The sequence below is a fragment of the Branchiibius cervicis genome (assembly GCF_042661605.1).
Taxonomy (GTDB): domain Bacteria; phylum Actinomycetota; class Actinomycetes; order Actinomycetales; family Dermatophilaceae; genus Branchiibius; species Branchiibius cervicis.
Genome location: NZ_JBHSWJ010000002.1, coordinates 1,414,190 through 1,470,311, shown reverse-complemented (window position 1 = coordinate 1,470,311; position 56,122 = coordinate 1,414,190). Strand labels below are relative to the sequence as shown.

Annotated in this window: 52 protein-coding genes, 1 tRNA gene, 10 pseudogenes and 1 riboswitch (2 of these 64 cut by a window edge); of the genes and pseudogenes, 13 read left to right on the top strand and 50 right to left on the bottom strand. The window is 67.0% G+C overall.

The window, feature by feature from the left end; genetic code table 11:
- The 25 genes and pseudogenes from ACFQBT_RS07790 to ACFQBT_RS07670 all read right to left on the bottom strand — a co-directional run.
- Positions 1-856, bottom strand: partial view of a 6-phospho-beta-glucosidase gene (locus ACFQBT_RS07790; protein WP_377821722.1) — the 5' portion only. The gene continues 356 nt to the left of window position 1, outside the view; only the first 856 of its 1,212 coding nucleotides appear in the window; the start codon lies at positions 854-856; the stop codon falls past the left edge of the window.
- Positions 853-1,719 carry a carbohydrate ABC transporter permease gene (locus ACFQBT_RS07785; RefSeq protein WP_377821720.1) on the bottom strand — a complete coding sequence of 289 codons (867 nt, stop codon included), beginning with the start codon at positions 1,717-1,719 and terminating at the stop codon, positions 853-855. Before ACFQBT_RS07785 ends, ACFQBT_RS07790 begins: the two co-directional genes overlap by 4 nt.
- Entirely contained in the window at positions 1,719-2,699 is a 981-nt protein-coding gene (locus tag ACFQBT_RS07780; RefSeq protein ID WP_377821718.1) for a carbohydrate ABC transporter permease, read from the bottom strand. Before ACFQBT_RS07780 ends, ACFQBT_RS07785 begins: the two co-directional genes overlap by 1 nt.
- A gap of 7 nt (positions 2,700-2,706) precedes the next feature.
- A complete protein-coding gene (locus ACFQBT_RS07775; RefSeq protein WP_377821716.1) occupies positions 2,707-4,047 on the bottom strand; it encodes an ABC transporter substrate-binding protein in 1,341 nt (446 codons plus the stop codon).
- Positions 4,044-5,261 carry an ROK family transcriptional regulator gene (locus ACFQBT_RS07770; protein ID WP_377821714.1) on the bottom strand — a complete coding sequence of 406 codons (1,218 nt, stop codon included), beginning with the start codon at positions 5,259-5,261 and terminating at the stop codon, positions 4,044-4,046. Before ACFQBT_RS07770 ends, ACFQBT_RS07775 begins: the two co-directional genes overlap by 4 nt.
- 172 nt (positions 5,262-5,433) lie before the next feature.
- Positions 5,434-5,961, bottom strand: coding sequence for an AAA family ATPase (locus ACFQBT_RS07765; RefSeq protein WP_377821712.1), 528 nt, complete (start codon positions 5,959-5,961; stop codon positions 5,434-5,436).
- A gap of 29 nt (positions 5,962-5,990) precedes the next feature.
- Entirely contained in the window at positions 5,991-7,022 is a 1,032-nt protein-coding gene (locus ACFQBT_RS07760) for a phosphotransferase family protein (protein WP_377821710.1), read from the bottom strand.
- The gene (locus tag ACFQBT_RS07755; protein ID WP_377821708.1) at positions 7,019-7,783 is read right to left on the bottom strand and encodes an alpha/beta hydrolase family protein; all 765 of its coding nucleotides are present in this window, start codon (positions 7,781-7,783) and stop codon (positions 7,019-7,021) included. The genes ACFQBT_RS07760 and ACFQBT_RS07755 overlap by 4 nt, the downstream gene beginning before the upstream one ends.
- Positions 7,776-10,615 (bottom strand): annotated as a pseudogene (gene gcvP, locus ACFQBT_RS07750) (aminomethyl-transferring glycine dehydrogenase). Before gcvP ends, ACFQBT_RS07755 begins: the two are co-directional and overlap by 8 nt.
- 75 nt (positions 10,616-10,690) lie before the next feature.
- Positions 10,691-10,779, bottom strand: a riboswitch (glycine riboswitch).
- Between the two features lie 72 nt (positions 10,780-10,851).
- The gene (locus ACFQBT_RS07745) at positions 10,852-11,448 is read right to left on the bottom strand and encodes a MerR family transcriptional regulator (RefSeq protein WP_377821706.1); all 597 of its coding nucleotides are present in this window, start codon (positions 11,446-11,448) and stop codon (positions 10,852-10,854) included.
- Between the two features lie 125 nt (positions 11,449-11,573).
- A pseudogene (locus ACFQBT_RS07740) lies at positions 11,574-12,079 on the bottom strand (bifunctional nuclease family protein).
- Between the two features lie 20 nt (positions 12,080-12,099).
- A complete protein-coding gene (ftsR, locus tag ACFQBT_RS07735; protein WP_377821704.1) occupies positions 12,100-12,771 on the bottom strand; it encodes a transcriptional regulator FtsR in 672 nt (223 codons plus the stop codon).
- Between the two features lie 14 nt (positions 12,772-12,785).
- Positions 12,786-13,247 (bottom strand): FHA domain-containing protein, encoded by a 462-nt coding sequence (locus tag ACFQBT_RS07730; protein ID WP_377821702.1) that lies wholly within the window; start codon positions 13,245-13,247, stop codon positions 12,786-12,788.
- Positions 13,248-13,262: 15 nt separating this feature from the next.
- Positions 13,263-13,652: a glycine cleavage system protein GcvH gene (gcvH, locus tag ACFQBT_RS07725; protein ID WP_377821701.1), complete on the bottom strand. Its 390-nt coding sequence runs from the start codon at positions 13,650-13,652 to the stop codon at positions 13,263-13,265.
- Positions 13,649-14,572, bottom strand: coding sequence for a DUF881 domain-containing protein (locus tag ACFQBT_RS07720; RefSeq protein WP_377821699.1), 924 nt, complete (start codon positions 14,570-14,572; stop codon positions 13,649-13,651). The genes gcvH and ACFQBT_RS07720 overlap by 4 nt, the downstream gene beginning before the upstream one ends.
- 4 nt (positions 14,573-14,576) lie before the next feature.
- The gene (locus ACFQBT_RS07715) at positions 14,577-14,909 is read right to left on the bottom strand and encodes a small basic family protein (RefSeq protein WP_109684500.1); all 333 of its coding nucleotides are present in this window, start codon (positions 14,907-14,909) and stop codon (positions 14,577-14,579) included.
- Positions 14,906-15,769: a DUF881 domain-containing protein gene (locus ACFQBT_RS07710; RefSeq protein ID WP_377821696.1), complete on the bottom strand. Its 864-nt coding sequence runs from the start codon at positions 15,767-15,769 to the stop codon at positions 14,906-14,908. The genes ACFQBT_RS07715 and ACFQBT_RS07710 overlap by 4 nt, the downstream gene beginning before the upstream one ends.
- Positions 15,766-16,338 (bottom strand): CDP-alcohol phosphatidyltransferase family protein, encoded by a 573-nt coding sequence (locus ACFQBT_RS07705; RefSeq protein ID WP_377821694.1) that lies wholly within the window; start codon positions 16,336-16,338, stop codon positions 15,766-15,768. The genes ACFQBT_RS07710 and ACFQBT_RS07705 overlap by 4 nt, the downstream gene beginning before the upstream one ends.
- Positions 16,339-16,363: 25 nt before the next feature.
- The gene (locus tag ACFQBT_RS07700) at positions 16,364-16,990 is read right to left on the bottom strand and encodes an MBL fold metallo-hydrolase (protein ID WP_377821692.1); all 627 of its coding nucleotides are present in this window, start codon (positions 16,988-16,990) and stop codon (positions 16,364-16,366) included.
- Positions 16,987-18,075, bottom strand: coding sequence for an S-(hydroxymethyl)mycothiol dehydrogenase (locus tag ACFQBT_RS07695; RefSeq protein WP_377821690.1), 1,089 nt, complete (start codon positions 18,073-18,075; stop codon positions 16,987-16,989). The genes ACFQBT_RS07700 and ACFQBT_RS07695 overlap by 4 nt, the downstream gene beginning before the upstream one ends.
- 51 nt (positions 18,076-18,126) lie before the next feature.
- A complete protein-coding gene (locus tag ACFQBT_RS07690; protein WP_377821688.1) occupies positions 18,127-18,669 on the bottom strand; it encodes an NUDIX hydrolase family protein in 543 nt (180 codons plus the stop codon).
- 13 nt (positions 18,670-18,682) lie between these two features.
- Complete coding sequence (trpS, locus tag ACFQBT_RS07685; protein ID WP_377821686.1) at positions 18,683-19,720, bottom strand: tryptophan--tRNA ligase; 1,038 nt, start codon at positions 19,718-19,720, stop codon at positions 18,683-18,685.
- Positions 19,721-19,919: 199 nt separating this feature from the next.
- On the bottom strand, positions 19,920-20,420 hold the full coding sequence (locus tag ACFQBT_RS07680; protein WP_377821684.1) for a DUF2505 domain-containing protein: 501 nt from the start codon (positions 20,418-20,420) through the stop codon (positions 19,920-19,922).
- A 108-nt stretch (positions 20,421-20,528) separates the two neighbouring features.
- Positions 20,529-22,373, bottom strand: a complete 1,845-nt coding sequence (locus ACFQBT_RS07675) for a phosphoenolpyruvate carboxykinase (GTP) (RefSeq protein WP_377821682.1) — start codon at positions 22,371-22,373, stop codon at positions 20,529-20,531.
- Between the two features lie 237 nt (positions 22,374-22,610).
- Positions 22,611-23,579, bottom strand: a complete 969-nt coding sequence (locus ACFQBT_RS07670; protein ID WP_377821680.1) for a S1C family serine protease — start codon at positions 23,577-23,579, stop codon at positions 22,611-22,613.
- A 210-nt stretch (positions 23,580-23,789) separates the two neighbouring features.
- Here ACFQBT_RS07670 and ACFQBT_RS07665 point away from each other — a divergent pair, with 210 nt between their 5' ends.
- A complete protein-coding gene (locus ACFQBT_RS07665) occupies positions 23,790-24,335 on the top strand; it encodes a putative immunity protein (protein WP_377821677.1) in 546 nt (181 codons plus the stop codon).
- An 18-nt stretch (positions 24,336-24,353) separates the two neighbouring features.
- Here the strand turns inward: ACFQBT_RS07665 and ACFQBT_RS07660 are convergent, their stop codons facing one another.
- A complete protein-coding gene (locus tag ACFQBT_RS07660; protein WP_377821675.1) occupies positions 24,354-24,995 on the bottom strand; it encodes an SAM-dependent methyltransferase in 642 nt (213 codons plus the stop codon).
- A 74-nt stretch (positions 24,996-25,069) separates the two neighbouring features.
- Here ACFQBT_RS07660 and ACFQBT_RS07655 point away from each other — a divergent pair.
- Positions 25,070-25,282 (top strand): annotated as a pseudogene (locus ACFQBT_RS07655) (hypothetical protein); the annotation flags it as partial.
- Between the two features lie 301 nt (positions 25,283-25,583).
- Here ACFQBT_RS07655 and ACFQBT_RS07650 read toward each other — a convergent pair.
- The 3 genes and pseudogenes from ACFQBT_RS07650 to ACFQBT_RS07640 all read right to left on the bottom strand — a co-directional run bounded on the left by ACFQBT_RS07650 (position 25,584) and on the right by ACFQBT_RS07640 (position 28,760).
- On the bottom strand, positions 25,584-26,807 hold the full coding sequence (locus ACFQBT_RS07650; RefSeq protein WP_377821674.1) for an alpha-galactosidase: 1,224 nt from the start codon (positions 26,805-26,807) through the stop codon (positions 25,584-25,586).
- Positions 26,804-27,720 (bottom strand): annotated as a pseudogene (locus ACFQBT_RS07645) (glycoside hydrolase family 36 N-terminal domain-containing protein). The gene ACFQBT_RS07650 and the pseudogene ACFQBT_RS07645 overlap by 4 nt, the downstream one beginning before the upstream one ends.
- Positions 27,717-28,760 (bottom strand): LacI family DNA-binding transcriptional regulator, encoded by a 1,044-nt coding sequence (locus ACFQBT_RS07640; protein ID WP_377821670.1) that lies wholly within the window; start codon positions 28,758-28,760, stop codon positions 27,717-27,719. The pseudogene ACFQBT_RS07645 and the gene ACFQBT_RS07640 overlap by 4 nt, the downstream one beginning before the upstream one ends.
- Before the next feature lie 241 nt (positions 28,761-29,001).
- Between ACFQBT_RS07640 and ACFQBT_RS07635 the strand changes: the two genes are divergently transcribed.
- From ACFQBT_RS07635 to ACFQBT_RS07610, 6 genes are read left to right on the top strand one after another with little or no spacing between them, the layout of a single operon-like run.
- On the top strand, positions 29,002-29,385 hold the full coding sequence (locus ACFQBT_RS07635; RefSeq protein ID WP_377821669.1) for a hypothetical protein: 384 nt from the start codon (positions 29,002-29,004) through the stop codon (positions 29,383-29,385).
- Positions 29,382-30,005 (top strand): ABC transporter substrate-binding protein, encoded by a 624-nt coding sequence (locus ACFQBT_RS07630; RefSeq protein WP_377821667.1) that lies wholly within the window; start codon positions 29,382-29,384, stop codon positions 30,003-30,005. The genes ACFQBT_RS07635 and ACFQBT_RS07630 overlap by 4 nt, the downstream gene beginning before the upstream one ends.
- Positions 30,006-30,007: 2 nt before the next feature.
- On the top strand, positions 30,008-30,376 hold the full coding sequence (locus tag ACFQBT_RS07625) for a type 2 periplasmic-binding domain-containing protein (RefSeq protein ID WP_377821665.1): 369 nt from the start codon (positions 30,008-30,010) through the stop codon (positions 30,374-30,376).
- A gap of 1 nt (position 30,377) precedes the next feature.
- A complete protein-coding gene (locus ACFQBT_RS07620) occupies positions 30,378-31,337 on the top strand; it encodes a carbohydrate ABC transporter permease (protein ID WP_377821663.1) in 960 nt (319 codons plus the stop codon).
- A 1-nt stretch (position 31,338) separates the two neighbouring features.
- Positions 31,339-32,166, top strand: a complete 828-nt coding sequence (locus tag ACFQBT_RS07615) for a carbohydrate ABC transporter permease (protein ID WP_377821661.1) — start codon at positions 31,339-31,341, stop codon at positions 32,164-32,166.
- Positions 32,167-32,172: 6 nt separating this feature from the next.
- Positions 32,173-33,825: a glycoside hydrolase family 13 protein gene (locus tag ACFQBT_RS07610; protein ID WP_377821659.1), complete on the top strand. Its 1,653-nt coding sequence runs from the start codon at positions 32,173-32,175 to the stop codon at positions 33,823-33,825.
- A 33-nt stretch (positions 33,826-33,858) separates the two neighbouring features.
- Here ACFQBT_RS07610 and ACFQBT_RS07605 read toward each other — a convergent pair whose 3' ends face one another.
- Both ACFQBT_RS07605 and ACFQBT_RS07600 read right to left on the bottom strand, forming a co-directional pair.
- Entirely contained in the window at positions 33,859-34,026 is a 168-nt protein-coding gene (locus tag ACFQBT_RS07605) for a hypothetical protein (RefSeq protein WP_377821657.1), read from the bottom strand.
- Positions 34,027-34,277: 251 nt separating this feature from the next.
- Positions 34,278-34,351: transfer RNA gene (locus ACFQBT_RS07600), tRNA-Pro, on the bottom strand.
- A gap of 306 nt (positions 34,352-34,657) precedes the next feature.
- Here ACFQBT_RS07600 and ACFQBT_RS07595 point away from each other — a divergent pair.
- Positions 34,658-35,457 (top strand): annotated as a pseudogene (locus tag ACFQBT_RS07595) (FUSC family protein).
- Here the strand turns inward: ACFQBT_RS07595 and ACFQBT_RS07590 are convergent.
- The 9 genes and pseudogenes from ACFQBT_RS07590 to xerD all read right to left on the bottom strand — a co-directional run bounded on the left by ACFQBT_RS07590 (position 35,454) and on the right by xerD (position 42,958).
- Positions 35,454-35,753, bottom strand: coding sequence for a hypothetical protein (locus ACFQBT_RS07590; RefSeq protein ID WP_377825402.1), 300 nt, complete (start codon positions 35,751-35,753; stop codon positions 35,454-35,456). The pseudogene ACFQBT_RS07595 and the gene ACFQBT_RS07590 sit on opposite strands and share 4 nt — an antisense overlap.
- Before the next feature lie 45 nt (positions 35,754-35,798).
- A pseudogene (gene der / locus ACFQBT_RS07585) lies at positions 35,799-36,910 on the bottom strand (ribosome biogenesis GTPase Der); the annotation flags it as partial.
- Between the two features lie 40 nt (positions 36,911-36,950).
- On the bottom strand, positions 36,951-37,640 hold the full coding sequence (gene cmk, locus ACFQBT_RS07580; RefSeq protein WP_377821656.1) for a (d)CMP kinase: 690 nt from the start codon (positions 37,638-37,640) through the stop codon (positions 36,951-36,953).
- Positions 37,633-38,709, bottom strand: coding sequence for a prephenate dehydrogenase (locus ACFQBT_RS07575; protein ID WP_377821655.1), 1,077 nt, complete (start codon positions 38,707-38,709; stop codon positions 37,633-37,635). Before ACFQBT_RS07575 ends, cmk begins: the two co-directional genes overlap by 8 nt.
- The gene (locus ACFQBT_RS07570; protein ID WP_377821654.1) at positions 38,706-39,575 is read right to left on the bottom strand and encodes a pseudouridine synthase; all 870 of its coding nucleotides are present in this window, start codon (positions 39,573-39,575) and stop codon (positions 38,706-38,708) included. Before ACFQBT_RS07570 ends, ACFQBT_RS07575 begins: the two co-directional genes overlap by 4 nt.
- The gene (scpB, locus tag ACFQBT_RS07565) at positions 39,572-40,174 is read right to left on the bottom strand and encodes an SMC-Scp complex subunit ScpB (protein ID WP_377821652.1); all 603 of its coding nucleotides are present in this window, start codon (positions 40,172-40,174) and stop codon (positions 39,572-39,574) included. Before scpB ends, ACFQBT_RS07570 begins: the two co-directional genes overlap by 4 nt.
- Complete coding sequence (locus ACFQBT_RS07560) at positions 40,167-41,105, bottom strand: segregation and condensation protein A (protein WP_377821650.1); 939 nt, start codon at positions 41,103-41,105, stop codon at positions 40,167-40,169. Before ACFQBT_RS07560 ends, scpB begins: the two co-directional genes overlap by 8 nt.
- A complete protein-coding gene (locus tag ACFQBT_RS07555; protein ID WP_377825400.1) occupies positions 41,102-41,995 on the bottom strand; it encodes a ParA family protein in 894 nt (297 codons plus the stop codon). Before ACFQBT_RS07555 ends, ACFQBT_RS07560 begins: the two co-directional genes overlap by 4 nt.
- 31 nt (positions 41,996-42,026) lie before the next feature.
- Positions 42,027-42,958, bottom strand: a pseudogene (gene xerD / locus ACFQBT_RS07550) (site-specific tyrosine recombinase XerD).
- Between the two features lie 80 nt (positions 42,959-43,038).
- Here xerD and ACFQBT_RS07545 point away from each other — a divergent pair.
- A complete protein-coding gene (locus ACFQBT_RS07545; RefSeq protein ID WP_377821648.1) occupies positions 43,039-43,662 on the top strand; it encodes a hypothetical protein in 624 nt (207 codons plus the stop codon).
- Here ACFQBT_RS07545 and hisS read toward each other — a convergent pair.
- Positions 43,651-44,993 (bottom strand): annotated as a pseudogene (hisS, locus tag ACFQBT_RS07540) (histidine--tRNA ligase). The gene ACFQBT_RS07545 and the pseudogene hisS overlap by 12 nt on opposite strands.
- 13 nt (positions 44,994-45,006) lie before the next feature.
- Complete coding sequence (locus tag ACFQBT_RS07535) at positions 45,007-45,699, bottom strand: MBL fold metallo-hydrolase (RefSeq protein ID WP_377821646.1); 693 nt, start codon at positions 45,697-45,699, stop codon at positions 45,007-45,009.
- 130 nt (positions 45,700-45,829) lie between these two features.
- Between ACFQBT_RS07535 and ACFQBT_RS07530 the strand changes: the two genes are divergently transcribed.
- On the top strand, positions 45,830-47,200 hold the full coding sequence (locus ACFQBT_RS07530; RefSeq protein ID WP_377821644.1) for a DUF349 domain-containing protein: 1,371 nt from the start codon (positions 45,830-45,832) through the stop codon (positions 47,198-47,200).
- A gap of 2 nt (positions 47,201-47,202) precedes the next feature.
- Positions 47,203-48,471 (top strand): M18 family aminopeptidase, encoded by a 1,269-nt coding sequence (locus tag ACFQBT_RS07525; protein ID WP_377821642.1) that lies wholly within the window; start codon positions 47,203-47,205, stop codon positions 48,469-48,471.
- A gap of 19 nt (positions 48,472-48,490) precedes the next feature.
- Here ACFQBT_RS07525 and ACFQBT_RS07520 read toward each other — a convergent pair whose 3' ends face one another.
- The 4 genes and pseudogenes from ACFQBT_RS07520 to secF all read right to left on the bottom strand — a co-directional run bounded on the left by ACFQBT_RS07520 (position 48,491) and on the right by secF (position 52,874).
- Positions 48,491-49,009, bottom strand: coding sequence for a hypothetical protein (locus tag ACFQBT_RS07520; protein ID WP_377821639.1), 519 nt, complete (start codon positions 49,007-49,009; stop codon positions 48,491-48,493).
- Positions 49,010-49,189: 180 nt separating this feature from the next.
- A pseudogene (locus ACFQBT_RS07515) lies at positions 49,190-51,584 on the bottom strand (RelA/SpoT family protein).
- 49 nt (positions 51,585-51,633) lie between these two features.
- The gene (locus tag ACFQBT_RS07510) at positions 51,634-52,152 is read right to left on the bottom strand and encodes an adenine phosphoribosyltransferase (RefSeq protein WP_377821637.1); all 519 of its coding nucleotides are present in this window, start codon (positions 52,150-52,152) and stop codon (positions 51,634-51,636) included.
- 5 nt (positions 52,153-52,157) lie between these two features.
- Positions 52,158-52,874, bottom strand: coding sequence for a protein translocase subunit SecF (gene secF / locus ACFQBT_RS07505; protein WP_377821635.1), 717 nt, complete (start codon positions 52,872-52,874; stop codon positions 52,158-52,160).
- On the opposite strand from secF, the gene ACFQBT_RS07500 reads away from it, so the two are divergent.
- On the top strand, positions 52,855-53,112 hold the full coding sequence (locus tag ACFQBT_RS07500) for a hypothetical protein (RefSeq protein WP_377821633.1): 258 nt from the start codon (positions 52,855-52,857) through the stop codon (positions 53,110-53,112). The genes secF and ACFQBT_RS07500 overlap by 20 nt on opposite strands.
- A gap of 39 nt (positions 53,113-53,151) precedes the next feature.
- On the opposite strand, the pseudogene ACFQBT_RS07495 reads toward ACFQBT_RS07500, so the two are convergent.
- The 4 genes and pseudogenes from ACFQBT_RS07495 to ruvB all read right to left on the bottom strand — a co-directional run.
- A pseudogene (locus ACFQBT_RS07495) lies at positions 53,152-53,307 on the bottom strand (protein translocase subunit SecF); the annotation flags it as partial.
- A complete protein-coding gene (secD, locus tag ACFQBT_RS07490) occupies positions 53,307-55,259 on the bottom strand; it encodes a protein translocase subunit SecD (protein WP_377821632.1) in 1,953 nt (650 codons plus the stop codon). The gene secD and the pseudogene ACFQBT_RS07495, both read right to left, overlap by 1 nt.
- Positions 55,260-55,285: 26 nt before the next feature.
- On the bottom strand, positions 55,286-55,741 hold the full coding sequence (gene yajC, locus ACFQBT_RS07485) for a preprotein translocase subunit YajC (protein ID WP_377821630.1): 456 nt from the start codon (positions 55,739-55,741) through the stop codon (positions 55,286-55,288).
- Between the two features lie 132 nt (positions 55,742-55,873).
- On the bottom strand, positions 55,874-56,122 hold the 3' end of the coding sequence (gene ruvB / locus ACFQBT_RS07480; RefSeq protein ID WP_377821628.1) for a Holliday junction branch migration DNA helicase RuvB. 858 nt of this gene lie beyond the right edge of the window; only the last 249 of its 1,107 coding nucleotides appear in the window; the start codon falls outside the window, past its right edge; its stop codon occupies positions 55,874-55,876.

The window sequence follows — 56,122 nt, the reverse complement described above, 5'->3', positions numbered from 1 at the left end:
CGGGTTTCTCGGTCAGCCCTGGATCGGCGTACATCTGCAGGAGTTCGGTCTCCAGGGCGCTCACCCGTGCGGCACGGGTGGGAGCATCGAGCAGTTCACGCACTACCTCGTCGTGTGCGTAGTAGTAGCGCAGGTAGTACGACGGCACGACGCCCAGGGTGTGCAGCAACTCTTCGGGTAGTTCGATCTCGTGCGCCAGCTCGGCCGCGTTGGTCCTCAGCAGTTCGGGAAGACGATCGGTTCCGTCGACGTACGCCGCTCGCTCCCAGGTGAGGTGGTTCAGGCCGACGTGGTCGAGTGCGACCTGATCGGGACGAACACCCAGCAGGCGCGCAAAACGACGTTGGAAACCGATCGCCACGTTGCACAGGCCGACGGCCCGGTGGCCGGCCTCCAGCAAAGCCCGGGTGACGATACCCACCGGATTGGTGAAGTCGACGATCCAGGCTTGGGGCGCCCGACGACGCACCTGGTCGGCAATGTCAAGCACCACCGGCACAGTGCGTAGGGCTTTCGCCAGACCACCCGCACCCGTCGTCTCCTGACCGACGCAGCCACACTCCAGCGGCCAGCTCTCGTCTCCGGATCGCGCTTCCTGTCCGCCGACACGCAACTGGATCAGCACCGCGTCGGCACCCTCCAGCGAACGGTCCAGCGACGTCTCGGTGCGCAGGTTGGCCGGGTGTCCGTGGGCGGCCAGGATTCGGTGGCTGAACCCGCCCACCAGATCGAGCCGGTGAGAGTCCGGGTCGACCAGCACCAACTCGTCGACCGGGAGAACATCGCGCAGTCGGGCCATGCCGTCCACAAGCTCGGGGGTGTACGTCGAACCTCCCCCGACGACAACGATTTTCAACCCTTGACTCCTGTCAACGCGACTCCCTCGATGAAGGCCTTCTGAGCCAGGAAGAAGATGATGATCACGGGTGCCATCACGAGCAGCGTCGCGGCCATCGTGAGGTTCCAGTTGGTGTGGTGGGCACTCTTGAAGGACTGCAGGCCGTAACTCAGCGTCCAGGCCGCCGGGTTCTCGCTGGTGTAGATCTGCGGTCCGAAGTAGTCGTTCCAGCAGTAGAAGAACTGGAACAACCCGACAGCCGCGATCGCGGGCCGAACCATGGGGATGACCACCCGCAGCAGGATCTGCAGGTCGCTACAGCCGTCGACCTTGGCCGCCTCGAGGTACTCACGTGGGACGGTCAGCATGAACTGGCGCAACAGGAAGATCGAGAACGCGTCCCCGAACGCCATGGGGATGATCAACGGCCAGAGGGTTCCGGTCAGTCCCAAGTCCTTGGACCACACCAGGTACAACGGAATGATCGCGACCTGTGGGGGCAACATCATGGTCGCGATGACGGCCATCATCGCGACATTGCGGCCGCGGAATCGGAAGCAGGCCAGCGCGTAGGCCACCGGGATGCTGGACAGCAGCGTCAGTGTCGTGCCGAACACGGCGTAGATCAACGTATTGCGCCACCAGGTGGCGAAACCGGGCGTGTGCCAGACGTCGACCAGGTTGTGCCAGACGAAGGGATCGGGCCACAGCTCCGAGGTCAGCGACTGTTGGTCGCTCATCACCGCGGTGAGCGCGACGAAGACGAACGGCAGGACGAAGAAGAGGACGGCCGCAATCGCGAAGACGTGCAGGGCGATCCATTGCAAGACCGACTTCAGGCGGGTGCCCGAGGCAACAGGTGTGACCGTCGCTGCGCTCATCAGTCCTCCCCCATGAATCCACTGCGTCGACGCATCAGGAATGCGGCGAAGGCCATCGAGAACACGAACAACACCATGGCCACCACGCAGGCCGAGCCGATGTCGAACCGCTGGAAGCCCAGGTTGTAGACCAGTTGCGGCAAGGTCAGCGTCGACCCATCCGGGTAGCCCGGCTCGACCTGCTGACCGGAGCCCCCGATCTGTCCGCTGGCGACCTGCCCGGCGACCAGAGGCTGGGTGTAGTACTGCATCGTGGCGATCACACCGGTGATCACGGCGAATCCGATGATCGGTCGCAGGTGCGGCAAGGTGACGTGCCGGAAGCGGTTGATCGCGCCCGCCCCGTCCAGCTCGGCCGCCTCGTACAGCTCGCGCGGTACGTCGAGCAGGCTGGCCATGAAGATCACCATGAGGTCACCCACCCCCCACAAGGCGAGCAGGGTGAGCGCGGGCTTCGACCAGGCCGGGGAGGTGAACCAGCCCGGTTGGGGCAGACCCAACGTGGCCAGCAGCTGGTTGACTGCGCCGGTTCCGGGGTTGAGCAGGAAGACGAACGCCAGCGTGCCGGCCACCGGCGGAGCGAGGAAGGGTGCGTAGAACAAGGTTCGTAGCACGGTGCTGCCGCGCTTGATCTTCAACACCAGCATGCCAAGTGCCAGACCGGCAACCACCCGAGCGGTGACCAGTACCACGACGAACCACAGCGTGTTCCGCATTGCCGGCCAGAAGAACGGGTACGCCGTGAACACGTAGTGCCAGTTGGTCAGCCCCACCCATGTCGGACTGGTGAATCCGTCGTAGTGGCTGAACGACAGCCATGCGGTGGTGATCAACGGATAGATGAAGAACAGTCCCGTGCCGATCAGCCACGGCGACAGGAAGGCCACTGTCCGGACCACATCACGGCGCCGGCGTGCCCGCAGGGCCGGGGTAGCGCGGGTTCGGCCGCGCCACCGACCGGATGATGCTTCGACGGTCACCGCGGGCTCACTTGCTCTGCGCGATGTCGTTGTCGATCTGCTGAGCTGCCTTCTTCAAGCCCGCCGGCAGATCCGTCTGCTTGCCGGACTCGTAGTCGTACCCCAAATTCTGCAGGGTCAGTTGGTAGGCACCGCCGTTGGGACTGGACGGCGTGGTGTTGCTGTACTGGTTCTGCGCGATCTTGATGAACGTCTGGAAGTGCGGATCCTGGCTCACCTTCGGCGAAGCCAACGCAGCCTTGGTGGACGGGACGTTGTGGATCGCGTTGGCAAAGTTCACGACGGCGTCGGTGTCCGTGGTCAGGTACTTCACGAATTCCCAGGCCGCGTTCTGCTTGCTGCTGTTGGACGCGATACCGACGATGGTTCCGGTGGTGTACCCCTTGCCGTACTGGCTGACCAGGTCGTCCGGCACCGGGAACGGTGCCACGTTGTAGTGGATGGGAGACTTGCTGGCGTCGATCATGCCGGCCCGCCACTCACCGTCGATCGCCATGGCGACCTTGCCCGTCATGAACGGGTTGTTGTCGCTGAACTCGTCGCCGAAGGTTGTGCGGAACTTGCTGAGGTCGGCGTACCCGCCGAGTTTGCCCACCAGGTCCTTCTGCCAGTCGTAGGTATCCGCCAGCGGCGGATCGTTCGCCACGTTCGACTTCCCGTCGGCGGTGAAGTAGGTGGGCGAGAATTGCGCGGCGAAGTGGCTGATGGACGACTCATAGCCGTGATACAGCGGCATGAAGCCCAGCTGGGAGTAGGTGCCTCCGGAGGTTTTGGTCAGTTTGATCGCGTCAGCGTCGAATTCGGACAAGGTCTTCGGCGGATCAGTGATCCCGGCGGCCTTGAACATGTCCGTGTTGTAGTACAGGCCGTACGCGTCGCTGAGCAAAGGTAGTGCGCACTGGTTCCCCTTGAACTGGGTGTAGTCCAGTTGCGCCTGCGGGAACGTGGCGGCAGCGTCCACCCCTGACTTCTTCAAGAACGGGCTGAGGTCGGCCAACGCGTGGGAGGTGCAGAACTCCCCCACGTTGTCAGTGGTGAAGGACGAGACGACGTCGGGAGCGTCCGGGCCACCGGCTCGGAGTGCCTGGTTGATCTTGTCGTCGGTGATGTTGCCGACTGCCTTGACCGTGATATTCGGGTGGGTCTTCTCGAAGGCGTCGATCGTGCCTTGGATGGCCTTGACCTCATCGGGCGCGCTCCACCCGTGCCAGAACGTGATGGTCACCTTGGCATTGGGATCATCGCTGCTCCCCGACTGCGAGGAGCCCACGCAGGCGCTCATTGACAGGGCAAGAGCCAGACACGCAGCCGCCGTCACGCTCTGGCGGCCCAATCCCAAACGGTTCATCGAATTCTCCTGGTGGTGTGAGAAATGTCCTGCGTCGAAGTGGTGTCGAAGATGTCCTGCCTCGCAAGCTCCAGTGCTCGGTGCAGCGCCCCCGTGAGGACGGGCTCTTCGTTAACGGCGGCCAGCTCAAGCCGAGGCTGAGCGGCGGCGATCGAATTCAGTTCAGCAGCAATGATTTTCAAAAGGTCTTCCCCGCCGGCGGTCAATACGCTGCCGGAGAGGACGACCAACGCGGGATCGACCACCGCGACAATCGCGGCGATGCCGACGGCGAATCGAGCACCGACGGTCTGCAGGAACTCCGCAGCTCCCTCGGCTCCGTCAAGAGCCACCCGAATAGCCTGCTCCGGCGTCCTGGCCCGAAGCCCGACCGACCTCGCCAATGCAAGAACCTGCGGCCCGCCCGCCACATCCTGGAAACCACCGGAGTTGGTCCGGCGGACATCACGGACCAGCGGCGCTCCGGCCACCGGAAGAAAGCCCACCTCACCGGCGCCGCCGGTCGCACCGGCATGAACCCGACCGTCGATCACGATGGCCGCACCCAGCCCGTTCTCCGCGAAGAGCAGCACGAAATCATCCACACCACGCGCCACGCCGACGGCTTGCTCCGCAGTCGCTGCAAGGTTGACGTCGTTGGCGACCTCCGTCGGCACCTGCAGCGCATCCGAAAGCCGGTCGAGCAGGCCGGGAGTGTGCCAACCGGCGAGATGACGGGCGTACCGGAAGTGCTGGGTCTGCGGGTCGAAGGCGCCGGGCGTTCCGATCGCAACCTGCCGCAGCAAGTTTCGGTCGATGCCGGCTTCTGCGCAGGCTGCGTCAACCGCCTCGGTGACCGCTGCCTCCGGGCCGACCGACCTGCGCCTGGGCGTCGGTACGACTGATCGTCCGACAACGCATCCGGTGACGTCCGCGACCGCCGCCGCAACACGCGTCGATGTGACATCAACACCTGCGGCATAACCGGCCGTCGGATCGATTGCGTACAACTGAGCCTTCGGACCTCGTCCGTTGTTCTCGATGCCCTGGGTCACGACCAAACCCGCATCTTGTAGGCGGCTCAACAGTTGCGACGCAGTTGGTTTCGAGAGTCCGGTGAGTTCACCCACCTGCGTCCGTGACAACGGGCCACGCTCCAGGAGCAGGTCGAGGGTGACCCTGTCGTTGATGCCGCGCAACGTGCGCGGCGTTCCGCCCTTCACCTGAAACAGCACCTCCCCCATCGTTGAGCCCGTTAGCCAGAGCACCGTTCAGGACTAACAGGAAAGTTTCCTAACAGAATGCCGGCACCGTGCCTTCCTGGCAAGCAATTCCGGCAAAGTCAGTGCGCGATGACTGTCCACGGCCTGTCGGGACCACTCCGGTCCTGGCTGACCCTGGTCGCCGTCAGGATCGACGTCGCGGAGATTTCCACCCGGCGGCCAGGGCGATGGTCACGCCGGTCTGCAGCCGCGAGCTGGTGGCGTCGATCACCGACTCATCGAGCCCGTCGACCAGATCCCGCGGGCGATACCACTCGCGCATCTCCGACTCGCCGAAGTCGTTCCGGTTCGGTTTGGTCAGGTGCCGCCGGAGAGTCTCCTCGAACGGGATGTCGAGGTAGTACGCCGCCGCATACCCCTGATGTTCGGCCACCAAACGCCGCAGCATGTCGCCGTATATGCCTGCGTTCAGGATGCCTTCAACCACCACGTCGAGACCCCTGGCCAGGCACCACCGAGCCGTGTCATCGATGAGATCGACGGCGAGTGTGCCAGGCGCGTCGTCGGCTTTGAGCAGGTCACGGCGTATGGCGTCCTGCCCTATCCGCGCTACCCGGCCCCGGTTGGCTGCTTGAAGATCAGAGGCAACACACGACTTCCCGGACCCGCTGTTGCCGCGCAGGATCACGAGCCGGGGTCCGGCGTTGCTCACCCGCCGATACCCTGACAGCCAGTCCGGCCCTACCGCCATGCCCTCGCCACCCCGAGCCGGCCCGCTGAATGCTTTGCTCGGATCGCAACCGCGAAATGCATTGCGGTGTCGCGAAGTTCAGGCAGGTAGGCACTCACCGACAACTCGTCCAGCGCATCCACGATGCGATCCGCGACCGGCGGCGCCGGCCGGTCCGGACGCTCCGGCCACCCGGTAGCGAGGGACGGTAGCAACCAACTGACCGCTAACCAGCGCCATGCGTCCGTCGCCAGCCGAAGGTCGCGTTCGAGCTCAGGCCAGTCGACCGCGCCGAAGCCCGTGCGCCACGACGCCAGGGCGGCGTCGACCAGCTCAGGGGGCAGGCGCCAGGCGCACCAGCAGGACGGCCAGGGCGCCATCAGATAGGCAAGATCCCACGCCACGTGCCGCAGCGTTGCGAACTCCAGGTCGATGAAGTGCACCCGTCCGCCGGACATCAGGTTGTTATCGGGGCACATATCGCCAGCGGACAGCACCTGCAGCGGTGTGCGGAAGTTGATCTGGGTCAAGGCGGAAAAGTCGTGACGTACGTCGATCTCCAGGTCCTGCGCCCGCCTCGCCAAATCGTCGGTTGCCTCGGCGAGCAGTCCGGGCATGTAGTCGTCGTGCTCAGGTACGAGCTGCAGAAAACGAGCGCGTGCGTCGAGGCCGGCACGGTGGAACACGCCGAGACTGCGCGCCCAGGCAAGCACACCGCCGCGCGCGGCCAGCGGGTCGTTCCCCAGAAGCAACGAGGCAAGGTGCGGATGATCTCCCAGGTCTTCCATGATGAGCAGCTCGGGGGTGGCTGCTATCAACGCTGGGGTCACCGACGAGTCGCCCATCACCATCAGCGCCGAGGCTTCAGGTGACAGGGACGGATCAAGACGCCGCTTGACGATGGCCGAGGCCTCGTCACCTGAGCGAACCCGCAGGACCAGATGGCGCGAACCCGACGGCAACGGTTCGCCGACCAAGGTCAACGGTCGACCGAGCAGCTCCGATGCCTGGGCGAGGGTTTCAGCGATCGGCGGGTTGCTCACCCGGCCAACGTTGCCACGAGCCAGTCGGTGGTGACAGCCAATAAGCGCTGCGCGACAGCGTCATTGCTGAGCACATTGAAGACGTGGTCGGCGTCTGGCAACTGCACCAGCGTGCGATCTGCGCTCTCGACTCCGGACACCAGTCGCAGGGACGCCGCCGGATCCACCACCGTGTCGGCGGATCCGCACACGGCCAGCAACGACATCCTCAGATCCAGTGCCGCACCGGCCAGATCCATCGACCGGAACTCCTCCAGCCATTGCCGGGAGAACTCGAACCTCCGGTAGCCGAGGTCGACAACCGCCGACGGTGCCCCATCGGCCAGAAGTCCCGGGAACGCACTGCTCAACTCCGACGGCGTCAAGACACCCGCCGACCAGGTCACCAAACCCGACAGGGACGGGTCGGACGCCGCGAGCAGCAACGCAATCATCCCGCCCTGAGACATACCGAGCACAGCGACCCGGTCCGGCGACACAGCCGGCTGGGACTGCAGCCAGGCCACCGCCGCCGCGGCGTCGGCCAACTCCGAGGTCACCGTGAAGTCGGTCTGCGGTCGACCACTCTCACCGCATCCCGCGAAATCGATTCTCAGAGAGGCAATCCCGCGCTCCGCGAGCGCGGCGGCCAGCCGCGTGTAGAGTCCGCCCACCTCGTCGCGCTGGCTCGCCGTACCGTGCAGCAGCAGAACGGCCGCAGACGGGGACGTGCCGGGTGAGACGAACTCACCCGGCACGTCGCCGATCAGGACCTCAGTCACCGAGGTGCTCGAACGCTTCCGGCGAGGGGCACGAGCAGATCAGGTGCCGGTCGCCGTACGCGCCATCGATCCGGCGCACCGGCGCCCAGTACTTACGCAGCGGGTCGACCCTGCCGGGAAGGCCGCGTCCTCACGGGAGTAGGCGTGGTCCCAGTCCCGCGCCAGCGACACCGCCGTGTGCGGTGCGTGTCGCAGTACCGAGTCCTCCGCTGCCACAGCACCATCCGCGACCTGCTGGATCTCAGCCCGGATGGCGATCATTGCGTCGCAGAACCGGTCGATCTCCTCAAGAGACTCGCTCTCGGTCGGCTCCACCATCAGCGTGCCCGCCACCGGGAAGCTCATCGTCGGGGCGTGGAAGCCGTAGTCGATCAGCCGCTTCGCGACGTCGTCGACCGTCACGCCGGACTCCTTGGTCAGCCCCCGCAGATCGAGAATGCACTCGTGCGCGACCAGACCGCCGTCGCCGGAGTAGAGCACCGGGTACGACGAATTCAGTCGCGCCGCAATGTAGTTCGCGTTGAGGATGGCCATCTGCGTCGCCTGGGTCAGGCCAGCACCGCCCATCAGCCGCACGTAGGCCCAGGAGATCGGCAGGATCGAGGCCGAACCGAATGGCGCCGCGGAAACCGGCCCCACCTCGGAGGGCGCGAAGGGGGTGCCGGGCAGGTACGGCGCGAGGTGACTACGCACCGCAACCGGGCCGACGCCGGGGCCGCCGCCGCCGTGCGGGATGCAGAACGTCTTGTGCAGGTTCAGGTGCGACACGTCGCCACCGAACTTGCCCGGCTGAGCCAGTCCCACAAGGGCATTGAGGTTCGCGCCGTCGATGTAGACCTGGCCGCCGGCCTCGTGCACCAGGTCGCACAACTCGGTGATGGTGTCCTCGAAGACCCCGTGCGTGGAGGGGTAGGTGACCATGATCGCCGCGAGGTTTTCCCCGTGCTGCTTGATCTTGGTCTTCAGGTCGTCCATGTCGATCTCACCGGTCGGAGCGGTCTTGACCACGACTACCTTGAGACCGGCCATGACCGCGGAGGCGGCGTTGGTGCCGTGCGCCGAAGCGGGGATCAGACAGATGTTGCGGTCGCGATCCCCGTTGGCCTCGTGGAAGGCGTGGATCGCCAGCAGCCCGGCGAACTCTCCTTGTGACCCGGCGTTCGGCTGCAGGGACACCGCGTCGTACCCGGTGATCGCGCACAGCCATTGCTCGAGATCGCTGATCAGCGAACGGATCCCGATCGTCTGATCCTCCGGGGCGAACGGGTGCAGATTCGCGAACTCCGGCCAGGTGATCGACTCCATCTCCGTGGTCGCGTTGAGCTTCATCGTGCAAGAGCCCAGCGGAATCATCCCGCGGTCCAGCGCGTAGTCGCGGTCGGCGAGCGTGCGCAGGTAGCGCAGCATCGCGGTCTCGCTGTGGTGAGCGGAGAAGACCGGGTGGGTGAGGAACTCCGACGTACGCCGCAATTCGGCCGGCCAGGCGACCTCGCCTTCCAGCGCGGGAATGGCCGTGAGCCCGAAGGCGGCAGCCAGGTCGGCCAGATCCGACTCGGTGGTGGTCTCGTCCAGGCTGATCGAGACCCGGTCGGCGTCAACGCCGTGGATGTTGATGCCGTTGCCCGCCGCGGCGGCAACCAACGAGACGCCCCGGCCGGGAGCAACGACGGTCAGCGTGTCGAAGTAGGACTCGGAGGCCAGTTCGTAGCCGCCGGATGTGAGCGCGCCGGCGAGCGCACGGGTCTTGTCGTGGACCTGCCGGGCGATCCGGGTCAGCCCGGCCGGGCCGTGCCACACGGCGTACATCGAGGCCATCACGGCCAGGAGCACCTGGGCGGTGCAGATGTTGGAGGTCGCCTTCTCGCGGCGGATGTGCTGCTCGCGGGTCTGCAACGCGAGCCGGTAGGCAGGGGCGCCGTCGGCGTCGACGGAAACACCGACCAGCCGCCCGGGCAGATTGCGCTCGAGGCCGGAGTGCACGGACATGTAGCCGGCGTGCGGACCGCCGAAGCCCATCGGGACACCGAAGCGCTGGGTGGTGCCGACGGCGATGTCGGCGCCCCACTCCCCCGGCGGCTTGAGCAGAGTCAGCGCGAGCAGGTCGGCGGCCGCAGTAACCAGGGCACCGGCCTCATGCGCCTCCCCGACCCGCGCGGACCAGTCGGTGATCGAACCGTCGGCCGAGGGGTACTGCACGACGACGCCGAAAACGTCGCGGTCCCCGGCCAGCGACCGCAGGGGCTCATCCGAGCGCAGATCCGCCACGACCACTTCGAGACCGAGGGGCACCGCCCGGGTGCGGGTGACCGCGATCGACTGGGGCAGAACCTGCTCGTCGACCAGCAGGACGGCGTCCTTGGCGGCCTTGCTCGCCCTGCGCATCAGGGTCATTGCCTCAGCAACGGCGGTCGCTTCGTCCAAGAGGGAGGAGCCCGCGACGTCCAGGCCGGTCAGGTCGATGACCATGGTCTGGAAGTTCAGCAGCGCCTCCAGACGACCCTGGCTGATCTCCGGTTGGTAGGGCGTGTAGGCGGTGTACCAGGCGGGGTTCTCCAGGATGTTGCGCTTGACCACTGGCGGAGTGTGCGTGCCGTAGTAACCCAGGCCGATCATCGAGGTGAGAACGGTGTTCTGCTCGGCCTTTGCGCGTAGTTCGGCGATGACGGCCGGCTCGGACTCGGCGGCGGCGACGTCCAGCGCCGCGGCTTGCCGGATGCCACCGGGGATGGCGGTGGTGATCAGGGCTTCCAGCGACGGCTGGCCGATCGTGGCGAGCATGCGCTCGACGTCAGCTGCCGACGGGCCGATGTGCCGGGTTACGAAATCAGTCATGACAGTCCTGAGGGTCGAGACGAACGCAGAGGTACGGCGTCTCCCCCTCTGTCAGCACGTGACCTTCAGAGCAGCCTCTTCCGGATGGTCCTGGTGCCTGAGAGGTTCTGGGGAGAGTTGCCCCGTCGGCGCTTCCCTATCGGAAGCTCTCCCATCCGGCGTCGAAAGCTAGCCCGAGTATATAGCGACGGCGGCCCGGGAATCCGGGCCGCCGTCGCTATCGAGAAGCAGGTGGGTCAGCTCACGTTGCGACGCTGGCGGCGGGCGCGCAGTTCGTCACCGGGGTGCTCGGCCGGCGTCGCAGCGTCCGGGCGCTCGCTCGGGAGCTCGGCCAGGGAACCTTCGACCTCGTGCCAGACGGTGCCGAGGGCGATACCGAAGACGCCCTGGCCGCCGCGGACCAGGTCAATGACCTCCGCGTCGGAGGTGCACTCATAGACACTGGCCCCGTCCGACATCAGGGTGATCGACGCCAGGTCCTCCACCCCGCGGTCCCGCAGATGACTCACGGCGACGCGGATCTGCTGGAGGGAGACACCGGTGTCGAGCAACCGCTTGACGACCTTGACCAACAGGATGTCGCGGAAGCTGTACAGCCGCTGGTGACCGGAACCGGACGGGTTACGCACGGAGGGCTCGACCAAGCCGGTCCGCGCCCAGTAGTCCAGTTGCCGGTAGGTCACATCGACGGTGCTGCAGACCACCGGTCCGCGGTACCCGACGGCCTCGGTCATCTGCTCGGGCAGGTCAGGGGTGAACAACGCACCTTGCAAGGGCGCGGGAGCGATGCCGCGGCCGTCCTGCGCGCGGTTCGGAGCCTCGTTGTGGGCCACGGCTACCTCCGGAGTTCTGTTTGGTTGCTGCTCAAAGCTATGGCCGGCTCAACGGCGGGTCAACGAGCTGGCCCGGCGTGTCGCAGGCGGTGACGTAACCCTCAACGTCCACCTAAGGGTTATTCTTAGGCTGGCGGCTCATGAGGAGCATCCGAATCCGGGCCGAGTTCGAAGTCCTCAGCGGATACGTTGTCCAGGAACTCACGGAACTTCTCCACCTGCTCGGCTTCCTGTTCTTCGTCGGCGATCTCGACACCCACTTCGTCGAGCACCTGATCGGCGACATAGATCGGGATGTTCGCACGCAGCGCGATCGCGATGGCATCCGAGGAACGCGACCCGATGCGCCGGTCTTCGTCGATCACCACATCGGCGAAGAAGACCCCTCCTCCATCTTGGTGATGACCACCGATGACAAGGCATGGCCCAGGCCGTCGATCAGATTGACGATCAGATCGTGGGTCAGCGGCCGCGGAGGAACGACGCCCTGCTGCGCGTAGGCGATCGCGGTCGCCTCCGGCGCGCCGATCCAGATCGGCACGTACCGCTGTCCGCCGCGCTCGCGCAACAGGATGATCGGCTTGTTGGTCGGCATCTCGACCCGCACACCCATGACCTCTACTTCGCGCACGCCTCCACGCTACCCCGCGATCAGGGTCGGGACAGCCGCGATCGGACGAGGGACACATGCAGAGCCAGGCACTCGCGCAACAAGTCACTCGCCTCGACGTCGGTGGTGGCAGCCATCTGCCGCACCAGATCGACCTCCCGGCCTGCGGCGAGATGGAACAACCGCAGGTGCCGACCCTCGACCCCGTGGCTCAGCAGGGTCGCCGCCGCCGCGGCCACCGCCAGGTCGCTCTCGTCGAAATAGCCCTCTTTGTCGGCGCGCAGCAACCCGAACGCCTCGAGGTCTGCCAGCGCCGCCCGGTCCAGACCCGCACCCTGGCGCAGTTCGGCCGACGTCAGTCGGGCACCGCGTCGTACCTGCAGGTCCAGACCGGTCACGTCCGGGTCGGGCTCGGGAGCCGGCGGGACGGGCAGCGGGACTTCCTGGGAGGGGGTCAGGCCGCGCTCGTAGGCGTCGAGGGCCTCGGAGATCTTCTTCAGCGGCCAGAAGCGGTCACGCTGGCAGGTGAGCACGAACCGGAGGCGGTCAACGTCGGCAGCGCTGTACCTGCGGTACCCGGAGGCACTACGCGACGGGCTGACCAGCCCCTCGGCGTCCAAGTAACGCAGTTTGGAGATCGTGAGATCCGGGAACTCCGGTTGCAAGACATCCAGGACCGCCCCGACGGTGCGGCCACGTTCGGCGATGGCCACCTGCGGACGACGATTCAGCTCGACGACGGCGCGTCGTAGAAGACGAGGCGGAACTTACCGATCTGGACCTCGTCGCCGGTGCGCAGCACCGTTGAGTCGACCAACCCGCCGTTGAGGTAGGTGCCGTTGAGCGAACCGACATCCTGTACGGCGAACCCCGCGTCGGTGCGACGGAAGACTGCGTGCCGGCGAGAGACGGTCACGTCGTCGAGGAAGATGTCGCTGCTGGGATGCCGGCCCACACTGACCTCGTCGGCATCGAGGAGGAACCGGGCTCCGGTGTTCGGGCCGCGTTGCGCGATGAGCAGTGCGGTTCCCGGTCGCAGCGCATCCACGGTCGCACGGTCGGTTGCCGACGGGGCCGAGATGGCCGTGCCGTCGGCCACCGGCTGGCCGCTGCCCGGCTGGAAGAACGCGGTGGCGTCAGCGGGCGTCGGCTGCTCAGTGGACTCCGCGGCGTCCCCTTCACCCATCATGCAACCAACCCTAGATCAGTCGAGGGAAGCGGTGTAGGTCGCCACGTCCTGCAGCTCCCCGAGCGAGGAACCCTCGGCCAGTCGCAGCTCGTACATCCAGCCCTCGCCGTACGGATCGGAGTTCACCAGCTCGGGGGTGGCGTCCAGTGCCTCGTTGACCGTCACGACCTCGCCGGCCAGCGGCGAGTAGAGGTCGCTCACGGACTTGGTCGACTCGACCTCCCCGACGGAGTCGCCCGCGGCGACGGTGTCCCCCACCTCGGGCAGGCTGACGTAGACGACATCGCCCAGGGCGTCCTGGGCGAACGCGGTGATCCCGACCCGCACCACGCCGTCCGCACCTTCGCGCACCCATTCGTGATCGGCGGTGTAGTGCAGGTCGTCGGGGTAGTCCAGGTCGCTCATGAGCTCTCCTTGGCGGTGGCGGAAGGTTCGGGTTGAGCGTACTGAGGCGTCTGCGTGGGCTGCAACGCGGTCACCTTCACCTGCTGCGAACTCGTGACGGTCGCAGTGGCACCCATCGATCGCAGGCTCTCGGTGACCCCGCCGGGAATGGCCATCGCCGTGGACATCGTGTGCGGATCACCAATGGCGGCAATGGTGTACGGCGGGCGAATGGTGTGGCCGCTCACGGTCAGTCCGGTATCGGAGCTGCCGCCGAACCACGTGCTGACGATGACCCGTTGATCGTTGATCTGGATCGCCTCGGCGCCTGCATCCCGCAGCTCCTCGACCGTGTCCAGGAGGTTGGCCGCCTGGACGCCCTTCTCGTTGTCCTGGATCGTGATCGTGATGCCGGGGCCGGTCGCCGGCAGGGTGCCGTTCAACACTCCGAGCATCTCCAGGCGCTCCTTGGCTGCCTGGAGCGCGGCGGCGTCGCCGGTGGAGTTCTTCAGTTCGTCCCGCGTGGTGGTCAGCCGGTCGGCCTCCTGCTCCAGACGTGACGCCTGACTGTTCACACTGTCCAGAAGGGCGACCAACTCGTCCTGGCGCAGGGCTTCCAGGCCGCTGGCGTTGGTCTGTTGGATCTGCGTCGTGATCCCGAAGCCCAACAGCACCGCCAGCAACGCAGCGAACAGATTGGCCTTGGTGGCACGCGGCCGGCCCATGCGGGCCAGCGTGCGCCACGCCGAGCGCGGTGCTTCCTGCGCCGGGCCTTCCGGTGTCCCGGCACCGAATCCGGCTGCGTCGTCCTGCGGGGTATGAACCAGCGGCTCGCCCAGCGTCGTGGGCCCCGCCGTCGCCCGGCGGGCCGGACGCTTACGGTGCGACGCGAGGTGGTGACCCTGATGCGGGCTGGTCTGCTCGGGATTCGGATCGCTCATGGGCTCAGGCGTGGAAGATGTGCCGGCGGATAGCGGCCAGGTTGCTGAAGATCCGCAGACCCAGAACCACCACCACGGCGGTGGACAGCTGGGATCCGACCCCGAGTTGGTCGCCGAGGAAGACGATCAGTGCCGCGACGATCACGTTCGACAAGAACGAGACGACGAACACCTTGTCGTTGAAGATCCCGTCCAGTACGGCGCGCACGGCGCCGAAGACCGCGTCCAGCGCCGCGATGACCGCGACCGGCAGGTAGGGCTGGAGCCATAACGGAACGTCCGGGTGCAGGACCACGCCCACGACCAGACCGATCAGGAGCCCGATGGCGGGGATCACTGGTTCTTCTCCTCTGGGACGGTGGCGTAGGACAGCACGGGGGCGGGCGCGGCGGGCAACGACTGTTTGCCGGTCCGCCACGACGCGCGTAGGTCGAACGACCCGGTCAGATTGTCCAGGTAGGCACCCGAGGCCGACTTCTGGAACGCCGACCGCATGGAGGATGGACCGATCGCCACGATCTCATACGGCGGCTGCAGCGGGCGGAAGTTGACCAGGATCGCCTGACCCGCGAACCGGATGGCGCTCAGTGACGTCAGTCGTTGACCGTTGATGGCGATCGCCTCCGCGCCGCCCTGCCACAGCCCGTTGACCAGGATCTGCATGTCGGTGGAGGTCAACCGGCCGTTCGAGTCGTCCAGATCCCGGGGATCCTCCCCGCTACCGGCAGCGCTGTCCTTGGCATCGTTGACCTCCAGGACCAGGCCGCTGCCGGTGACCGGGAGGGTGCCCGAGGTGACCTCGGCCTGCGCCAGTCGCGCGGCGAGCGCGTCCTGGTCCTCGCGCTCGAGGGCCTGGTTCTGCAGCGTGGTGATCTCCAACTGCGTGCGCTGGATGGTGCCGTTGGCCTTGTCGATGCGGCTCTGCGCCGAATCGACCCGTTGGATCAGCGCATCCTTCTGCGCCTGGGCCTGGGTATGCGGCACGCGCAGCGCCAGCGCCGCCACTGCGATGGCGAATCCGACCAGGAGACAGGCGATGATCACGCCCGGCGAGCGCAGTGACGTCTGCTGCGGCAGACCCGCGGCGCGCCGCTGCGCCGCCACCTGCTCGTACGACGGGTCCAGCGGATGCTCGGTGATCTCACGGATCAGCGACATCGAGGCAGCCGGGTCCCGGGGCTTGGTCGGTGTGGTCATGACACGGCCGCGATCATCCGGCGGATCTGGACGGCGTAGAGGAAGCCGGCGAACCAGTACAGCGCCGTGCCCCACCACACGAACGCCCATCCGATCCAGTTGGCAAGGGTGGCGATGGGTAGATCGGTTGCGCCGAGCAGCACGAGCGGGAATCCGACGACGAGGCACAGCGTGGCAGCCTTGCCGGAGAAGTGCACCGCCGGGATCGGCAACCGGTGCGCCCGCAACGCCGGCCCGAAGCTGAAGACGAACACTTCGCGGGCCAGGAGCACCACCACCAGCCACCACGGGATGATCGAACGCAGTGCGAGGCCGACGATGGTCGCGATGATGTAGAGCCGATCGGCCAGCGGGTCGAGCAGCTGACCGACCCGGGACGTCAGGTTGTACGTCCGGGCGATCTTGCCGTCGGCCCAGTCGGTGAAGCTGGAGATAACCAGGACCCAGAAGGCCCACACGTCGTGGTGGGACAGCAGGAGCCACAGGTAGAGCGGGATTCCGAGCAGGCGTAGCAGCGACAGCGCGTTGGGCACCGTCCACACCCGCCAGGGCATCGCCTCCTCGACCACGCCCCGAATGTTATGCGAACAAGGGTCAGTGACCGCGGTCCAGCCACTCCTGTCGGTGCGGCGCCTCAGCGCCGATCGTGGTGTCGTCGCCGTGCCCGGTGTGTACGACGGTTTCCGGCGGCAGCGTCAGCAGCACATCGGTGATCGAATCGACGATCGTCGGGAAGTCGCTGTACGACCGCCCTGTGGCACCCGGCCCGCCCTGGAACAGGGTGTCCCCCGTGAACACCACGCCCAGGTCAGGTGCCACGAAAACGGTTGCGCCCGGAGCATGTCCGGGTGTGTGCCGGGCGACAAGTGTCGTGCCCGCCACCTCGAATGTCTGGCCGTCGGTCAGAGGCGAGGGCAGCGGAAGGCCCGGGTGCGCCAGGTTCCACAACGGTTCGTCATCGGGGTTGAGGTAGACCGGCGCACCGGTCGTGTCTGCCAGCGCGGGCGCGGCGTCGACATGGTCGTCGTGCGCATGGGTCAACAGGACCGCTACCACTCGCCGGCCGCCGATCGACTCGACGATGGCGTCTGCGTCGTGAGCGGCGTCGATCACAATCACCTCATCGTCGTCACCGAGCAGCCACACGTTGTTGTCGACGTCCCAGGTGCCGCCGTCGAGGCTGAACGTCCCCGAGGTCACGACCTTCTCGATCCTGCTCACAACACCACCACCGAGCGCAGCACCTCGCCGCGTTCCATCTTGTGGAACGCCTCTTCGACATCACCGAGCTTGATCGTTTCGCTCACGAACTTGTCCAGGGGTAGCCGGCCCTGCAGGTACAGATCGGTGTACGCCGGGAAGTCCCGCTCCGGTAGGCAGTCGCCGTACCACGAGGACTTCAGTGCCCCACCTCGGCCGAAGAACTCGATGAGTGGGAGTTCAGGGGCTTTGAGGTCGGGGGTGGGTACGCCGACCAGCACCACCGTGCCCGCCAGATCGCGGGCGAAGAACGCCTGTTCGTAGGTTTCGGGACGACCGACCGCATCGATCACGACATCGGCTCCGAATCCGCCGGTCAACTCCCTGATCCGCTGGACCGCATCCACTTCCTTGCTGTTGACCAGGTCGGTGGCTCCGAAGTCCTTGGCCCACTTGAGTTTCCGGTCATCGACGTCAACGGCGATGACCTTCGTCGCACCCGCGAGTACGGCGCCGGCGACGGCCGCGTTGCCTACGCCGCCGCAGCCGATGACGGCCACCGAATCACCGCGAGTCACCCCGCCGGTGTTGATCGCCGCGCCCAGGCCGGCCATCACGCCGCACCCGAGCAGACCGGCTACCTGGGGTGGTGCCGCCGGATCGACCTTGGTGCACTGCCCGCTCGCGACCAGTGTCTTCTGCGCGAAGGCGCCGATCCCCAGGGCGGGACTGAGTTCGGTCCCGTCCTCGAGGGTCATCTTCTGCTTCGCGTTGTGGGTGGCGAAGCAGTACCACGGTTTGCCCTTCTTGCACGCACGACATTCACCGCACACCGCGCGCCAGTTGAGCACCACGTAGTCCCCGGGCGCGACGTTGGTGACGCCCTCGCCCACCGCCTCGACGAGACCAGCGGCCTCGTGGCCCAACAGGAACGGGAACTCGTCGTTGATTCCGCCCTCGCGATAGTGCAGGTCCGTATGGCACACACCGCACGCCTGGATGGCTACGACGGCCTCACCCGGTCCGGGGTCCGGGACGACGATGGTGGTCACCTCCACGGGTGCGCCCTTGGCGCGCGCGATGACTCCGGTTACCTTCTGCGGCATCTGTGCCTCCTGATCGGTGCGGGGTGTCCGCGACGTCATTTTAGGAAACGGCTAATCCAGTGACTCGGCGTACGCCAGCGCCTGGCGCAGGAGATGTGCGCGGCCGCCGTCCAACTCGGCGGCGATGTTCTCGTCCACCGCCTCCTGCGGCGTCAACCAGGTCAGTTCCAGGGCGTCCTGGCGGGGGTCGCACTCCCCGACCACTGGCACGACGTAGGTGAGTGCGACGGCGTGCTGGCGGGGATCGTGCAAGGGCGAAACACCTGGCACAGGAAGGTATTCAGCCACCGAGAACGGCACCGTGCTGACCGGCAGTCGCGGGAAGGCGGCCGGGCCGAGGTCCTTCTCCAGATTGCGCATCAGCGCATCGCGCACGGACTCTCCGTAGAAGACGCGCCCGGACACGAAGCTGCGGGACATCTCGCCCGTGGCCGATCCGCGCAGGAGCAGCCCGACGTGCTCGATGCGGCCGGTGCCGTCGATGCGCACCGGAATGGCCTCGACGTAGAGCATGGGCACCCGGGACCGGGTCTCCTGCAGGGCCAGTTCGGACAGCCAGCCCGGATTCGGATCGGGGGTGCGCAGCGTCGCCATGGCCCCATTGTGCTCAGTAGGTCATGCCCATGGCCGTCCGCACCCGGTCAAGGGTGTGTTGCGCGACGTCGTTGGCCCGCCTGTTGCCATCGCGCAGGACGGTGTCGACCAGGTCTGAATCCCGGCTGAACTCTGCCCGTCGCGCCCGATGTCCGGCGAGGTGATCATTGACCGCCGAGGTCACCAGTTCCTTGAGTTGCGCTGCGCCGTCGACCTTTTCGGCGATCACCTCCGGCGGCTCCCCCAGCACGAGGGCGGCCGTACTCAGCAGACCAGAGACCCCGGGTCGGTTGTCCGGATCGAAGCTGATCACCCGCTCGCTGTCGGTCGGCGTACGGCGGATGAGGGCGGCGGTCTCGTCGGCGGTCATCGACAGATTGATGGCGTTGCCGAAACTCTTGGACATCTTGCGGCCGTCCAGGCCCGGAATGTCGGGGGTCTGCGTGAGCAGCGGCTCGGGCACCCGGAAGGTGTCCCCGTATCGCTCGTTGAACCGGCGGGCGATGGTCCTGGTCAGCTCCACGTGCGGCAGGTTGTCCTTGCCGACCGGCACCAGGTCCGCCTCGCAGAAGAGGATGTCGGCGGCCTGGTGCACCGGGTAGGTCAGGAGCAATCCGGACAACGCCCGGCCCGATGCGGCCAGTTCGGCCTTGACCGTCGGGTTGCGATGCAGCTCGGCCTCGGAGACCAAGGACAGGAACGGCAGCAGGAGTTGGTTGAGGGCCGGCACCGCCGAGTGAGTGAAGATCACCGAACGCTCGGGGTCGATGCCCGCTGCCAGGTAGTCCAGAACGGCGGACCGGACGAAATCGCCGATCCGCCCGGTGGTCTCCCGGTCGGTGATCACCTGGTAGTCCGCGATGACCACGAAGGTCTCGATGCCACTGTCCTGCAGGGCAACGCGATTCCTGATGCTGGCAAATAGGTGCGCCAGGTGGAGCGGCCCGGTGGGCCGGTCACCGGACAGGACGCGGTGGCCGTCAGGGGCGGCGCGAAGTTGGTCGAGGGCCGGCATCCGCTTCAGCGTCGCCTCGAACGAGGTGGTGGTCATGATGGTCTCCTGCGGGTCGTGGGTGCCCGGCGAAGCATGGGAAAAGGGCCGCCGTGGCAGCCCTTTTCGAAGATGAACGTACGTCGATCGGCTGCTAGTGCAGCAGCCACCAGTTCATGGTCGTGATCGTTCGCACGTCCCTATCGTACGCGCACCGGTTGGACCGGCGCCATGGCATCGGCCCGACCGGCACGATGGTTCAGGAGTGCCGGCGCGCGTCCCACTCGTGCGCCGTGGCTTCCTCGGCCTTGATCGCCTTGATGATCTCCGGGGAGCCCATCTTCTCGATCTTGCCGCCGATGACCGGGATCTTGGCCTTCAGATCGGCGTCGATCCCCACGGTGCTGCCGCTGCCGTTCGGCTTGATGTAGGTGAACCCCTTCATCGAGATCGGTTGGCCCTTCATGTGCACCGTCAGGTCACCGCGACGGCTACCGTCGGCCTGCTTGGGGCCCCAGGCGATCGTCTCCAGGACATCGACCTTGTCCCCGACGACCTTCTTGACCAGCTCGGGAACGTCACCGGAGGGCATCAGCCGCTGCACCGTGCTGGTGTGGGCCTGGCCGTTCTCCTCGACCTTGCTGGAGAAGGTGATGGCACCAGCGGCCTTGCACTTGTCGTCCTGGTATTCCGGGTTGATGGCGTCTTCGTAGACCTCGTCCGGAGTGGAGGTCAGGTTCCAGCTCAGTTCGATCTTCATACCGACAACTTACTGCAAAGTAACCTCGAATGTGACCCAGGCCACGCGAAAAGGGCCGGTACGCCGAGTGGTGACCACTCGGCGTACCGGCCGCCCCCTGGACCGGGCTCAGGCCTCGTCGTCGAGAGCCTTGGCAACCCGGTTGTGGGCGTCCCAGATCTGCTGGGGCAGGTCCTTGAACTGCTTCAGGTGCGCCTCACGCAGTTCGATCTCCTGCTTCCAGCGGTCGACGTCGATCGCCAGCAGCTTGTCCATGGTGGCGTCGTCGATGTCCAATCCGTCGAGGTTGAGCTCGTCCTTGGTCGGGACGACGCCCACCGGCGTCTGAGTACCGGTGGCCCGGCCCTCGCGGTAGTCCATCATCCACAGCAACGCACGCAGGTTCTCGCCGTAGCCCGGCCACAAGTAGCCACCGTCGGCGTCCCGCTGGAACCAGTTGACGTGGGCGAAGAGCGGTTTGTCGGTGAGCTGGTCGAGGATGTTCAGGAAGTGCTGGGCATAGCGACCCTCGGGAAGAGCCAGGAACGGCCGCATCGACATCGGGTCGTACCGCAGCTGACCGGCAACGCCCTCCGCTGCGGCGGTGGCTTCGGCACCCAGGGTCAGACCGTCGTACACACCCTCGGCAGGGTCGTCGATGGCGCGGATCAAGGGCTCCCGATCACGGGTACGCCCGCCGTAGATGATGCCGTCGATCGGCACGCCCTTGGGATCGTTGTAGTCCGGGGACTCGTTGGGCACGTTGGACATCGTGGAGGTGAAGCGGCAGTTCGGGTGCGCCCAGACGAACTCTTTGGAGCGCTGCTGCTCCTGCGGCCGCTCGGAGATCAACGCGCCCTTCCAGTCGCGCCACCCGCTCACATCGGTCGGGTAGTCGGGGGTCTTGCCCTCCCACCACGTCTCGTGGGTGTTCACGTTGTAGGCCGTGTTGGTGAAGATCGCACCGGTCTTGGGCTGGACCGCGGCCAGCGCGTTGGGGTTGGTCTTCTCGTTGGTGTCGATCGCGACACCGAAAACACCGAACTCGGGGTTCATGCCGTAGAGCTTGCCGTCGTCGCCGACCCACATCCATGCGATGTCGTCACCGAAGAATTCGACGTAGTACCGGTCGCCCAGGGCATTCGGCGGGACCATCATGGCCAGGTTGGTCTTGCCGGAGGCGCTCGGAAAGCCGCCGGCGATGTGGTACTTCTTACCGGTCTGCTTGTCATGGATCGCGATGAGCATGTACTGCTCGCCCAGGAACTTGCCTGAGGCGCCACCGTCCCAGTTGGCCTGGCGCAGACCGTGGGCGATCTTGCCGAGCAGTGCATTGCCGCCGTAGGACGATCCGAAGTGCAAGATGGTGCGCTCGTCGGCGACCGTGACGAAGTAACGCTTGTCGTCCGGGGTCCCCTGGCCGAGGTTCTCCAGGTCGCCGGTCACGTGCACGGCGCGCACGAAGCTGGTCGGGTCCGCCAGGGCGTTGAAGGTGTCGACGCCGACGCGTGCCATCCGGATCATCTGCAGGACGACATTGCGGTTGTCGGTCAGTTCGATACCCGCGGCGTATTCCTCCAGCGGGGAGCCGGGCGCCGACATCAGGTAGGGAATGACGTACATCGTCTTGCCCTCGGAGGCACCGGTCATGTTGCCGATGACGATCGGCTTGATCTCGTCGCTATGCCGCCAGTTGTTGTAGACACCTTGGTCGTCGGGGTTGCTGGTGGCCACGATCGTGCGCTCTTCCGAGCGCGCGGTGTCCTTCCAGTAGCTGCGCGAGTAGTACAAACCCTCCCCCGCGGGTTCGAGTTCACCGGCGTCGAGCGCTTCCTGCAGCAACCGTGCGTCGTCGCTGGCGCTGACGACCTCAATACGGTCGGGGCGCGTAACGTCCGCCCATTCCTGCACGTACTCAATGACGGCAGGGTTGGTCAGGCCCGCTGCGTCCAACACCTGTGCGACGTCAACCATCGTTTCGGGTCACCTTCTGTTGTTGTTACTGAGTGGTAGTCATTCCAATCTAGTGGCTGACACGCCGAAACCATCATGATTCGAACGCCTTCCAAGGCGAAAGTTGTGCGTTTGTGTTGGTTTTACTGAGGGGTACGCCGAGTAGCGCCTTCGCAACCCACACGAACCACCCTGCCCCCACGCGTTCGCCCATTCCGGGCCGGTGTGGCCTGGATCACAACCGGCGGGCCCCCAGACTCAGGCCGCTATCTGCAATGACCCGCCGGCACCGGCGACGATCTGCTGGGCCACGCTGATTGCGGTCGTGATCGGAATCGCGTAACCGATGGAACGACCCACCACGCTGGCTGCGGTGTCCATCCCGACGACCTCCCCCTCGTCGTCGAGCAACGGACCGCCGGAGTCCCCGGCCTGGATCGCCGCATCGGTTTCGATGAGCCCCGTCAGGGACTCCGAGGCCGTCTCGCCCTCAGCCTGGGTGGTCACCTGCTGGTCCAGTGCGGTCACCGTGCCGGAGGCTGCGACCAAGGTCCCGGTGCCGCCTGCGTTGCCGATTCCGGTGACGGCATCCCCCGGGGCCAGATCCTGCTCATCGTCGAGCGTGACCGTCGTGAGGCCGGATGCTTCAGTAAGTTTCAAGACGGCCACATCGCCGGCGGCGTTGGCGCCGACCACGGTTGCGGCGTACGTACGACCGGTCGAGGGAATCGTCACGCGGATCGCAGTGCCATCCTCCACGACGTGATTGTTGGTGAGCACCAGACCGCTCGCGGTCAGCACCATGCCGGTGCCTGCGGCGACACCGCTCTGGTCTGCCAACCGCGTCTCGACGACCACGACCCCTGCTGCTTGCGTTGCCGTTGCGGCAGTCGTGCGGCCCAGGGACCCGGTGTCCTGCGACTGGCCGGGCCACTGCTCACCGCTATCGGACTGCTCATCGAGTCCGTCGCTGCCCCCAGAGTCTTGATCACCGGTGTCACTGTGGCTGAGGTCATTTCGGCTCCCATCATCAGCATGTTGGGTGCTGCCATCGGCCTGAAGCTGGTGGGTGATCGCCTGCTGGAGTCCGTCGATGCCGCCCGAGGCACGGACAACCACACCGCCGAGGGCGCCGCTGACCACCAACAACACTGCGGCGAGCGCGGTGGCCACCCACGTCAGCAATCCGGGACCGCGGCGGGAAGGTCGATGGGACGCACGAGCCATGCAGTCATCTGACGACACCTCACCTGTCGCCAGCTACCAGGAACCTTTGCGGTCGCTATGAACCGCCGCCGCTGAAGACGGCGGCTGCGCTCCGGGCATCACGCCGGCGACGCAGCCGCTTCGCCGCATCGAGGCGGCAACATCCGGTGCGCTCTCGCATACTGCGCGCCACGCTTGACCGCACGCAACCGGGACAGCACGCTCACTGGTGTGGCCCGCACGCTCTCTTCGCAAACCCTGAGCCTGGCCGACCGGCGCATCGCCGCCGCCTGGGCCGCCGACTGCGCCGAGCACGTGCTCCCCCTCTTCGAGGCCGAGGTGCCGGACGACGACCGTCCTCGCGACGCGATCGTGCGCACCCGGCGTTTTGCCTCGGCAGAGTTGGCTGCCGGTGAGGCCATCCGTAGCCGCTTCGTGGCCGGCCGTGCGGCGCGCAGCGCGGTGAGCGGCGCCGCCGCCGCTGCGGCCCGCGCCGCCGGGCAGGCGTCGGGCGTCGCCCACATGGGAGCGCACGCGCTCGGCGCTGCTGCCTACGCGGCGTACGCCGTCGCTCTTTCCCGACCTGACCGACCCGGGGCCAGGGAGGCCGAAATCAGCTGGCAGCTCCAGCGTCTCAGCCCCGAGGCAGCGGCGGTTCTGCGTGCCCTGCCAGCCGTTGGCGTGGACACCTCAGGACCGCTCGGACCGGGGTTGCTCTCCTCCGGAGCCGTCGGCGAGATCATTCGCGAGCTCCAAGCGGAGCTGAGCACTCGCTGAGCCAAGTGTGCGCGGAGGCTACGAACCGCCGCCAGTCCGACGCATCAGCACGACAGAATCGTCGATCGTGGCGGGGTTCCCGTCCGGGTCGGTGACATCCCGCTGCCTGAGATCGGCGACCTCGACCGACCACACCGCCGGATCGAGGTCGAGCTGCTCGACCTCCTCATGCGGACCGACGAGATGCGCTGCGTGCTGGTGCATTTCGGGACTTGCCCACGGCGGTGGCGTCGCGTGACCCAGGACGAACAGGTGGCCGCCGGGGTTCACCGCCTCCGCGAACCGGCGCAGGATCCGGGTGCGCGGGATCTGCACGGTGGAGTGCAGGAAGCTCGCGGTCACCAGGTCGACCTGTGTGTCGATCGATGTGTCGGCAAGGTCGCCGGCAACCGTGCTGATCCGGTCGGCGAGGTTGCGATCCACTGCAGCCTGTTGCAGCCGCGAGAGCGCTGTGGTTGATATGTCGTACGCCGTGACCTGCCAACCGCGCTCAGCCAGCCACAGCGCGTCGCCGCCCTCCCCTGCGCCCAGATCGATCGCCGTACCTGCGGGCAGGTGCTCCAACACGCTGACCAGAGACGCGTTGGGCGCGCCGGACCAGACCCGGTCCTTCTCGCCGTAGCGGGCTTGCCAGTGGTCGACCAGTTCGTTGTCGCTCATCTGCTCATTGTCCCTACGCCGAGCCACGGTTGCGGGAGAGGCCACCGGTGCCCGCTCGGTCTGGCCTCGAGCGCATGCCCGATAACGGATCGTCCGTGGCCGCCGAATCCTGCGGCGTGCAGCCCGACGTACAGGTACGCGGCGCGCGCGAGCACAACCTGCAAGACGTGGACCTGGCGGTGCCCCGCGATGCGACGGTTGTCTTCACCGGCGTGTCCGGCTCGGGAAAGTCCTCGCTGGCGTTCCGCACCCTCTACGCCGAGTCGCAGCGTCGTTATCTGGAGTCGGGCGGTGACCAGATCCTGATGTGCACCGCTGGCTCCGGCTGGTACCAATCCGAAGGGCAGGGCCCGATCAGCCTGGAGCCCGGCTCAGTAGTCCGCGTCCCTGCCGGCACCAAACACTGGCATGGGGCCAAAGCCGACTCGTGGTTCTCCCACCTGGCGTTCATCACTCCCGGCGAGGACGTCAGCAACGAGTGGCTCGAACCGATCTCTGGTCAGGCCTATGGCCAACTGCCAGGAGCCGGACGGGTCTGACCCCCTCAGTGCGGCGCAGCGAGTGCGGTCTGCTGTAGATGCAGCAGGATCAGCGTGCCCGGATGTAGTTGCGGGGCTTGCAGGCCGTGCTGGCCGAGGATTCGTCCCGACACTGCAAGCCCAGCCCCTGACCCATCGCGGCACTGACCCAACCCGGCGGGGTCCGAGTCGCGGTGAGGCGGTCGCCCGGCGGTTGCAGGCGCATTTGGTAGGTGCGATCGTCATCAAGCCCCGGCAGGCGGATCAGGCCCGGTGGCTGGGTGTCGGTGCTGTCCATCGCGACCACCGCGAACAGCGCCTCCGACCGGTCCTGGGCCACGACGCCGTGGACCCACAACGCGGCATCCGGATGATCGCTGCGCACAACCCGTCCTGAGTGCAGCAAAAGACGCAGCCGCCGATAGAGATCGACCCACTCCGCCACTTCCTGCAGTTCCGGCTCTGAAAGTGTGCCTAGATCCAGTTCCAACCCGAAATGTCCGAATAATGCTGTGCCGGCGGCAAAGGCCACCGAGTGGGTGCGACCGGTGGTGTGCGCTCGCGCAGCGCCGACGTGCGCGCCCATCAGCTCCGGCGGGATGAGCAACTGCGTCCAGCGCTGAATGCGTTGTCGCTCCAACGGGTCGTTGCTGTCACTTGCCCAGACGCGGTCGGTGCGCTCGAGAATCCCCACATCGATGCGCCCACCTCCCCCGGCACAACTTTCGATCTCCACCGATGGGTGCCGGCGCCGGATCTCATCCAGCAGCGCATAGACCGCCACCGTGTTGCGGTGCACTGCAGGCTCCCCACCCGGACTGCGGCCGCCGTCCACGATGTCCCGGTTCAGATCCCACTTCAGATAATCGATCGGGTACTGCGTCAGCAAGGAATCAAGCCGCTCCAACAGGTAGGCGCTGACCTGCGGGTTACCGACGTCCAGCAGTTGCTCGCTGCGCGACAGCGGGGGCAAGCGAGCGCCGGTCGCAAGGATCCAGTCCGGATGGGCGCGAGCCAGATCGGAATCCGGATTCACCGCTTCCGGCTCGACCCACAGACCGAATTGCAGGCCAAGCCCGCGGACGTGCGCGATCAACGGGGTCAAGCCGTCAGGCCAGACCTGTTCGTCGACGAACCAGTCTCCGAGTCCGGCCGTGTCATCGCGTCTACCCCTGAACCAACCGTCATCCAGGACGAACCGCTCCGCACCCACGCGCGCTGCGCGATCAGCCAGCGTGGACAAGGTGTCCAGGTCCTGGTCGAAGTAGACGGCTTCCCAGGTGTTGACGATCACCGGCCGCGGCGACCGGGGTGGCCCGGTCGCTGTCGCAACCACTGATGGAACCGCCCGGACATCTCGTCCAGTCCGCACGCGGCGTACGCACCGATCAACCACGGTGTGGCGTAGCTGCCGCCGGGCGGCAAACTGACCTCACCGGGCAGTAGCAGTTCGCCGCCACCGAGGACGGCGTGCGCACCGGTGGCCAACCGCTCGGCGTACACCCGTTGGTTCCCGCTCCACGCAAGGTGCACCCCCACACCTCGCCCGTGCGGAATCCGAATCCCTGTGTTCCCGCGATCAGCAACAGCGACGCATCGTGACCACCCTTGCCGCGGCGGCTTTCGCGCGCCCGGGTGCCGACGTGGAAGGGCTGTCGCTGCGGAACCCGCTCGCGCGGGTGACGCCCGGCGAGGTCGAGGATCTCGGTTGCAACCGGTGGCACGGGGAGGGCGAGATGCACCCCTTCCAGCGAATATGATTCGTGCTCATGGATATTGGTCACTTCGGCCCGCGAACGAAGCAAGCCGGTCTCGGTCAGTTCCACGGTGAGCGACAGGCCGAGCGCAGCAGTCACATCGCGTGCTTGCACCTGCACCTGCGTGTCGGACCCGTGCGCTTCGGTGATCGAGAAGAGTGGCGACCAATCGCGCCCGTCGCGGTGCCCGCTGACCCCCGGCTGCCCGCAATAGCCCAGTCCGTGCTCTGGCAGGACCGCGGCGGGCACTGGATCGTCGATGACGTACGACGTGACCGGCGGGACCGAGAGAGTCGCCAGTTGCTGTAGGTCGGTCTGGCTCACTCTGCCCAGGTCGGTGCCCCAATAAAGGATCCTGGGTAGCCCGACGTCCGGCGGACAGAACACAACCGCGCTCACCCCGCCGGCTCGCAGGTGGTGCAGACCCGCTGCTTCACTCGGTGCGGTCATCGTCGGGCCGGACCCGTCTTGGCGGTCGCGGCTCGTGGTGGTGCGGTGGAATGCCGCACGATCAACTGAGTAGGCAACGTGGTGGCCTGATCGGGTCGATCGCCGTTCAACAACGTCAGTACGTTCCTCGCTGCAGCAATTCCCTGCTCACGGACCGGCTGGTGCACCGTGGTCAGATCGGTCAGGGCGGCCATGGGGTGATCGTCGATACTCACAATCGAAATATCCTCTGGCACAAACAATCCCGAGCGACGGATGGTCCGCAGTGCCCCGAAGGCGACCTCGTCGGAATGCGCGTAGACAGCTGTGGGAGGGTTCGGTAGCGACAACAGCGTGGCCATTGCCTCAGCACCTTGCTCAGGCCCCCAGGGCGTGCTGACCACCAGATCCTGTTCGACGGGGATGTCGGCCTCCGCCATCGTGTCGTAGAACGCCATCGATCGACCCCTGGGTTGCACCGGCTGCTCGGGGTCGACGGCCTCGATCATCGCAATCCGCCGATGCCCCAGTCCGATCAGGTGATTCACCGCCGTGCGGCCGGCGTTGACATCGTCGATGCAGACGTGCGGATACACCGCGTGCTGACCGCCAGCAGCGACGATCTGCACGCCCAGCAACTCGATCCGTTGCCGCTCTTGCTCATCGACCGGAAAGGCAACGACCACGACCGCGTCCACCTTGCGCCGGGCGGGCAACTTTTCAAAGAAGTCGTGCCGCTCGGCCTCACTGCCCACGTGGTAGAGAAGCACGTCCAGGTCAGCATTCTGGAAAACCGTGAGCATGGCTTCCACGATCGTGCCGAAGAACCAGCGGGAAATATGCGGTACGACGATCGCGACCCTGCGCTGCGCACCGCCGGCGAGCCGCGACGCATCCGGGGAAACGACGAACGCATTCTCCTCGGCAACAGCGAGCACCTTCGCGCGCGTTGCGGGAGCGACTCCCGGGGCGCCGTTCAGTGCCCGAGATGCAGTCGCCAGACCGACACCGGCCAGGCGAGCGATGTCGGCCAGGGTGAGAGGGTGCGCATCCGGTGGCATGGATTGTGACCTTATCGCCAGTAACCATGGAAGCGCTACATGTCACCCCGCGGGTCTCCGGCCCTTGCTCAGGAAGCCCCAGAACCCGCGCTCTCAGCACCAATCCACTGCGGGATGGGTTGACAAGGTGATCCGTATCACTCCATCATAAAGCCGTTATCGGAAGCGCTTCCATGCCGACGTACCCGTTGGCAGTGCTTCACCCGCCGGTCCCCCCGGCAGGACTTCCAAGGAGACAGTGATGTCTGAGTTTTCTGTCCGTCCCTCCACGCGCAGCGCGCTGTCCCGTCGGTCGGTTCTCGCCGGACTCGGCGGCGTCATCGCCACTGGACTGACCGCAGCCTGTTCCGGCCCCGGCAGCAGCACCGGCGGCAACAGCGCCGCCGCTCCGACATCGGTGAACACGGCCGTCGGGCAGACCACAGCGACGCTGACGATGTTCACCGGCGCAGGGACCAAGGAGTTCGCCCAGGGCCTGGCGGACGGCTTCCACGCCAAATACCCCGCGATCACGGTCAAGCTCCAGGTCGAGGCGGACAACAACTACAACACCGTTCTGCCCCGCCTGCTCGCCTCGGATACTCCCCGGACATTGCCGCCCCGGCCGACCTGCTCGGCTCGGTGAAGGACGGGCTGATCACCAACCTCGACGCCTACGACAAGGCGTACGGCTGGGATGCCAAGATCCCCTCCACTGTGCTGGCAGCCGGACGCGTCAAGGACGGCGTCATCGGGTCCGGCTCGCTCTACACCGCCGGCGGCGCCGCCGGTCCGCTCGTCGGCGTCTTCTACAACCGCGATCTCGCCCAGAAGGTGGGCATGAGCACCGTCCCGGCGAGTCTCGATGAGATGGAGGGAGTGATGAAGAAGGCCAAAGCGGCGGGCATCACCCCAATCATCGCGTCCAACGCCGATGGCCTCATTGGCCACCTCTACTCACTGCTGCTGAGCCAGTACATGGGCCCGCAGAAACTGCTGGACGTGGTGTGGCACACGCCCGGCGCGACGCTGGACACCGAAGAGGCGAAGGCGGCGACCGCCAAGCTGGAGTCGTGGATGAAGGCCGGGTACTTCAACTCGGACGCCAACGCGATCAACCAGGACGCGTCGTACGGCCAATTCGCCGGTGGCAAAGGCCTGTTCATGGTCCAGGGCACCTGGATCACGCAGGCGTTGCCGACCTCCTTCAACGGCCATTACGGGATCTTCCCGTTGCCCCCGAAGACGGCGGGGGGCAGTTGGTGAGTATGACCGGCAACCAGTTGGCGTACGCAATCGCCGCGAAGTCCTCCCAGAAGGACGCCGCCGCGCTTTTCCTCAACTGGCTCACCACACCCGAAGCCGCTGCTGTCGCCTCCAAGAACGGCTACCCCAGCGCAATCGCGGACAGCAACAGCAAGACCCTGACGATGAGTATGAGCGCGACCGACCAGATCCAGGCCGGTTACTCCGCGATCGCCAAGGGCAACGGCTTCTCCAGCTGGTTGCAGAACGCGACGAAGGACATGACGGTGGCCGAGACGGCACAGCTGCAGAATCTGTTCGCCGGCAAGACCACCGCGGACGCCGTGGTCACCACGCTGCAATCAACATTCGCCAAGTCGGCGAACGCCTGACATGTCCGAGATGGAGCCGGCGGCGATCGGCACCGCGAACACCGCGACCGCCAAGCGATCCCGGTCGGCTTTGACCTTCGGCCGCAGCCGCGGTCGCAATGGCCCGCGTCGCTGGCGCGGTTGGCTCTTCGCCCTTCCCGCGCTGCTGTTCTACGTCATGTTCGACCTCCGACCGATCGTTGCGAGCGTGCAGTACTCGTTCTTCGACTGGGATGGCATCGGAGCCAGCACGTGGGTCGGGCTGAAGAACTACACCGCGGTCTTCACCGATCCGGACCTGAGGTCCTCGCTGTTGCACGCCTTCTACCTGGTGATCTTCTACAGCTTCATCCCGGTGGTGTTCGGTCTGATCGCGGCGGCCACGATGCGTGAGATCAGGGGTCGCTTCACCGGTGCCCTGTCGCGCACTCTGCTCTTCCTGCCCCAGATCATTCCCGGTGCTGCCGCCGGTGTGGCATGGGTCTGGATGTACTCCAGTGACGGAGCAGTCAACCAGATCCTGCACCTCATCGGCCTGGGCTCCATCGCCCGTCCCTGGCTGGGTGATTACACCTGGGCACTCACCGCGGTTGGCTTCATCGGCACCTGGCTGCAGACCGGGTTTTGCACGCTCTTGCTCATGTCAGGCATCGGCAAGATCGACGGATCTCTCTATGAGGCAGCACGATTGGACGGAGCCAACGCGATCCAGCAGTTCCGCGGCGTCACCCTGCCGGGGCTTCGTCAGGAGATCGGCGTCTGCATCACGGTCACCATCATTTCGGCGCTGGCCAGCTTCGACGTCGTATATCTGGCGACGCAGGGCGGGCCCGGCAACCAGACCATGGTCCCCGGCGTCCAGGTGTACAACCTGGCCTTCACCGCCAACCAAGTCGGCGCCGGCGCAGCCCTAGCCGTAGTGCTGTCCATCATCGTCGTCGCCATCGTCGTACCGCTGCAACGGCTCTTCCGGGAGGACTGACATGAATACCCGAACACTGCGCTCGCGGCTGCCCGGCATCATCCTGATCGTCGTCGCAGGTCTGTACTCCGTGATCCCACTGATCAGCATGCTCACCGCGGCACTGGCTCCCCAGGGCAGCTTCCCCTCCGGGTTGAGTTGGCCCGCGCATCCGCAGTGGCACAACTTCGTGGATGCCTTCAACATCGCCAACATCACGACGCTGCTCAAGTCGAGCATCATCATCGTGCTCGGGGTCGTTCCGATCTCGGTGCTGATCGCGGCAATGGCGGCCTACGCGATCACTCTGTTGCGCATCCCGCTCGGCAAGTGGTTCTACCTGCTGTTGCTCCTGACGCTGACGTTGCCCTTCGAAGTCGTCATCGTCCCGCTCTACCAGCAGATCAAGGGCCTCGGCCTCCTGGACAGTCAACTGGGCCTGATCCTGCCGCTGATCGGGCTCAACATGCCGTTCGCCATCTTCTGGATGCGCGCCTATTTCACGACGGCCCCAGAGGAGTTGTCTGAAGCGGCGCAGGTCGACGGCGCTGGTGCGTGGACAGCGTTCTGGCGGATCCACCTGCCGTTGGCTCGTCCTTCATTGGCGTCCCTGGCCCTGCTGATGTTCCTATCCACCTGGAACCAGTTCCTGTTGCCGTTGGTCCTGATCAACGACCCGAACAAGCGGACGATGGCCGGCGCGCTGCAGGCGTTCCAGTCTCGCTACAGCACCGATGTGGTGCTGCTGAACGCCGGAGCGCTGCTGCTGATGGCGCCAACCATCATCGTCTTCCTGCTCCTGCAGAAGCAGTTCACCCAGGCGCTGCTCCAGGGCGCCGTCAAGGGATAGGCCCCCGTGAACCCTTTGACCTCCGTTCCCACCGATCCGCACTGGTGGCGCACAGCGGTGATCTACCAGATCTATCCGCGCAGCTTCGCCGACGGCAACGGCGATGGCATCGGCGACCTGGCCGGTGTCATCGCCCGTCTGGACTATCTGTGTGATCTCGGAGTGGACGCACTCTGGTTGAGCCCGTTCTACCCCTCGCCGCTGGCCGACGGCGGATACGACATCGCCGATCACCGCGATGTCGATCCGCGGCTCGGGGACCTGTCACAGTTCCGGGCGCTGGTCAATGCCGCCCACCACCGGCAGATCCGGATCATCGTCGACATCGTGCCCAACCACACCTCGGTCGCCCACCCCTGGTTCCAGGCAGCGTTGGCGGCTCCGGCGGGCTCACCGGAGCGGGACCGTTATGTTTTCGTCGACGGACTGGGGCCCGATTCCTCGCAACCGCCGTCGGACTGGATGTCTCACTTCGGTGGGAGCGCCTGGGAGCCCGTCGGCGACGGCCAGTGGTATTTGCACCTGTTCGCGCGGGAGCAACCAGACCTTAACTGGGCTAACCCGCAGGTGCGCGAGGATTTCCTGGAGACGTTGCGGTTCTGGGCCGACTGCGGCGTCGACGGCTTTCGGGTCGACGTTGCTCACAGCCTGGCCAAGGATCTCCGTCAACCGCTGCGCAGTCAGCCCACACTGGATCGCAACCTGCCTCTCGACGGCAGTGACCCGCTGTATGACCGCGACGAGGTGCACGAGATCTATCGGGAGTGGCGCCGCCTGTTCGATAGCTACGACCCACCGAAAATGGCCGTGGCCGAGACCTGGTCCCCGAGCAACTCCCGCACGTATCTCTACGCTCGACCGGACGAACTCGGCCAGGTCTTCGACTTCTCGCTGTTGAAGTCCCAGTGGGATCCGGCGGCGTTCAGGGAAGTGATCGACACCTCCGTGGCTTCCCATCGCGAGGTCGGCGGAGCACTCAGCTGGGTGCTGTCCAACCACGACGTCCCGCGGCACGCTAGCCGCCTGGCACTGCCCGTGGGCACCGATCTCGACGCCTGGTTGATGACCGACGGGACCACTCCCCCGGTCTCGCCGCTCGTGGCCCTCCGCAGGGCCCGCGCCGCCGCGCTGTTGATGCTTTCGCTTCCAGGGTCCGCCTACCTCTACCAAGGCGAAGAACTAGGTCTGCTGGAGGTGGCCAACCTTCCGCACGAGGCGTTGCAAGATCCCACCTGGGACCGCACCGACCACCTGACCAAGGGCCGCGACGGTTGCCGGGTTCCGCTGCCCTGGAGGACAACTGGCCCGTCCTTCGGGTTCGGCTCCGACGGTGCGTGGTTGCCGCAACCGTCGTGGTTCGCCGACTTCTCGGTCGAGACTCAGACAGCGGATCCCGACAGCACGTTGCGTCTGTATCGCTCGGCCGTGCACCTGCGTCGTTCCCTGATCCGTGATGCCGACAACGACCTTCGCTGGATCCCGAGTGATCCGTCCGTCTTGCACTTCGAACGGTCGAGCGGCTGGCAGTGCATCGTCAACCTCGGCGAGTCCGCTGTGGCCGTGCCACCAGGTCGCCCAATCCTGCGCTCGGACAACGCAACTGGCCCGGAGCTACCCGCAGACACCGCCGCCTGGCTCATCGCGGGTGATACGCCGTGAGGAGACTCGTGCGCGCACCTGCCCCTTGGCGGGCTACTGCGGGCACGGCGCGCGCCCGGCGGCTAGGTCGGCTACCCGTTTGATGCACCGCGCCGTACGTGATTGCTCCCTCGGAATGGTCACGACGCTGCACAGCGCCTTTTCCAGCGCCTTGTCGTACCGCAACGAGGTTGGCTCGATTGTGGCCTTCTTGGCCTGCATGAGCCATCCGCCGTCATTGCTGTGCTCGTGCCGATCCAGCCAATGGCGCCAAGCGGCGGCGCGGTCACGATATGTGCGGTCCCTGTGCACCGGCGCGGCTTCGCTCTACCTCCAGCACCCCCTGGATGCTCGAACCCGCCGGGCCGAGCTGAAGGTCGCCACATGGTGGATCGGCCCAACCCCACAACAGAAATAGTCCGAACCTACGTTTGTAGGTTCGGACTATTTCGATGTCCCGAGACATCACACGGTCGGGCTGACAGGATTTGAACCTGCGACCCCCTGACCCCCAGTCAGGTGCGCTACCAAACTGCGCTACAGCCCGTTTGCGCCGGTATCCCGGCACGAGCAGATACTCTACCGTCCCGCAGGCAGTGCTCCGGACACGGCCCGGCCCGCGGGCGCCGTACGATCGATCAACGTGACCCAACCCCGCCGTTTGCTGCGCGATGCAGCCCAGATCGCACCCTCGGACGGCACCTGGCGCGCGGTCGTGCGCGTGGCCGTTTCCGTCGGCGTGCCGCTGCTGGTGTGCTGGGCCACCGGGCACATCGAATTGGGTCTTTACGCCAGTTTCGGGGCGTTCACCTCGCTCTACGGGCGCTTCGAGGGGTACGTCGAGCGCATCGTCATGCAGGTCCAAGCCGCGCTCTCGTTGTTGGCAGCCATGACTGCCGGTACGACGCTCAGCGTGCTGGGTGCGCCGACGTGGTTGCGCATCGTGGCGGTAGCCGTCATGGCCACCATCGGCGCAGCCCTCGCCGGCCGGTTGCGCTGGCATCCACCCGGCGGCCTGTTCGTGGTGTTCGCCGGCGGGGCCACAGCCAGCATCCCCGCCGACGCCAGCACTTACGCTCATCTGGCCATCGCCGGCGGCGGCGCGGCCCTGTTCAGCCTGGCGGTCACCACCGTCCTCGCCGCCGCGCGCGGCGGCCTGCGCGAGCGCTACGAACCCGCCGACCCCTTGTCGGCCAAACGCGCCATCAACCAGGCGTGGCTCTCCGGTGCAACGGCACTGGCCGGAGGCACCCTGACCGCTGCGCTCGGCCACGGGCGCTGGTACTGGGGCGCCGTGGCCGGTGTCGCCGTGGCGGGCGGTTCGCACGTGGAGATCCGGCTACGGCGGGGACTGCAACGGTTCGTCGGCACCCTCGGCGGCGTGCTGATCGCGGCATTCCTGCTCTGGCTGCACCCTCACCCCTCGTGGCGATCCTGATCGCCATCGCCTGCCAGGTCGGCGCCGAGCTCTTCATCGCGCGCAACTACGCGATCGCAATGCTCTTCGTGACCCCGCTGGCGTTACTGATGGTCGAACTGGCCGCACCGACCGATCCGAAGTCGTTGCTCACCGAGCGTGCGCTCGACACCGCCCTCGGTGTGCTCGCCGCGGCTGTGGTGGTCGTGATCTACGACCGGCGGCAGCGCGACTAACGGCGGCGCTTCTCGCGCACCCGCACCGACACCTCGATCGGCGTGCCCTCGAACCCGAACTCTTCACGCAACCGGCGCTCGAGGAACCGGCGATAGCCGGCCTCGATGAAACCCGAGGCGAACAGCACGAAACGCGGCGGCCTCGTTGAGGCCTGGGTTGCGAACAGGATCCGCGGCTGCTTGCCACTGCGCACCGGATGCGGTTGCGCCGCAACGATTTCGCCGAGAAAGGCGTTCAGTCGCCCCGTCGGGATACGCGTGTCCCAGGAGTCCAGCGCAAGCTCCAACGCCGGCACCAAGCGGTCCACGTGCCGGCCGGTCTTGGCCGAGAGGTTCACCCGCGGCGCCCACGACAGCTGGACCAGCTCGCGCTCGATCTCCCGCTCGAGGTAGTAGCGCCGCTCCTCGTCCATCAGGTCCCATTTGTTGTATCCGATGACCAGGGCGCGTCCGGCGTCCACGACCTGCTGCAGAACGCGGATGTCCTGCTCGGTGATCCGTTCCTCGATGTCAATCAGGACAACGGCTACCTCAGCCTTTTCGATGGCCGCCTGCGTGCGCAGTGAGGCGTAGAAGTCCGCACCGCGGGTCTGATGGACCCGGCGGCGGATACCGGCCGTGTCGACGAATCGCCACTGCTTGCCGCCCAACTCGATCAACTCGTCAACCGGGTCACGCGTCGTACCGGCCACGTTGTCGACGACCACACGGTCCTCCCCGCCAGCTTGTTCAGCAACGAGGACTTGCCCACGTTGGGTCGCCCGACCAGGGCGACCCGGCGCGGGCCGCCGCGGGGGTAGGCATCGCTGACCGCGGACTTGTCCGGCAGCACCTCCAACAGCGCGTCCAGCGCGTCGTTCATGCCGCGTCCATGGATCGCCGAGACCGGGTAGGGCTCGCCGAGACCGAGCGACCACAACATCGCCGCGTCGGCTTCGGTGCGCTGGTCGTCGACCTTGTTCGCGATCAGGATGACTGGCTTCTTGGCCCGGCGCAGCAGCTTCACGACCGCCTCGTCGGTGTCGGTCGCGCCGACGGTTGCGTCCACCACGAAGAGCACGGCGTCGGCGAGCTCGATAGCGACCTCGGCCTGTTCGGCCACCCGCAGATGGATGCCGGACGCGTCCACCTCCCAGCCACCGGTGTCGACCAGGGTGAAGTCGTGCCCTGACCACTCCGCGTCGTACGCCACGCGGTCGCGGGTCACCCCGGGGACGTCCTCCACGACGGCTTCGCGCCGACCGAGGATCCGGTTGACCAAGGTCGACTTGCCCACGTTGGGTCGCCCGATGACCGCCACGACGGGGCGGGCGTATCCGCCCTCACCGGCGGCCGGCGCCGCGCCGTCGGCCTCGAGTAGAGCGCGGTCCTCATCGGACAACTCGAAGTCGTCCAGGCCCACGCGCAGGGCGTTGCCAATGGCGTCTTCGTCGATGGGCGGCTGATCAGTCATGCCGCCCATCCTCCCAGGCCCGGGGCAGGCTCCGAAATCGTCAGTGTCCGGCGATGGCCGAGGTACTCGCCTCGATAGCTCCGAGCACCGCCGCGACGGACTGCTCGAAGTCAAGGTCGCTCGTGTCGACAGTGACGACCCCGTCTGCCGCCGTGAGGAACTGGGCAACCGTCGAGTCCTTGGCGTCCCGCTCGACGATCTGCGCCCGGGTCGCCTCGGCGTCGACCGCCAGCTCCTTGGACCGCCGGCCCATCCGGACCTCTTCACTGGCCGTCATCAGGATCCGGGCGTCGGCAAACGGTGCGACCACGGTCGTGATGTCGCGACCCTCGGCCACGACTCCCCCGGTGGCCTCGGCGATCTCGTTGATGAGCCGCCGCTGCCGTTTCTTCATCGTCGAGCGAACGGCCAGATTGGTCGCCACCGCCGAGACCATCTCGGAGATCTCACTGGTCCGGATCTGCCGGTCGATCGCGATGTCGTCAACACTGACCCGCGGGTCGTCGGGGTTGGTGCCCATCACCAACGGAATGGTCTCAGCAGCCTGCGCCACCGCGGGCTGGTCGGACAGGTCGATGCCCTCGTGTTGTGCCCACCACGCCACCGCGCGATACATCGCCCCCGTGTCCAGGTAGCCGATACCGAGGCGCCGGGCAACCTCCTTGGAAACGCTCGATTTGCCGGTGCCCGAGGGCCCGTCGATCGCGACAATCAGTCGGCCCTCAGTCATGGACCCGCCACCCCTTCTCTTCCAGTACGCCGCGGAGCCGGTCGGCGACCGCCGGCAGCACCATGACTTCCGCGAGTCCGATCTTCGCGCCCACGCCGTGCTCAAGGCGCAGGTCCTCCAGGTTGATGCCCGCGTCGCCGATGTCGTTGAAAAGCCTTGCCAGACTGCCCGGTTCGTCGGGGACGATCACCGTCCATGTCGCGTACGCCGTGGGCGCCGCACCGTGCTTGCCCGGGATCCGCGACTGACCCAGCTGGCCGTCGGCGATGGCACGTGCGAGTACGCCGCGCGCGCCGGTTCCGTCGCTGTCGTCCAGGATGGTCCGCAGCGCCTCCGCGACGCGCGACAGGTCTTCAGCCAGGTCGTCGATGACCGGCGCGATCGCTGCCGCGTTGCCTGACAGGATCTGGGTCCACAGCAACGGATCACTGGCCGCAATCCGTGTGACATCGCGAATCCCCTGCCCGGACAGGGCGATTGCGCCGTCCGGCAGCTCTCGTAGTCGAGCGGCGACCAGGCTGGCGGCCAGTTGCGGCACGTGCGACACCGCAGCCACCGCGGCGTCGTGCTCGTCGGCCGGCATCTGCACGACGGCTGCTCCGGTGGACGCCGCAAGACGTGCTACGAGGTCGACGGCGGAGTCGGCGGACTTCGGTGCCGGGCAGACGACCCAGGTGCGACCTTCGAAGAGGTCGGCCTGTGCGGCAACCGCTCCGGAACGCTCCTTGCCAGCCATCGGATGGGACCCGACGTACCGGGACAGGTCGGCCTCGGCGTACGCCACCAGGTCCGACAGGATCGCGCCCTTCACCGACGCGACGTCGGTGACCACCGCGAGCGGCCACGTCACCAGGGCGAGTTCGACGACCTTCGCAGCGACGTCGGGCGGTGCCGCGACCACGACCACGTCCGGGTGCTCAGGATGCGCGACAACGCCGGCACCCAGATCCGCGGCCAGCGCCGCCGCGGTCGGCGAAGGGTCCTCGAGGGTCACGTCATCGCCGACCCGGGTCAGGGCCAGCGCGATGGAGGTACCGATCAGGCCGGTGCCGATGACGTGGACCTTCACAGCCCGGCCGCCCGGTAGAGCGAGGCCACCTCAGCCTTCGTCAGCGGTCGCAGTTTTCCGGGACGCAGTTCGCCGAGGCGGACCTCGCCGACCTGGGTGCGCACCAGGGACTCGACGGGGAAGCCCACGGACTCCAGCATCCGGCGCACGATGTGTTTGCGGCCTTCGTGCAGGATGACCTCGACCATGCTCCAGCCCGGCGTCGAATCGACCACCCGGAACGAGTCGACCTTCACCACGCCGTCCTCGAGCTCGACTCCTTCACGAAGCCGCTTGCCCATGTCCCGGGGCGCCTGCCCGCGGAACGTCGCGACGTAAACCTTCGGCACGCCGTACGACGGGTGTTGCAGTCGGTTGGCCAGCTCGCCGTCGTTGGTGAGCAGCAGCAGGCCCTCGGTGTCGGCGTCGAGCCGGCCCACGTGGAAGAGGCGCTCCTTGCGCTGGTCGACGAACTGGCCCACGGAGTCGCGCCCCAGGTCATCGCTCATGGTCGACACGACGCCGAGCGGCTTGTTGAAGGCCAGGTAGACCCGGGAGGCATCCAGTTGCACCCGGTCACCGTCGACGTGCACGACCTGTTTGTCGGGATCGACGCGGACGCCGAGCTCGGTGACCACCTGGTCGTCGACCATGACCCGCCCGGCCACGATGAGTTCCTCGCAGGCGCGCCGGCTGCCGACACCGGCAGCAGCCAGCAGCTTCTGCAATCGGACGCCGTCGGGGTCGTGCACGTCCTTGGCGGACTGCTTGGGCTTGGCAGGCTGCTGCGCCTTCTTCGCGGCGGGCTTGCCGCCGCGCTTGGGAGCAGACGAGCGCCCGGCCGGTTTGCCCCGGCCGCCGGTTGCTTTCTTCTTCGGGGGCGTCATCCGTGTCCTTGCTCGATCAGTTCGTCAATCACGTGGGCCGGCGGCAGGTAGGGCGCCAGCGGCGGGAGGTCGTCCAGCGAGGACAACCCCATGCGTTGCAGGAAGAAGGTGGTCGTCCCGTAGAGCGTTGCGCCGCCTTCGCCGTCCTCACCCACCTCGGTGATCAGGCCGCGCGTCAGCAGCGTGCGCACCACACCGTCGACGTTCACCCCGCGCACGGCGCTGATCCGGGCCCGGGAGACCGGTTGCCGGTAGGCGATGACCGCGAGCGTCTCCAGCGACGCCTGGGTCAGCTTGGCCTGCTGCCCGTCGAGCAGGAACTTCTCAACGACCGGAGCGAGGTCGCCGCGGCTGTAGATCCGCCAGCCGCCGTTGATGCTGCGCAGGGCGAAACCGCGGTCGGTGTCGGCGTAGTCGGCCGCGAGCGCCTCCAGGTCGGCGGCGACATCGGAGGGGTCGAGGTCGAGGGCATCGGCGAGTTCGGCGGCGCTGATCGGCTGGTCGATCACCATGAGCACTGCCTCCAGGGCGGCGCGGCGACCGCCCGGCAACGACGTCAGGTCGAGGGCCGGGGTCTGCTCCTGCTCCAGCTCACTCATGAGTGCCATTGTCCTGCGCCGGAGCCGGATCTGCCGAATCGGAGTCTTCCTCGTCGAATTCCGCACTCACCGTCACTGCGCCCTCCTGACCGGTCCACCGCACGGTCAACTCACCGAGCGACTCCTCCTGCTCGAAGGCGATCGCGGCTTCTTTGAACAACTCCAGCAGGGCCAGGAACCGCGCCACGATCACCAGCGTGCTGTCCGCGTCGCGCACCAGGTCCCGGAACGATGCGGTACCAGCCTCTCGCAACCGGTCCACGACGATCGCCGCCTGCTCACGCACCGACACCTGCGGCGCATGCAGATGTTCCAGCCCCACGACCGGCACCGGTTTGGGTGTCAGGGCGCGGGCCGCGATCTTGGCCAACTGCTCCGGAGTGATCGTGATGACCAACTCCGGTAGCAGCGAGGCGAACTGCTCCTCCAGCCCGGCCTGCCGCGCGGTCATGCGGCCGTGCACCCGCGATCGCTCTTCCAGGAAGGCGGCGACCTCCTTGAAGGCGCGGTACTGCAGCAGCCGTGCGAACAGCAGGTCCCGCGCCTCGATCAACGCAAGGTCCTCATCGTCGAGGTCCCCACTACCGGGCAGCAGCGAGGCCGCCTTGATGTCCAGCAGCGTGGCGGCGATCAGCAGGAACTCCGAGGCCTGGTCCAGGTCCCAGGCCGAATCCTGCCGCCCGGCGCGGATGTGGGCGATGAACTCGTCGGTGACCTGGGAGATGGCCACTTCGGTGACGTCGAGCTTGTGTTTGGAGATCAGCCCCAGCAGCAACTCGAACGGTCCGGAGAAGACGTCCAGGTGCACCTGGAAGGGTGCCGCACCGCGCCGGGTGATGACCCCGCCGGGAGTATCCGCCTCCGGGGGCGGAGGTGAGACCTCTGCCGGCTGCGTTGCGGCGAGCGCCGGTGCGCCGGCGGTCTCGGTCACGCCGCTGCGCCGCGCGCGATCAGTTCGCGGGCCAACTGCCGGTAGGCCTCCGCCGACCCGTGCGAGGAGGCGTACGCCGTGATCGGCTGCGCGGCCAGGGTCGCGTCGGGGAACTTCACGGTGCGACCGATGACGGTGTGGAAGACCTTGTCACCGAAGTGGTCGACCACCGAAGCCAGCACGTCGCGGCTGTGCAGGGTGCGCCCGTCGTACATCGTGGCCAGAATCCCGTCGATCTCCAGGCGCGGGTTGAGCCGGTCGGTGACCTTGTCGATGGTGTCGATCAGCAGGGCCACACCGCGCATCGCGAAGAACTCGCACTCCAGGGGAATCAGCACACCGTGGGCGGCGGTCAGGGCGTTGACCGTCAACAGACCCAGCGAGGGCTGGCAGTCGATGAGGATGACGTCGTAGTCGTCGGTGACCGGGCGTAGCACCCGGGCCAGCACCATCTCGCGTGCGACCTCGTTGACCAGTTGCACCTCGGCCGCCGACAGGTCGATGTTGGCCGGCAGGACGTCCAGTCCGGGGGTGTTCGTGGACTGGATGACGTCGTGGATGTCGTGGCCGCGCTCCACCAGCAGGTTGTAGACGGTGGTTTCCAACTCGTGGATCGGCACGCCGAGGCCGACCGACAGCGCGCCCTGGGGGTCGAAGTCCACCAGCAGCACCTTGCGGCCGTATTCGGCCAGGGCCGCACCCAGATTGATCGTGCTGGTTGTCTTGCCGACGCCGCCCTTCTGGTTGCACATCGCGATGATCCGCGCCGGGCCGTGCTGCGCCAGCGGTCGCGGAATCGGGAAGGACGGTAGGGGGCGGCCGGTCGGGCCGAGCTTCTCCTTCGTGGACACCAACACTCCCGGGTCGTGATCGTTCGGCGTCGCGCCGATCGCCCTCAACCCTAGTGCAGACGGCCCGGGCTCACCGGGCTCGGGGATGAGCCGCCGCGAACACTTCCCGCAGGTGGGTGGCGCTGACCATCGTGTAGATCTGCGTCGTCGTCACCGACGCATGGCCGAGCAGTTCCTGGACGACGCGCACGTCCGCGCCGCCGTCCAGCAGATGCGTGGCGAAGGAATGCCGCAGGGTGTGCGGGCTCAGGTGTGCGCTCAGGTCGGCTCGCTGGCCGCACGCCTGGATGATGTTCCACACCGACTGCCGGGACAGCCGGCCCCCACGCTGGTTGACGAAGAGCGCCGGCGTGCCCTTGCCCGCAGCGACCAGCACGGGCCGAGAGCGCACCAGGTAGGCGATCAGGGCTTCTTTGGCATACTGCCCCAACGGGATCAGCCGCTCCTTGCCGCCCTTGCCGAACACCCGCACCAGGTCCTGCTCGAGGTCCACGTCGTCGACGTCCAACCCGGTCGCCTCGCTCACCCGGGCGCCGACGCCGTAGAGCAACTCCAGCAGCGCCCGATCGCGCAGCGCGGCGGGTGTGTCGCCGGTGCTGGCCGCCGACAGCAATCGTTCGACGTCGTCGATGCTGATCGCCTTGGGCAGCCGGGCGGGCGGACGAGGGGCTGTACGGCGGCCGCGACGTTCTGCTGCGCCTCGCCTTCCAGCGCCAGGAATTTATGGAACCCGCGGACTGCGACCAGCGTCCGCGCGGCGCTGCTGGGCGCCAGCGGCGGGTGGTCGGCGTCCCCTTCGCGCAGCGCCGCCAGGAAGTCGCTGATGTCACGCTCTGCGACCGCCGCAGGATCGCTGACCCCACGGGTGGTGAGGTACTCGGCGTACCGGCCCAGATCCCGCCGGTAGGCGCGCAAGGTGTGGACCGAGACGCCCCGCTCGACACGCAGATGGTCCAGCCATCCGTTGGCCGCGCGTTCCAGGAGGGTCACCACGTTGCCCATTGTCCGTTGCCGCTGCTGCGCTAGGTTCGCACCACAACCGGTCCGGCGTGTCCGGGCCCCGCCTTCACCGGAGGTCGCCCGTGACGCTGTACTCCAACACACCCGCCCGGCGCACCGTCCAAATCCTCACCGATTTCCTCCTGCTGGTCTGGACCGTCGTGTTGTGCTGGCTGGCCTGGATGATCGGGGCCCGGATGCGTCAGCTGGGCGAAGCCGGGCGGCAGCTACGGGACGGCGGATCGACGTTCGATGAGCAGATGCGCTCGTTGGCCCAGAAGGCCGGCGACATCCCGTTGGTCGGGTCCAGCTTGCAGGAGCCGTTCCAGTCCGCCGCGGGCGCCGGTGTCAGTGTCCGCGACGCGGGTGAGACCTTCGCGACCACCATCGACCGGCTCGGCTGGCTGCTGGCCGCCACCATCGCGCTCAGTGCGGTGTTCGTGGCGGTGATGCTCTGGCTGGGCCTGCGGCTGCCGTGGGTGCGCCGGGCCTCGGTGGCGCGCCGGCGCCTGCAGATGCCTGGGGGCGACGCTCTCCTGGCCTGGGACGCGTTGCAGAACTCCAAGCCCGCCTCCCTGCTGGCCGTCAACCCCGACCCGGTCGTCGCCTGGCGGCTCGGTGACCCGGTTGCCGTGCGCGGCCTGGCCGACCTGCGACTGGCGCAGCTGGGGTTGCGCCGATCCGTCGCCGGCGTGTCAGGCGATTGACCCCGGGGTGACCAGGCCGGGTCGCAGGTCGGCCGGCACCGGCGTCCAGGAGGCTGCATCGGCGTCGACCTGCTGCCCGCTACGAATGTCCTTGACCTGGTCCTGCCCGTCGCCGCCGGCCGCCGGGAACCACACGAACGGAATCCCACGACGGTCGGCGAATTGGATCTGCTTGCCGAACTTCGCCGCTTTGGGCGCCACCAGGGTGTTGATCCCACGGGCCCGTAGCGCGGTGGCGATCCGCATCGAATCGGTCCGCTGCGCTTCGTCGTTCACCGCGACCAGAACCGCGACCGGTGTCTCCCGGGAGGCGGTCAGGCCCTCCTCGCCGATCAGTAGCCCGAGCAGCCGCGAAACCCCGATCGAGATCCCGACCCCCGGGTAGGTGCGCTTGCCGTCAGAGGCCAGGGCGTCGTACCGGCCACCGGAGCAGATCGAGCCGTACTCCGGCTGGCGCAACAGCAACGTCTCGTAGACCGTGCCGGTGTAGTAGTCCAGCCCGCGGGCGATCTTCAGGTCCGCTCGCAGTACGCCGGGTGCCAACTCCCCGGCGACGGCCATGATCGCCGTGAGCTGCTCCAACCCCTCCTCCAGCAGCGGGTGCTGCACGCCCAGGGCGCGGACCGCATCGGCGAAGGAGGTGTCGGTGCTGGAGATCTCGGCCAGGGCCAGGCACTGGCGGATCTGCTCGTCGGTGAGCCCCGCCTCTGCCAGCACCCGGCTCACGCCGTCGGCGCCGATCTTGTCCAGCTTGTCGATCGTGCGCAGGGTCTGCACCACGTCCTCGATCCCCAGGCCGAGGTAGAACCCCTCGCAGATCTTGCGGTTGTTGACCAGGATCACGTACTCACCGACCGGCAGCCGACCGAAGACGTCGGCGATGACCAGGGGCAACTCGACTTCGTAGTGGAACGGCAGCTCGCCGGTATCCACGATGTCGATGTCGGCCTGGATGAACTCGCGGTACCGTCCCCGCTGCGGGCGCTCCCCCGCCACGCCGGCTGGATCTGGTAACGCCGGAAGGGGAAGGTCAGCTTCCCGGCGTTCTCCACGACGTACCGGCTGAAGGGCACGGTCAGGTCGAAGTGCAGCCCCAGCTCAGTGGGCTCGCCCGCCTCGGCGGCCAATCGACGTACTCCGTAGATCTCCTTGTCGGCGTCCTCGCCCTGACCGGCCAGGCGCTCCACCGGTTCCACCGCGCGGGTGTTGATCGAGGCGAAGCCGTGCAGTTCGAACACCTCGCGGATGGTGTCGAGCACGTACTGCTCGGCGATGCGCTGGGCCGGCAACCATTCCTGGAAGCCGCTGATGGGGGTCACCTTGGTGGCCATGTGATGAGAGTCCTTACAGGTCTTGCAGATACGGATTGGTGGCGCGTTCGTTCGCCATGGTCGTTGCGCTGCCGTGGCCGGGCAGGACGAGGGTCTCGTCGGCCATCGGCAGCACGACGTCGCGCAGCGAGTCGAGCATCGCGGGGTGGGAGCCACCAGGAAGGTCGGTGCGCCCGATGGACCCCGCGAACAGCACGTCGCCGGACAGGGCGGTGCGGGCCAGACCGGAGTCGGCGACCTGGTCCGGGACAACGCCCAGACCGAAGATCACGCTGCCTTCGGTGTGGCCCGGCGCATGTCGGACCTCGAAGGTGAGCCCGGCCAGTTCGAGGCTCTGACCGTCACCGATTTCGCGTACGTCGTCGGGCTCGGCCCAGGTGGCACGCTGCCCGAACTGCTGCTCAAGACCCATCAACAACTGCGGCCCGACCTCGGCCAACGGGTCGACCAGGCGGTAGCGGTCGTCGGCGTGGATGTAGGCGCCGATGGTGCCGCCGCAGACGGGGGTGACGCTGTAGGTGTGGTCCAGATGACCGTGTGTCAGCAGCACCGCGGTCGGCTTGAGCTTGTGCTCGCGCAGCAGATCCATCAGCGGTTCGTAGACCCCGATCCCGGGATCGACCACGACGCACTCCTGCCCGTTACCGGTGCCCAGGACGTAACAGTTGGTCCCGAAGACGGGGGCGGGGATCGCGGAGAGCAGCACGGTGCACGAGCCTAGCCGCTACCGCACCGGCCCAACCGACGTGAGCGCGGCCACGTGCCGCCTAGACTGAACGACGGCGGGGAACCGATAAACCCCGCAGGCGCTCTGTCACCGACACAAAGGTCATCCGATGTCCCCCGACGCTCCCAAGCCCACGCCACCTGCTCGCCGACCGTCCCCGGCGAGTGTTGCCCCGGTCGCCGCAGCAGCGCCGACGGTCACGGCGGCGCCCACCAGCGATGCGGCGTCGTTCGGCCGGGTGACCGACGAGGGTGTCGTCATGGTGCGCACCCCGGACGGTGAGCGAGAGGTCGGCACCTACCCGGACGCGACTGCTGAGGAAGCCATCGCCTTCTTCGCCCGTAAGTACGACGAATTGGCCGGATCCGCGCGCCTGCTGCTGCAGCGGGTCACGCAGACCGACCTCTCGACTGGCAGTGGCCAGCAGCAACTCGCCGCTCTACGTGCCCAGGTGGCGGAAGCGCACGTGGTCGGGGACCTCGCCGCGCTCGACGGGATCGTGGAGCAGATTGCCACCGCGTTGACCGTTAAGGCTCAGGTCGAGGGTGAGGCTCGTGCTGCGGCCAAGGCGCAGGCTGCGGAGGAACGCGAGAGGCTGGTCGTGGAGGCGGAGGCGCTGGCGAACACCGCTCCGGAGCGGATGCAGTGGAAGTCCGCGACCAGCCGGATGCGCGAACTGTTGGATGAGTGGAAGACCGCCCAGCGCAGCGGGGCTCGCCTCGACAAAGACGTGGAGAGCGCGCTGTGGACGCGGTTCAGTCACGCCCGCAATGGGTTCGACAAGACCCGGCGCAACTTCTTCGCCAAACTCGACCAGGAGCACAACGTCGCGAAGGAGACCAAGACCAAACTGGTCGCCGAAGCCCAGCAACTGTCCACCTCAACGGATTGGAACGCAACGGCGGGCGCGTTCAAGCGCCTGATGGGCGAGTGGAAGAAGGCCGGTCGCGCCTCCCGCTCCGAGGACGACGCGTTGTGGGCGCAGTTCAAGGCGGCCCAGGACGCATTCTTCAGCGCCAAGGACGCGGTGGTCGCGGCGGAGAACGAGGAGTTCGAGGCCAACCTGAAGGTGAAGGAGGACCTACTGGCCAAGGCACAGAAGATCGTGCCCGCCGACGGCAAGGTCAAGGACGTCGACGCCGCTAAGGCTGCTCTGCGCCCGATTCAGGACGCATGGGATGCCGCGGGCAAGGTGCCGCGCAAGGACATGGACCGCATCGAGCGCGGCATGCGCCGCATCGAGCAGGCCGTCCGGGACGCCGAGCAGAGCAAGTGGAAGCGCACCGACCCGGAGATCACCGCCCGGGCCCGCTCGATGGTGGAGCAGTTGGAGAAGGGCCTGGCCGACGTGCAGAAACAGTTGGACAAGGCGGTCGCCGCGGGCAACGACAAGAAGGTCAAAGAGTTGCAGGATGCCCTCGAAGCACGCAGCGCGTGGTTGGAGCAGGTCCGCGCCAGCGCCGGCGAGCTGGACGCCTGAGGATGTCGACCGAAGGTCTCCTGGAGTACCTGCGCGACTCGCCCTCGCCGTTCCACGCGGCCCGCTCCAGCGCACGGTTGCTGGAGGTCGCCGGTTTCGTCGAACTTCTCGAGGCCGACGTCTGGCCTACCGACCCCGGTCGCTACTTCATCCGCCGCGGCGGCTCCTTGGTCGCATGGTCCTGCGAGGGCCAGTCCGATCCATCCACGGGTTTCAAGATCGTCGGCGCTCACACCGACTCCCCCAACCTGCGGATCAAACCGCGCCCGGACTTCGCTCGTGCCGGCCATCAACTCCTCGGGGTCGAGGTGTACGGCGGGCCGATCATCAACAGCTGGCTGGACCGCGACCTGGGGTTGTCGGGCCGGGTCGTGGTACGCGACGAGGCCGGCAACGCGCGCCAGGAGCTGTTCCAGGTGGACAACCCGATCCTGCGGGTGTCCCGGCTGGCCATCCACCTGGATCGCAGCGTGCGCGAAGGCGAGCAGTTCAACGCCCAGGCGCACCTGGCCCCGCACTGGGGTCTGGGTACGACGCCGGGTGACTTCGCGGCGTACCTCGCCTCGTTGGTCAACGCAGAACCCGAAGACGTGCTGGCCTGGGACGCGATGACTCATGACGCGCAACCACCGGCGCTGATCGGTCGCAACCGGGAGTTGCTCGCCAGCGGGCGGTTGGACAACCTGGCCACGTCGTACGCCGCGACGATCGCCCTGATCGCGTCGGCCGCGGCCGCACCGCAGCAGATTCCGCTGATCGCCCTGTTCGATCACGAGGAGATCGGCTCGATGTCCGAGCGCGGAGCCTTCTCCAGTTTGCTCACCACCGTGCTGGAGCGCATCGTGCTCACGCTCGGCGGGCGGCGTGAGGACCTGCACATCGCTCTGGCCAATTCCACGGTGGCTTCAGGGGATATGGCCCATGCCACGCATCCCAACTATGCCGACCGCCACGAGCCCCAGCACCAGATCGCGATCGACGGCGGTCCGGTCCTGAAGGTCAACACCAACCTGCGCTACGCCACCGACGCCGTCGGAGCGGCCGCGTTCAAGGAGGCCTGCGCGCGGGCCGGCGTGCCGTGCCAGGAGTTCGTGGTGCGCTCGGACCTACCGTGTGGTTCGACCGTCGGGCCGATGACCGCCGCGCTGACCGGGGTCACGACGGTGGATTTCGGAGCGGCGATGTTGTCGATGCACTCGATCCGTGAGGTGACCGGCGTGGCCGACCAGGAGATGTACGCCGCGGCTCTGAGCGCTTTCCTTGCCGGTTAGGCAAGCATCGGGCCGGCTATCAGATCGGTCGAGGCGGTGTCCTCGACGTCGCTCCAGGTGGTCGACCCCCGTTGATGAGGGTCATGGTGCTGGTCGCAGTGATCGGCCCTTCTTGCGAGCCGATGAGTTCCATCGACAGCCCGCCGCCCTGACCACTCGGGCAGGCCTGTACGACAAAGGTCGTCGCCGGGCCGTTGTCGGCTGGCGAGAGTAGTTCCCAGCCAGTGGTGACCAGCAGTTGCAACGTGACCGGCTGATCGAAGATGATCGTCACCTGCAGACAGGCCTTCTCCGGCGGGGCGACGTAGGGGTCGGCCCTGTAGGAGATCTGGGTGGAGTAGTTGAACTCCAAGTGGCCGGCTGCGGGCTCCAGATGGGTGAAGTGGCCTTGCGACTCGGCCGACCAGTAGTAATTGGAATCGGAGTTGGGCGCTGGTCCGCCGCCCGAGGCGGCAGCGACCGGTGCAACAGCGCCGACGAGTAGCACCGGTGTCGCCCAGACGGCATTGCGGGCGAGGGTGCGCCGGCTCAGACTCACGGCACCCTCCTCTTGTCCACCACGCCTGTTGCACGTTAACAAGTCAGCAGCCGCCGCACCACCATCGGGGCTGCGAACAGCGGCGCTCACGAAGCGATCCCGGGTTGAGGACGGCCACGCAGAGACGATGTGGACGACGCCGGCCGCGCTGACCCGGCCGAGAAATGCGGCGGGAGGTGTTCAGCGGTCCACCGGTTCACCGGCGACCGTGGGTTGAATTGCCTTATCGACGGGTTCGCCGGTGACCTGATCGACCGGGTCGTCGTCGGCTCGTCGGTGCGACCCGCCGGTGATCCGGTAGACGTCGAAAACCCCGTCGATCTTGCGTACGGCCTTGATGACGTGGTCGAGGTGGCTGGGGTCGCCCATCTCGAAGGTGAAGCGGGACATGGCAACTCGGTTGCGGCTGGTCGCAACGCTCGCCGACAGGATGTTCACGTGCTGGTCCGAGAGCACCCGCGTCACATCGGAGAGCAGCCGGTTGCGATCCAGCGCCTCGACCTGCAGCTGGACCAGGAAGACGCTGGCGGACGACGGCGCCCATTCGACGGGGATGATCCGGTCGGGCTGTTTGAGCAACTGCTGGGCGTTGACGCAGTCGCGCCGGTGGACCGACACCCCGTTGCCGGTGGTGACGAATCCGATGATGTCGTCGCCGGGAACCGGGTGCAGCAGCGGGCCAGCTTCACCCAGACGTCGTCGGCCCCCACGACGGTAACTCCCGGGTCGGAGGAGCGGGAGCGCACCGAACGCGACATGGTGGGCGTCGTCGCCTCGGCCAGATCCTCGGTGGTCGCGTCCTCTCCCCGAGGGCCGCGACGAGTTGGCTGACGACGTGCTCCGCCGAGACATGGCCGTCGCCCACCGCGGCGTACAGGCCGTCGATGTCGGCGTAGTGCAACTGATCGCCCACCAGGCGCATCGACTCCGGCGACATCAACCGCTGGATACCAAGACCCTGCTTGCGAAGCGTCTTGGCCAGAGCGTCCTTGCCGCGTTCGATCGCTTCCTCGCGACGCTCCTTGGAGAACCACTGCCGGATCTTGTTGCGGGCACGGGGGCTTCGCACGAAGGACAGCCAGTCCCTGCTGGGACCTGCGTTGTCGGCCTTGGAGGTGAGGATCTCCACCGAGTCGCCGTTCTCCAGCGGCGACTCCAGCGGGACCAGCCGGCCGTTGACGCGTGCCCCGATGGTGTGGTGCCCGACTTCGGTGTGCACGGCGTACGCGAAGTCCACGGGGGTCGATCCCGCCGGCAACCCGATGATGGCGCCCTTGGGGGTGAACACGTACACCTCGCGGGAGCCCACGTCGAAGCGCAACGAGTCCAGGAACTCCCCCGGGTCGGCCGTCTCCCGTTGCCACTCCATCAACTGACGCAGCCAGGCCATCTCGTTCAGGGACCCGGACTTGCTGTCGCTGCTGTCGATTCCGGCGGCCGCGTTGCGCGCGTCGTCCTTGTACTTCCAGTGCGCGGCCACGCCGTACTCCGCCCGGCGGTGCATCTGGTACGTGCGGATCTGGATCTCGACCGGTTTGCCCTCCGGGCCCACCACGGTGGTGTGCAGCGACTGGTACATGTTGAACTTCGGCATCGCGATGTAGTCCTTGAACCGCCCGGGAAGCGGACTCCACCGGGTGTGCAAGGTGCCGAGTACGGCGTAGCAGTCACGCACCGACTCCACCAGGACGCGGACGGCGACCAGATCGTAGATCTCCTCGAAGTCGCGGCCGCGCACGATCATCTTCTGGTAGACGGAGTAGTAGTGCTTCGGGCGGCCGGTGACCGTTGCCTTGATCTTCGCGGCACGCAGATCCGCCGTAACCTGCTCACGGACACTGCGCAGGTACTCCTCGCGAGCTGGTGCCCGCTCGGCGACCAGGCGCGCGATCTCGTCGTACACCTTGGGGTAGAGGGTCGCGAAGGACAGATCCTCCAGCTCCCACTTGATGGTGTTCATGCCCAGACGGTGGGCCAGCGGCGCGTAGATCTCCAGGGTCTCGGTTGCCTTGCGCTGCGCGGAGGCTTGCGACACGTACCGCCAGGTGCGCGCGTTGTGCAGGCGGTCGGCCAGTTTGATCACCAGCACCCGGATGTCCTTGGCCATCGCGATGACCATCTTGCGGACCGTCTCCGCCTGCGCGGCGTCACCGTAGGTGACCTTGTCCAGTTTGGTGACACCGTCGACCATGCCGGCGATTTCGTCGCCGAAGTCGGCGCGCAGGTGCTCCAGGGAGTACTCGGTGTCCTCGACGGTGTCGTGCAACAGTGCGGCGGCCAGCGTGGGCGGGGTCATGCCCAGCTCGGCCAGGATCGTGGCCACCGCCAGCGGATGCGTGATGTACGGATCGCCGCTCTTGCGCATCTGGCCGCGGTGGGCACGCTCCGCGACGTCGTAGGCGCGTTCGATGACCGTCAGGTCTTCCTTGGGGTGGGTCGCACGCACCGTGCGCAGCAGAGGTTCCAGGACGCGATTGGTGCTCGTGCGGGGCTGACCCAGACGCACCAACCGGTTGCGCACACGCGCAGCGGTCGGCGAACCCTGCCCGCGGTCGGCGCGTCCCGCATCTGTCATAACCAGAGTCTAGTTGCCGTCGGGGGCCAGTTCGTCGCCGAACAGTGGGTTAGACCGACACGATGGCGTTCACGTCGTATCCGGCCAGTTTGGCCCGGCCGCCCAGGAACCCCAGCTCCATCAGCATCTCGATGGCGGCGACCCGCGCACCGGTCCGCTCGATCAGGCTCGCCGCGGCCGCGGCCGTACCGCCGGTGGCCAGCACGTCATCCAGCAGGAGGACCCGCTGGCCGGCCGCCAGGGAATCCGAGTGCACCTCGATGGTCGCGGTGCCGTACTCCAGCGAATACTCCTGGCGCAGGGTGGGTCCGGGCAGTTTGCCTGCCTTGCGGACCGGGACGAACGGAAGATCCATCGCCATCGCCACCGGTGCCGCCAGGATGAATCCCCGGGCCTCGATGCCCACCACGACGTCGACCGCAGCGCGGTACCTCGAGCCGATGTCGTCGACCACCGAGCGGAACGCCTCAGGCGCGGCGAACAGCGGGGTGAGGTCCTTGAACTGCACCCCGGGCTCGGGGAAGTCGGCGACGTCGCGGGTGTGCTCCAGGATCAGTTCCTCGACCATGCCGCTCACTCCTCCCGCTTGGCCCGAGGATGGATCTCGCGGCGGCTACGAGCACGCGATTGCGCGCTGGCGACCGCCTTCTCCTGCTCCGGCTCGATGACCCCGGAGATGGATTCGGCGCTGCGGTGTTCACCGCCCACCTCGTCCAGCGCCTTGGACTGGGCCGCCTGGTAGGCCAGCGCGCGGCGGTCCTGCTCCTTGATCGACGGCTCCCGGCTGCGCAGGGACGCCAGCACCGGGGTGGCGACGAAGATCGAGGAGTAGGTGCCCACCGCGATACCGATGAACAGCGCCAGCGACAGGTCCAGCAGGGTGCCCGGGCCGATGAAGAAGTAGCCCACGACCAGCAATGACGCGATGGGCAGCAACGCCACCACCGAGGTGTTGATCGAGCGGACCAGCGTCTGGTTGACGGCGTAGTTGGCCGCTTGGGCGTACGTACGGCGCCCGGTGCGGGCAGCGTCCTGGGTGTTCTCCCGGACCTTGTCGAACACCACCACGGTGTCGTACATGGAGTAACCCAGGATGGTCAGGAAGCCGATCATGGTAGCCGGCGAGACCTCCAGCCCGGTCAGCGCGTAGATACCGACCGTGATGATCAGGTCGTGCAGCAGAGCGATGACGGCGGCGGCGGCCATGGTCCAGGTGCGGAAGTAGATCGCCAACACGACCGAGACCAGAATCAGGAAGACGATCAACGCAATGATCGCCTTGCGGGTCACCGTCTCCCCACGAGGGGCCGATGAACTGTGTCGTCACCGCACTCTCGGGGACCTTGAACTGATCGGCCAGGGCCACCCGCACCTGCTCGGTTGCCGCGGCGGAGCCGTTACCCAGCTTCTCGGACTGCACCCGCACGGTGTCGTCACCGAGCTTGGTGATGATCAGATTGTCGTCCGAGCCGGTCGCCTGGCGCACGGTGTCCCGGGCACGTTGGTCGTAGTCGGCCATCTGCGCTGAGCTGACCGAAGCAACCCGTACCTCCGAGCCGCCGGTGAACTCCAGGGAGAAGTTCAGTCCACGGCCGAAGATGCCGATCAGCGCCAGGACGATCAGCACCAGGCTGACGAGGTACCAGCGGCGGCGTTTGCCGATGAAGTCGATCTGCCGGCGACCGGTGAACAGGTCGTTACCGAACTGGGCGAAGCTGGCCATCAGGCGTTCCCTCCTGCCGGAGCGACCGCATCCGTATCGCTGTCACTGCCCTTGCGCTCGGCGGCCTTGCGGTCGGCGATCGTCACCCGGCCACGACCGGCGTACGTCACGGTCCGTGCACCCAGCCGGGCAGGATCGAAACCGCTCCACGTATGCCCCCCACCGAAGAACTTCGTACGGGACAACAGGGTCAGCACCGGGTGGGTGAACATGGTCACGACCAGCAGGTCGATGATCGTGGTCAGGCCGAGGGTGAAGGCGAACGCCTTCACGTTGCTCTCGGACAGGATGTAGAGGACCGCCGCCGCGAGGAAGTTGACCGCGTCGGAGATCACGATCGTACGGCGCGCCCGGGCCCATCCGGTCTGCACCGCCGCCCGCAGCGGCCGGCCGATGCGCACTTCATCGCGGACCCGTTCGAAGTAGACGATGAAGCTGTCCGCGGTGATACCGATGGCCACGATCAGACCCGTCACGCCGGCCATGGTCAGGCGGAAGTTGTTGGCCCAGCCCAGGAAGGTCACGGCCCCGTAGGACAGCAGCGCCGCCACGCCCAGCGAAGCCACGGTGACCAGGCCCAGAGCGCGGTACTGCAGCAGCGAGTAGACCACCACGAGCACCAGACCGATCAGACCGGCGATCAGACCCCACTTGAGCTGGTCGGAACCCAGTTGCGGGCTGATCTGCTCGGAGGACACCTGGCTGAAGGAGAACGGCAACGCGCCGAACTTCAGCTGGTCGGCCAGCGTCTTGGCGCTGTCCTGGGTGAACGAACCGCTGATCTGCGCCTGTCCGTTGGTGATGGGTTCGTTGGCGGTCGGGGCGGAGATGACCTGGCCGTCGACGGTGATCGCGAACTGGTTCTGCGGCGACTGCAGGGACACCAGCCGGGTCGTCACGTCGCCGAACGCCTTGGCGCCGGCACTGTTGAAGGACAGGTTGACCACGACCTCACCGGTCGCCTGACCGGCGGAGTTGGTCTTCTGCCCGTAGGTTGCATCGGAGATCTGCGATCCGTTGACCTCCGAGGGACCCATGAGGTACTTGTTCGCGGGGTCGCAGCCCACGCTGGGCTGGTTCAGCGGCGCGGACGCGGCCGCTTCCTTCCACTGCGTGGCCGTGGGACCGACCGCGGGGTTGGTGTTGGTGCAGGAGAACGCGGTGTACAGATCGTTGTAGGTCTGACCCTTGGTGACGTAACCGGTGTCGATCCAGTACTGCGCAACCGGCTGGGACTGCCAGGCCGTATCGCTGGCGTTCTTCGGCTTGCTGCTGTCAGCGGTGGTCCCGGAGGTCGCCGTCCCGGACGGGGTGGCCGATGCCGTCGGCGTCGCTGCCGGGCTGCTCGTCGCGGTCGACGTCGGGCTCGGAGTGTTCGTGGCCGCGGGGTATGCCTGCGGCAGCGCCGCATTGGCGCCGGTTGACGTCGCCGAGCTGGTCGGGGCTTCCGCTCCGCCGCTGGGCGCCACCGTCGCGCCGGAGGTCGGACTGGCCGTGGGGGTCGCGGTGGGGGTGGGTGCCGGCGTGTACGGCGTGGGCAGCGTCGGGGTGATCTGCTCGTTGGTGATCTGGCTGGTCGCGATCACGGCCCGGAACGCCAGCTGGGAGGACTGCGCCAGCGAGTTGAGGATGTCCTCGGAGGGGTCTCCGGGGATCGAGACGACGATGCTGTCCGATCCGAGGGTGGTCACTTCGGCCTCGGCGACGCCGGTGGCGTCGACGCGCTTGCGGATGATGTCGACGGCCTGCTGCATCTGCCCGGAGTTGACCGCCTGACCCTTGCCAACTTGCGGCTGCAGGATGATCTGCCGGCCGCCTTCGAGGTCGAGACCGAGCTTGGGGGTCCACTGACCCTGCGGGTTACCCCAGGCGACAGTCGCACCGATGCCCAGGAAGAGCACGGCTGCCAGGGCGAGCAGGCTCAGGAGCGTGCGTTTGGGATGGCCCAGCATCGAGCGCCGGGGGTACTTGCCACCGATCAGTCCTTGTCCTGCGACTGTCCCGGCTGGTCGGTCTGGTCGACCGCCTGGCCGTAGGTCGTGCCCTGCTCCGGCGCCTGCACCGGTGCCGCGGGGGCGCCGGCCGGCAACTCGCCGTACCGGCCGCCGGGAATCTGGGGAACGACGCCGGCGCGCGGGCGCCCGCCCAGGGCGGCGCGGGGCAGGATCGCTCGGCGATCGACGTTCAGGGTGAGCCCGGGCGCCACCTCCAGGCTGACCACGGGATCCTGCACGGCGGTCACCGTGCCGTAGATCCCGGAAGTGGTGACGGCCTCGCTGCCGACGGTGATCTCAGCCTGTTGCTGCTGGGTGGCCCGCTGACGCTTGCGCTGGGACCAGAAGAGGAAGCCCAGGAGCACCAAAGGGAGCAGCAGGATCAAATAGCTGCCGTATCCGCCCCCGGAGGAGGATCCGGCGGTCGCCAAGAAAGGCATGAAGTCCAAGTCCTTACGTCGTGGTCGTGCCGAACGCGACACCCGCGCCAACCGGTCCGGTCGATGCAGGGGCACCGACGCCCGAGTCTAGGTGAGCAACGTGACCCACCCAACTCCGGTTCCCGACGGGCTTCAGCCGAAGCGGCCCTCATCGGTCCCGAACGGCAGCGTGGGCGTGCCCGTGGAGCCGGTAACGGCGGGTTCCGGAGGGGTCAGGCCCAGGTGTTCCCATGCCTTGTCCGATGCCGCCCGGCCGCGCGGCGTACGAATGAGATACCCCTCACGCACCAGGTAGGGCTCGACCACGGTTTCGACGGTGTCCGGCTCCTCACCGACGGCGATGGCCAAGGTGGTCAGCCCCACCGGGCCGCCGGCGAACCG

What these genes read in the sequence shown, in the direction of transcription:
- ACFQBT_RS07785 (WP_377821720.1), bottom strand. Translation starts at nt 1,719, where the DNA reads ATGAGCGCAGCGACGGTCACACCTGTTGCCTCGGGCACCCGCCTGAAG.
- ACFQBT_RS07775 (WP_377821716.1), bottom strand. Translation starts at nt 4,047, where the DNA reads ATGAACCGTTTGGGATTGGGCCGCCAGAGCGTGACGGCGGCTGCGTGT.
- ACFQBT_RS07730 (WP_377821702.1), bottom strand. Translation starts at nt 13,247, where the DNA reads ATGATGGGTGAAGGGGACGCCGCGGAGTCCACTGAGCAGCCGACGCCC.
- gcvH (WP_377821701.1), bottom strand. Translation starts at nt 13,652, where the DNA reads ATGAGCGACCTGGACTACCCCGACGACCTGCACTACACCGCCGATCAC.
- ACFQBT_RS07720 (WP_377821699.1), bottom strand. Translation starts at nt 14,572, where the DNA reads ATGAGCGATCCGAATCCCGAGCAGACCAGCCCGCATCAGGGTCACCAC.
- ACFQBT_RS07710 (WP_377821696.1), bottom strand. Translation starts at nt 15,769, where the DNA reads ATGACCACACCGACCAAGCCCCGGGACCCGGCTGCCTCGATGTCGCTG.
- ACFQBT_RS07695 (WP_377821690.1), bottom strand. Translation starts at nt 18,075, where the DNA reads ATGCCGCAGAAGGTAACCGGAGTCATCGCGCGCGCCAAGGGCGCACCC.
- ACFQBT_RS07690 (WP_377821688.1), bottom strand. Translation starts at nt 18,669, where the DNA reads ATGGCGACGCTGCGCACCCCCGATCCGAATCCGGGCTGGCTGTCCGAA.
- trpS (WP_377821686.1), bottom strand. Translation starts at nt 19,720, where the DNA reads ATGACCACCACCTCGTTCGAGGCGACGCTGAAGCGGATGCCGGCCCTC.
- ACFQBT_RS07680 (WP_377821684.1), bottom strand. Translation starts at nt 20,420, where the DNA reads ATGAAGATCGAACTGAGCTGGAACCTGACCTCCACTCCGGACGAGGTC.
- ACFQBT_RS07675 (WP_377821682.1), bottom strand. Translation starts at nt 22,373, where the DNA reads ATGGTTGACGTCGCACAGGTGTTGGACGCAGCGGGCCTGACCAACCCT.
- ACFQBT_RS07670 (WP_377821680.1), bottom strand. Translation starts at nt 23,579, where the DNA reads ATGGCTCGTGCGTCCCATCGACCTTCCCGCCGCGGTCCCGGATTGCTG.
- ACFQBT_RS07660 (WP_377821675.1), bottom strand. Translation starts at nt 24,995, where the DNA reads ATGAGCGACAACGAACTGGTCGACCACTGGCAAGCCCGCTACGGCGAG.
- ACFQBT_RS07640 (WP_377821670.1), bottom strand. Translation starts at nt 28,760, where the DNA reads ATGCCACCGGATGCGCACCCTCTCACCCTGGCCGACATCGCTCGCCTG.
- ACFQBT_RS07635 (WP_377821669.1), top strand. Translation starts at nt 29,002, where the DNA reads ATGTCTGAGTTTTCTGTCCGTCCCTCCACGCGCAGCGCGCTGTCCCGT.
- ACFQBT_RS07625 (WP_377821665.1), top strand. Translation starts at nt 30,008, where the DNA reads ATGACCGGCAACCAGTTGGCGTACGCAATCGCCGCGAAGTCCTCCCAG.
- ACFQBT_RS07620 (WP_377821663.1), top strand. Translation starts at nt 30,378, where the DNA reads ATGTCCGAGATGGAGCCGGCGGCGATCGGCACCGCGAACACCGCGACC.
- ACFQBT_RS07615 (WP_377821661.1), top strand. Translation starts at nt 31,339, where the DNA reads ATGAATACCCGAACACTGCGCTCGCGGCTGCCCGGCATCATCCTGATC.
- ACFQBT_RS07605 (WP_377821657.1), bottom strand. Translation starts at nt 34,026, where the DNA reads ATGCAGGCCAAGAAGGCCACAATCGAGCCAACCTCGTTGCGGTACGAC.
- cmk (WP_377821656.1), bottom strand. Translation starts at nt 37,640, where the DNA reads ATGACTGAGGGCCGACTGATTGTCGCGATCGACGGGCCCTCGGGCACC.
- ACFQBT_RS07570 (WP_377821654.1), bottom strand. Translation starts at nt 39,575, where the DNA reads ATGACGCCCCCGAAGAAGAAAGCAACCGGCGGCCGGGGCAAACCGGCC.
- scpB (WP_377821652.1), bottom strand. Translation starts at nt 40,174, where the DNA reads ATGAGTGAGCTGGAGCAGGAGCAGACCCCGGCCCTCGACCTGACGTCG.
- ACFQBT_RS07530 (WP_377821644.1), top strand. Translation starts at nt 45,830, where the DNA reads ATGTCCCCCGACGCTCCCAAGCCCACGCCACCTGCTCGCCGACCGTCC.
- ACFQBT_RS07525 (WP_377821642.1), top strand. Translation starts at nt 47,203, where the DNA reads ATGTCGACCGAAGGTCTCCTGGAGTACCTGCGCGACTCGCCCTCGCCG.
- ACFQBT_RS07510 (WP_377821637.1), bottom strand. Translation starts at nt 52,152, where the DNA reads ATGGTCGAGGAACTGATCCTGGAGCACACCCGCGACGTCGCCGACTTC.
- ACFQBT_RS07500 (WP_377821633.1), top strand. Translation starts at nt 52,855, where the DNA reads ATGATCGCCTTGCGGGTCACCGTCTCCCCACGAGGGGCCGATGAACTG.
- secD (WP_377821632.1), bottom strand. Translation starts at nt 55,259, where the DNA reads ATGCTGGGCCATCCCAAACGCACGCTCCTGAGCCTGCTCGCCCTGGCA.
- yajC (WP_377821630.1), bottom strand. Translation starts at nt 55,741, where the DNA reads ATGCCTTTCTTGGCGACCGCCGGATCCTCCTCCGGGGGCGGATACGGC.